Source organism: Streptomyces sp. NRRL WC-3618, from assembly GCF_001280005.1.
GTDB lineage: Bacteria > Actinomycetota > Actinomycetes > Streptomycetales > Streptomycetaceae > Streptomyces.
This window is the reverse complement of the sequence record NZ_LGDW01000464.1, coordinates 1-42,274: the sequence shown is the minus strand read 5'-3', so window position 1 is coordinate 42,274 and position 42,274 is coordinate 1. Positions and strand designations below refer to the sequence as shown.

Here is a 42,274-nt window from a genome sequence, read left to right as displayed (position 1 = left end):
CTGCCGGAAGAGATCGAGCAGTTGCCGATGCACCACACCCAACGACTCAGGCTCCACCACTTCCTGGAACAGCGCGAAAAGCCGTACCTGGGCTGAACCGTCTGACGGCAGTAGCGACGGCAACACCCCCCCCACAACCATAGACACCCACGCACTTCACCGGACCGGCAAACTGCGCTTGACCTGCGAAAAAGCAGGTAGAGGGGTCCGTGCAGCACACGTACTATGTGCTCGCTGGGCAGACGCAGGTCCTCGTTCACAACACCGGAGGCCACACCCCAGACGACGGGATGGTCACTGTTGGCCGTTGGATGTCTGGGGCAGAGCATCAGGCGGTGATGGAGACCGGAATGGTTCAACGTGGTGGGGGTGGTTTCACCTACGTTGCGTACCCGGCAAGTCGAGACGCATACATATCGGCACGCCCGGGATCCGTGTACGCAGAATTCGGTGTGCCGAAATATTCACTCATTCCTGGCGGCAGGTCGGGGGACTTCAAGATGTCGGATTCCGACACCATCTTTGCTCGTCTGGCGCAGAAGAAGGGGGGCCCTGTTCCTCAACTTCCCGAGGCGAAGAACATCAAAACCTCTTGCTCCTCGTGCCGGACCCGTCGCGGTCCCGTAGGTCACGGTGACCGAGTCGTTGTCCCCGACCGCGTAGTCCCGGTAGCCGTCGCCGTTGTAATCGTCGGCGTACCTGGCCGGCGTGGCCGCTGTTACGGGGCCTGTCGACAGAGTGAGCAATCCGCCGGCCAGTGCGACGGATGTTGCCGTCGCGAGGACCAGGCGAGCGGTAGAGCGTATGGACATGTGTCTCCTGCGGTACGCGAGGCCTTGCGGCTGCCCTCGGTGGTCTGGTCGCCCCCGTCCGGACAGGGCATTGGCCGGGCCGCGCCGTGACGAACCAATTCGGGAGCACCTGAGAGACTTGCGCGATGTCCAGAGGTTGTACGCCGCATGGAGGCAGTTGTGGCCAATGGCCCAGTAGCCCTTGACCGCAGTAACTTGCCGCAGCCGCCAGCCGGACCACCATGCCACCCCACCGTCAGCCTCCGCCTCCCAGACTCACTACGCCACGACCACCCGCGTCCCGTTGAAGTTGGCGACGACTTCCAGCTCTCCGCCCAAGGCGGCGACGTAGGCAGCTACCGTTCCCACCTCTGCGGATGATGTACTGCCGCGCTCGATGGCAGACACCCGTTCCTGGCGCACGTGCATACGATTCGCGACTTCGCGCTGGGTGAGACCGAGCTGACGACGCATCTCGGCGAGCCGGTGCGCGCGTGCCTCGGCCACCATGCGCCGGGCTCCTGCCGAGATCTCGTGGAGGTCTTCCGCGTCGAAGACCTCCTCCTTGACCTCGTCCCAGGAGTGGAAGCTGGTCATGTTCACGTCTCCTTCTGTTGCCTCTGCTTCAGGTGGACGAGCCACTCCCTGTACCGGGCTTCGGCAAAGGGGATGGAGCGTCTGTACCACTCGGTCCAATGGCCTGCTTTGTCGCCGGCTACGAGAAGGACGGCGCTGCGCTCCGGATCGAAGACGAACAGGATGCGGATCTCGCTGCTTCCGGCTGAGCCGGGGCGCAACTCCTTGAGGTTGTGCAGGGCTGAACCCTTGATCCGGTCTACCAGGGGACGTCCAAGATCGGGGCCCTCGTCGACGAGAGCCTGGATCGCCTGGCCTACGAGCTGTGCCGTGGCCCGGTTGTCCTTGCGAACTTCGTGCAGCCAGTCGCGAACCTCCACGGCCATATCAAGGTGCCAGGCCATCGGGTCCTCATCGAGTAGTACGCTTCCATACTAGTACCCTGGCGTACTGTCGGCTCTCGTGAAGGGACCGCGAACCCGGTTCACCCGATCGTGGCCAACTCTCCGAGGTTCCGCGCCCAGCTCCACACTTGCGTACGCGGGTCGGGCGGGTCCGGGTGAGCGCAAGCGTCCTCCAGGTGCGCAGAACGCCCCACTCGAATCCGCTTGTCCACCCTTCCCGACCACCACTACGGTGCCGAACCGTGGACCTCTTCTCGCGCTCCTGGACCGCACTGCTCACCACCATCGCCGCACTCCCCGACGACGACTTCACGCGCCCCTCCGGCTGCACCGGCTGGCTGGTACGGGACCTGGTCTGTCACCTCGTCATCGACGCGCAGGACGTCCTGATCACCCTCGTCACGCCCACCGAAGCCGAGCCGACCGTCGACGCCGTCACTTACTGGGATGTCCGCACCGAACCCCCGACCGGCGACGACCCGCTCGATGCCCTGATCCCCCGACTGGCCGCCGCCTACGGCGAGCCCGCGCTGCTCAAGTTCCACCTCGACGACGTCGGTTCCGCCGCCGGCCGCGCCGCCCGGCTCGCCGATCGCACCGTCCGCGTCGCCACCCGCGATGAGGTGCTGACCGTCGGGGACTACCTCTCCGCGTACGTCACCGAATGGACCCTGCACCACCTCGACCTGATCGCGCACCTCCCGCACCCCGTGCGGCAGCCGCCCGCCGAGACCCTCGCGGCGGCCCGCGCGTCGCTGGAGGCGATCGCCGGTGCACGGTTTCCCGCCGCCTTCTCCGACGAGCTCGCGCTGCTGATCGGCACCGGCCGCCGTACGCCCACGGACACGGAGACAGCCGCCCTGGGGCACCTCGCAGCGAGGCTTCCGCTGATCCTCGGCTGAAAAGCCTGTCGGCGGCAGGTGAGGCAGGGCGCCGCTCAGCTCGCCCCTTCCGGCCAGGACCGCGAGGCTCCCTATCGTCCTCGGGTGAGCGGTCCGCCACCCGGGCCGGGGCAGGTGAGGCAGGGCACCGCCCGCCTCACCACCCCCGACCCCCAGCCGCTCACCGGGTCAGGACGTGGGCGTCCTCAACACCCGCCCGCGCGCCGCGAACTCACCACCACATCGTCCATCCGCACGTCGTACGACGCCGGTGACGGGTTCCCCTGATACAGCTGCCACCCCAGCTTCAGCTTGTCGAACGTCGGGAAGACGAAGTCGGAGTCCTGGGCGCCGCCGTGGTTCTTCGTGCCGACCGTCAGGTCCGACTGCTCGACCCCGTCGAAGTACACCGTGACACTGTTGTCCTTGGCGTCGAGATGGAACTCCACGCAGCTCCAGTTCCCCGCGACCGCCGGTGCCGACGTCTTCCACGACGTCCAGTCGCCCGTCGGGCCCAGGTCGGAGCCGACGCCCCAGAAGTTGCCCTTGTCCGTGGGGGCGTACTGGCCGCCCAACGGACGTACGAGGGTGGGGGAGTCGGCGCCGGAGGCCTCCGCCATCGTCCAGTGGGCCCAGTCGGGAGCCGTGGGGAAGGCGTCGACGCGCAGGCGCAGGCGGGCCCAGTAGCTGTTGCCGGGCGGGGCGAGGTCGGGGAAGACGAGGAAGGCGCGGCCGTTGCCCTCCGTGTGGACGCGGAGTTCGCGGCCCTTGCCGTATGCGCTCGGGGCGACGGTCAGGGTGCCCTTGGAGGTGTCCGCGGTCCAGCCGTGGCCGGCGGTGACCGGGCCGAGGGGGAGATGGTCGAAGTTCTCCCTGGCGAGCGGGCGTTGGCCAAGTGCCGTGTCGTGCACCGGGGTTGCCGAGGCGGTGGGGGGTATCGCGAGCAGTGTGGCCGTGGTGGCAGCGGCGGCCGACAGTGCTGCGATCGTTTTCCTCAGGATGGTCATGTGCCCAGTCTGTAACGGGAGTTGACCAAGTTCCTAATGGTGCGGACGGGCCAGAAATGCCCGAGGGCCCTGTTTCCACACTGAAGCGGAGGAAACAGGGCCCTGGGGTGAACTCGGTCAACACCGGAAGTTCATTACACCGGAAGATCAGAAGCGACGCGTGATCAGCGCCCTCTTCACTTCCTGGATCGCCTTCGTGACCTCGATGCCACGAGGGCAGGCGTCCGTGCAGTTGAACGTCGTACGGCAACGCCAGACACCGTCACGGTCGTTCAGGATCTCCAGCCGCTGCTCACCGGCCTCGTCACGCGAGTCGAAGATGAAGCGGTGGGCGTTGACGATCGCGGCCGGACCGAAGTACTGGCCGTCGTTCCAGAACACCGGGCACGACGACGTGCACGCCGCGCACAGGATGCACTTCGTCGTGTCGTCGAACCGTTCCCGGTCCTCCGCCGTCTGAAGGCGCTCGCGCGTCGGCTCGTTGGTGTCCTTCGTGACGAGGAAGGGCATCACGTCGCGGTACGCCTGGAAGAACGGCTCCATGTCGACGACCAGGTCCTTCAGGACCGTCAGGCCCTTGATGGCCTCGACCGTGATCGGCTTGCCGGGGTTGATGTCCTTGATCAGGGTCTTGCAGGCAAGGCGGTTCTTGCCGTTGATCCGCATGGCATCCGAGCCGCAGATGCCGTGCGCGCAGGAACGACGGAACGTCAGCGAACCGTCCTGGTCCCACTTGATCTTGTGGAGGGCGTCCAGGACGCGCTCCTTCGGGTCGATCTCCAGCTGGAAGTCTTCCCAGACCGCCTCGGCCGCCAGCTCAGGGTTGAAGCGGCGGATGCGGAAGGTGACCGTGATGTACGGGGAGTCGGCGAAGCCGGGCTCGGGCTCGCCGGCCGCGTCCGCCTTGTCCAGAACAGGGGTTGCCATCAGTACTTACGCTCCATCGGCTGGTAGCGGGTCTGGACGACCGGCTTGTAGTCGAGACGGATGGACTCGGTGCCGTCGTCGCCCACCTCGCGGTACGCCATGGTGTGGCGCATGAAGTTGACGTCGTCGCGGGTCGGGTAGTCCTCGCGGTAGTGACCGCCGCGCGACTCCTTGCGGGCCAGCGCGGAGACCGCCATGACCTCGGCCAGGTCGAGCAGGTTGCCCAGCTCGATGGCCTCCAGGAGGTCGGTGTTGAACCGCTTGCCCTTGTCCTGGATCGAGACGTTGCGGTAGCGCTCGCGCAGCTCCGCGATCTTCTCCACCGCCGTCTTGATCGTCTGCTCGGTACGGAACACCATGACGTTCGCGTCCATGGTCTCCTGGAGCTCCAGACGCAGCGCGGCGACCCGCTCCGTGCCCGTGGACTCACGCAGGTGCTCCACCTGGGAGATCACCAGCTCCGCCGGGTTCTCGGGGAGCTCGACGAAGTCGGCCTTCTGGCTGTACTCCGCCGCCGCGATACCGGCCCGCTTCCCGAACACGTTGATGTCCAGGAGGCTGTTCGTGCCGAGGCGGTTGGCGCCGTGCACCGACACACACGCGACCTCACCGGCCGCGTACAGGCCGGGCACCACCGTGGTGTTGTCGCGGAGCACCTCACCCTCGACGTTCGTCGGGATGCCGCCCATCGCGTAGTGCGCGGTGGGCTGGATCGGGATCGGGTCCGTGTACGGCTCGATACCGAGGTAGGTGCGCGCGAACTCGGTGATGTCCGGGAGCTTGGCGTCGAGCTGCTCCGGCGGGAGGTGGGTGAGGTCGAGGTAGACGTGGTCGCCCTCAGGACCGCAGCCGCGGCCCTCACGGATCTCCGTGTAGATGGAGCGGGACACGACGTCACGGGACGCGAGGTCCTTCATGACCGGCGCGTACTTCTCCATGAAGCGCTCGCCGTCCTTGTTGCGGAGGATGCCGCCCTCACCGCGGGCGCCCTCCGTCAGCAGGATGCCCATGCGCCAGATGCCGGTCGGGTGGAACTGGAAGAACTCCATGTCCTCCAGCGGCAGCCCGCGACGGTAGACCGCGGCCTGGCCGTCACCCGTCAGCGTGTGGGCGTTCGACGTCACCTTGAAGAACTTGCCGCAGCCGCCGGACGCGTAGATCACGGCCTTCGCCTGGAAGACGTGGATCTCACCGGTAGCCAGTTCGTAGGCGACGACGCCGGCGGACCGCTTCACACCGTCGACCTCGACGATCAGCTGGTCGAGGACGTAGAACTCGTTGAAGAACTCCACGCCCTCCTTCACGCAGTTCTGGTAGAGCGTCTGGAGGATCATGTGACCGGTGCGGTCGGCCGCGTAGCAGGACCGGCGGACCGGCGCCTCGCCGTGGTTGCGGCTGTGGCCGCCGAAGCGGCGCTGGTCGATCGTCCCGTCGGGCGTCCGGTTGAACGGCAGGCCCATCTTCTCCAGGTCGAGGACCGAGTCGATGGCCTCCTTCGCCAGGATCTCGGCGGCGTCCTGGTCGACCAGGTAGTCACCGCCCTTGATCGTGTCGAAGGTGTGCCACTCCCAGTTGTCCTCCTCCACGTTGGCGAGCGCGGCGGCCATACCGCCCTGCGCGGCGCCCGTGTGGGACCTGGTCGGGTAGAGCTTCGTCAGTACGGCGGTACGGCTGCGCTTCGTCGACTCGATGGCCGCGCGCATGCCGGCGCCGCCCGCGCCGACGATGACGGTGTCGTACTTGTGGATCTTCATCAGAATTACCTCAGCCCCTTGTGACCCGGTGGCCTAGCGGATGTTCGGGTCGAAGGTGAAGATCACCAGCGTGCCCAGCAGGATCGTGAACACCGTGGCGGTGTAGAGCAGGCCCTTGAGCCACAGCCGGGTGTTCGCGCGCTCCGCGTAGTCGTTGATGACGGTGCGCAGGCCGTTGGCGCCGTGCAGCATCGCCAGCCACAGCATCAGCAGGTCCCAGACCTGCCAGAACGGGGAGGCCCAGCGGCCGGCCACGAAGGCGAAACCGATCTTGGAGACACCGCCGTCCAGCACCAGCTGGATGAGGAGGTGGCCCAGGACCAGCACGACCAGGACGATGCCGGACAGGCGCATGAACAGCCAGCCGTACATCTCGAAGTTGCCCCGGGTGGACTTCGGGGACTTCTTGGTGCGCTTGCGCGGGGCCTCGATCAGGGGCGCCGGGTTGTCGGCGTCGTAGCCCGCGAACGTGCCCGAGCCCTCGACGGGGCCGATGCCCGAAGCGGTGGATTCAGTCGTCGCCATGGGGGTCAGCTCCCGAACAGTTCACGAGCGGCGTGGCCGAGGACGGGGTAGATCGCCCCGATCATCAGCACGACCCACAGGCCGACGACGGTCCACAGCATGTGCTTCTGGTAGCGCGGGCCCTTCGACCAGAAGTCGACGGCGATGACGCGCAGGCCGTTGAGCGCGTGGAAGAGGATGGCGGCGACGAGGCCGTACTCCAGCACGGCGACGATCGGCGTCTTGTACGTGGCCACGACGTCGTCATAGGCCTCGGGGGAGACACGGACGAGAGCGGTGTCCAGGACGTGTACGAACAGGAAGAAGAAGATGAGGACGCCGGTGACTCGATGAGCCACCCAGGACCACATTCCTTCCCGGCCGCGGTACAGCGTTCCAGCCGGCACGGAAAACCCTCCGGGAGCGGGGATCGGGGCCGCGCCGGCTTCGGGTGTCGGACGGGCCCGGCCGGGTACGGTCCTCCGGCCCTCGCCATCGTAGCGACGTGTTGTCGGAACGCTTACAGCGGGCCTACCGATGTGATCAAAGAGGCTCGTACGGGCTATTGCTTGCGGCTACTGGGGGAGGGGCTTGCGGTTCGTCTGCCGGGTGCGGGTCAGATGTGGCTGGTCGCGCCCCGCGGCGGAGCCGCGGAATGTTGCGGCCCCGCGTCCCTTACGTAGCTCGCCAACCGTTGCCCTGCCAGGCGCCGGAGTTCCTCGGCTGCCACCACTCGTTCTTCCTCCGGATCGTTTGTCAACCGTGACCGGATGCCTGTCAGGACCTGGTTGAGGGCCTCGTTTGGGGAGGTGTGATCGACGCAGATGACGAACACGTGGCCGAATCGGCTCTCGTACGCCGCATGCGCCGCCCCCAGCGCCATGTGGGCCGCCGAGTACACGCCGTCGGGCAGGGCGGGCAGCGCTTCTGCCGCCAAGGCCTCCGACAGGTCGGCCGGGGCCAGGTCGTACGCCGCCTCGTCCGCTGCCGCGAGCAGGGAGTCCAGGTCGGGGTAGGGGCGGTGGTCGGTGAGACGGCGGGCCCAGCGGAGGCTGCGCAGGCAGGCGAGGAGCGCGCGCTCGACGTCCTCGGCGGGGTCGGTGTTGAACCGTTCCAGCGTTGTCGGCGTAAGAGAGCCCGGCAGGGTGGGGCAGGGGGACTCGGCGCGCGTCTGGGCCGGCATGGCGAGCGGGCCGGAGTGGTCGGGTAGACGGTGCGCGGGCAGCGTGAGTCCTCGGCGTCGTGGGCTGGTGTGTGAGATGCGCGGGAATTGCCGCTCACATTATCGAGAAGTGGTCAGGAGCAGTCCGACGGACGTCTGAATTTCACCCGAATGGGAGAGTTTCGGAACGTACCGTGGACGGTGCCGGTGCGTCGGGGACGTAGGTTCAGATGTGAAGGCGAGCCAGGAGGTGCGTGACATGCGAGCGATATGTGAGGCACGGACAGGCGGGAACCGGTGACCGGGCGGAGGCGGCGGGCTCCTGAACGGAAACGGGGTCCGCAGAGGAAGACGTACGGACAGGGGCCCGGGTTGCTTCTCGGGGCCGGTGTTCTCGTCGCCGCCGGGGCGGTGGGAGTGTCCGTCGCCTTCTGGCCGGCCGGCGACGCGGGTTCTGGCACCGACCTGGGCGCCACCGCCGCGTCGAGCGACGCGACGCCCTCCTCGGAGGCGGCCGGAGCGGCGAGCTCCGCACCCTCGGCCGGATCCCGCACCCCTGCTCCCGCCCCACCCTCTCCGTCCCCGGCCCGCGTCTACCCGCTCTCCAAGACGCCCCGCACCATCCCCGCCGTACGCGAGCACGTACCCGCCCGGGGTCCGGGCTGGCGCCCCGCCTCCACCGCACGTGTGGTCGTCACCGGCGGCGGTCTCGCCGACGAGGGGGAGCTGCTCGCCGGTGAGCTGCGGATGGCGTACGGCGGGACGGCCGCCCCGCGTGCCGGGGACGTCCAGCTCACGCTGGCCCCTGGGCAGGCGGCGAAGGGCCCCGAGTCCTACACCCTCACCGTCAGCAACCGCCGCGTCACCATCGCCGCCCCCGCCGAAGCGGGCGTCTTCTACGGCACCCGCACCCTCAAGCAGGAGGTGGCCGCCGGTGGCACCGCGTCCGAGGGGGTCGTGCGCGACCGGCCCGCCAAGCAGCGGCGCGGGCTGTCCCTGGACACCGCCCGCAAGCATTTCCCGGCGTCCTGGATCGAGGACCGCATCCGTGAACTGGGCGACCTCAAGTTCAACGAGCTGGACCTGCACTTCTCCGACGACCAGGGCTTCCGGATCGCCTCCGACACCCACCCGGAGATCGTGTCCAGGGACCACCTCACCAAGGCCGAGGTCCGCCGTATCGTCGCCCTGGCCGCGAGCCGCCACATCACCGTCGTGCCCGAGATCGACTCCCCGGGCCATCTGGGCGCGGTCCTCGCCGCCCACCCCGAGCTCCAGCTGACCAACGCGCAGGGCACGCCGGTCCGAGGGGCGCTCGACATCTCCAAACCCGGCGCCGCGAAGATCATCGACGACCTGCTGGGCGAGTACGCCGACCTCTTCCCCGGCGCGTCCTGGCATCTGGGCGGCGACGAGTACCGGGCCCTGGCGGTCGCGAACCCGGCGGTCTCGTATCCCCAGCTCGCCGCGGCGGCCACCGCGAGGTACGGCGCCGGTGCGAGGGTCTCCGACCTCGCGACGGGCTGGCTCAATGACCGGGCGGCTACCGTCCGCGCCCACGGCCGGACGGCTGTGCGCGCCTGGAACGACGGCTTCTACCTGTCGAGTTCCGTTCAGCCGGACAAGAACATCCAGGTCGCCTACTGGACCGGCAAGGAGATCGGCGCGCGGCAGCCCGCCGGGTATCTGAGCGCGGGCCGCAAGGTCGTCAACTACAACGACGAGTACCTCTACTACGTGCTCGGGCAGCCGAACCAGTTCTTCTATCCCACGGGTGAGCGCATCTACAAGCAGTGGACCCCGCGGGTGCTGCGCGGCACCACGGCCGTCTCCTCGGCGTACGACAACCAGATTCTCGGCGGGGTCTTCGCCGTCTGGTGCGACCTGTCCAACGCGCAGACACAGAAGCAGGTGGCGGCCGGCATCCGGATGCCGCTGCGGGCGACCGTCCAGAAGCTGTGGGATCCCCGGGTCCAGCCGTCCCTGTCCTGGACCGACTTCAAGAAGCTGGCGAACCGGCTGGGCTGATACCGACTGGCTGATATCGGCTGGACGCGGGAGGCGGACTGACCGTAGGTTCCGCACGGGAATTCGTATTCGTATCTTCGCGTCTTCGTTTCTTCGTATGCCGGGTGCGCCCCTGGGGGCAGCGCCCGGCTTTCGTCTCGGCGCGGCGTCCCGTGCCGTCATTCTCGGGGGATTCGTATGTTCGGCAAGCGCGGCCAGCCCTCCACTCCGTCCGTACGTCCCGACCTCCCGCCGAACGGCCCGGCCTGGCTGCGGTCGCCGGTCGGGCTCGGCAAGGCCGTCGCCGTGCTGCTCGGACTGGTCGTCGCCGGCGACCTCTTCGCCGTCTACGCCGGCGTCACCGTGTACGACGTGATGGGCTCCCTCGCGGACCAGGGCGTTCCCTACGCCGCCTACGTCACCGTCCGGAGCGACGCCGCTCACGCGGACTCGCTCTACGCCGCCGCCGGGTACATACAGACGGCGTCCCTCCTCGCGACAGCCGTCGTCTACCTCGTCTGGTTCAAGTGCGTGCGGATCAACGCCGAGGTGTTCAACCCGTTCGGGCACACCATGAAGCGCGGCTGGACGGTCTGGTGCTGGTTCGTGCCGGTCGTGAGCCTGTGGTTCCCGCGCCGGATCATGCTGGACATCTGGGATGCCAGCATCCCTGCCGACACCCGCGCTTCGCACGGGCTCGTCAATGCCTGGTGGACACTGTGGCTCGTCGCGCTCTTCACCAGCCGGAACGACTTCGGCACGTACTCTCCTGCCGACACGGCAGAGAAGATCCGAGTCGCCGTCGGCCAGGCACTGTTCTCCGATGCCGCCGACATCGCGGCCGCCGTCCTCGCGATCTTCGTCGTGCTGCGGCTGACCCGGATGCAGAACGAGAAGGCGCTGCAGGGCCCCGGCTCCGCGGGCGTCTGACACACCTGGCGTCAGATCCCTGGCCAACTCCCTTGTCTCTGTGGTGTATTCGGCGCGGGCAGAGCGAGCAGAAACCAGAAGGCCAGGGGGATGGCATTGGGTTACTGGGGCTATTTGATCGTGGGCAGGAGCGAGCGGCCGCTCGCCGAGACCGACGCCCTGCGGGCCGTGCGCTCCGCGCTGACCTCGCGCGAACAGCGGGACGACGGCTGGCAGGTGTGGGAGTACCCGAGCGGTGACGGTGACGTCGGCAGCATGAACACCCTCGCCCTGGAGACCGGCGCGCCCGCGCTCTTCGGGTACATCATGGACAGTCACTGCGTGGTGCTGGAGGCGGCGGCGCCCGAGAGCGGGGCGTGGACCACCTGTCTGGCACGCGGCGCCATGGCCGGATATCTGGGCGCCGGGCAGGACACGGGCGACGGGGGCAGCGAGGAGGGCGGCGCGCTCACCCTCGACGACTACTTCCTGGAACCCGGCGACGCCGCCGAACGCGCGGTCGACTGGGCCGCCGAGGCCGGCCATACCGTGAACATCGGGCCGCTTCTGGACGTACTGACCTCCGAACCCGATCCATTGGCCGAAAACCTGTTCTTCCGGTTCCTCGACCGACTCGGGGTGCTGCCCCTGTGACGCTCCGGCCACGTCGCACGCAGTAAGGGAAAGGGCAGGCTCCGTAAGGGATGACGCCCTGGCAAGGAGGCGTGCATGAGCCTGGTGGAACTGATCGCTCGCGCCGATGAGCGCGGCCTGACCGTCAGCGGACTGGCCTGTTTGGATCGGTGCGTGGCCCTCCTGGACGGCGACGACGAGATCCTGCGCCCCCTGTGGGCCGCCCTCGCCGAGGGGAGCGACGCGGAGGAATGGGCGACCCGGCTGGAACAGGTCCGCGTCAAGCTGGGCACGGATGCCGCCGTCACCGCCTCCCCGGCTTCCGCCGAGGGCGAGGCCGAGCTTCTCGCCCGGCGGATGCTCGCCGCCGCCCCCGCGATCCGGTCCGCCGCCTCGGTACGTGAGTGGGCCGACGCCTGTTCCGTCGCCGCGCTCCGCATCCACCGGCTCCTGGACGCCTCCCCCGCCGGCCCGTCCTCGCTCGACGCTCACCGGGAAGGCCGTACGGAGGGCATGTCGCCCCTCGTCGCGGCCGAACTGCGGCGCCAGACCAGGGTGCTGGAAATGCTCGCCGAGCACGGTCTCGGTGGACTGCGGCAGGCGCTCGCGGTGTCCACGGAGGGCCGGCGCGTCCTGCGCGCGGTGGTGTCGCGGCGGGCGCGCGGACGGGCCTGACCCCCCGGGACCCGGTCGTGTGGCCTTCCTGTGGCTGTCCCGGGGTGGACCTGGGGTGGATCAGGGGCGGTCCCGTAGCGATTCCCGTCAGCCGCCGAAAGGGGGTGACACCGGTCGCCACCTGCACGCTTTCCTTGACTGTGACCGCACACCGAGCAGCACACCGAGCACCAGAACGAACGATGCGCCCGCAGGCCGCCGCGAAACCCGTGCGCTGGGCCGCCGACACCGTCTCGACGATGCGTGAGGGTGCGCGGCTGCGCCTCGACTACTCGACCCAGAGTCTGTGGCGCGTCGACCGGATGATCGAGGAACTCCGCCGCGAGCGGACGCCGTACGCCGCCGTGGAATCGGTGCTGCGCGGCTTCGGGGCGTACGCCGGTGAAGTCATCGTGCGGCAGGCCGGGGGCGCCGCCGAGTGGCTCGAGGCGGACGGCGGGCACTGGATCCGTACGGTCGACGGGCAGTTGTGGGACCCGGTCGACGAGGCCCGCCGCTGTTTCGGCGGCCACGGTTCGCTGCGGCTGCTGTGCCTGGACGCGACGGCGTTCTAGGTCAGTTCCCGACGCCGGGTGAGGACGGCCGGGTCGCGGCCCACCAGGCCGCGATCTGGGCGCGGCAGCTGAAGCCGAGCTTCGACAGGATGCTGGCGACAGGGGCGTCCGCGGTGCGCGGGGAGAGCCCGAGCACACTGGCGGCCTGCCGGTTCGTCATGCCCTTGGCCCCCAGCGCGGCGACCTCCCGCTCACGCCGGCTCAGCGGGTCCGCGACGACGGGCCGGGGATCCGGACCGACGGTGGCCCCGCCATCCAAATCCCCGTTGACGCTACCTTTCCGGTAACGGAGAAGGACGGCACGGCACTCGCAAGGCACCTGCCCGCTTCGCGCCAGGGATTGTTGAGGGCTGCCAGGTGTCGTAGACGGCGGGGCGATGCCCGACGTGCGCAACCCGCACCACCAGCTCGCGAGGGAGTTTCCGGAGTTCGGCCTGCGCCTCGGGCCGGAAAAACGGGCGCTTCCCGGGTGCGCGTCACCGGGTGGGATCACACGAGGCGCCTGGCCTGGCCGGTTGCGCTGGTCACGGAATCCGCGCGAAGCCCCAGGTCGTGTGGGTGACCCACGGAGACGGCCGGGGCCGCCACCCCCCACAGGAGAGGCCCCGGCCGTCGCGTGGCACGGGCCGCGCGGCGGCCCGTATCTCTTACAGCGCCGCGGGCGCGCTTTCTGTCACAGCGTCATCGCGTCACGAGATAGTTGCACCTTGTACGGACATGGACGAGGAGCACTTTGACGACGTAACGTGCCTTTCGCTGAGGAACCACGACGGCGAGAACCAGGGCCGCGAGAGCGGCGCCGGTTAGGCGCGAAGAGGTGTGGTGCACGGGGACGACGCGGAGCTGACCACCGCGGTGCTTGCGGCACAGACTGGGGACGAGACCGCTTTCCGGACTGTGTACCGCTCCGTGCACCCACGGTTGCTCGGGTACGTACGGACGCTGGTCGGCGATCCGGACGCCGAGGACGTCACGTCCGAGGCGTGGCTCCAGATCGCCCGTGACCTGGACCGGTTCAGCGGGGACGCGGACCGTTTCCGGGGCTGGGCCGCTCGGATCGCCCGCAACCGTGCCCTCGATCACATACGTATGCGGGGGCGCCGCCCGGCCATCGGCGGCGACGAGACCGAACTGTCCGGCCGGGCCGCCGACTGCGACACGGCGGGCGAGGCGATGGAGTCCCTGGCCACCGACAGCACCCTCTCCCTCATCGCCCGGCTGCCGCAGGACCAGGCCGAGGCCGTCGTCCTGCGAGTGGTCGTCGGCCTCGACGCCAAGACCGCCGCCGAGACCCTCGGCAAGCGCCCCGGAGCCGTCCGTACGGCGGCGCACCGCGGTCTGAGACGGCTCGCGGAGTTGCTCGGCGAGGACCCGGACGCGACCGCCGCGCTCGACGCGCTGCCGCTCCAACGGGAACCGCACGGACGTGCGGTGACGTCGGCCGGTGTGACGCATACGCGTTCGCGGACGCAGAAGGACATGTGATGGCCGACGACGACCGGTACGGGTGGCTGGACCACGCTGCGGCGGAGCGTTTGCTGAGCGGGAAGTCACCGGAGGCCTTACTGACGTCCGCGGGCCCCGAAGCCCGCGACCAGGCCGAGCAACTCGCGAAGACCCTGGACTCGCTCTCCGTGGACGGCCCGCAGGGCGGCGCCGAACTCCCCGGCGAGGCCGCCGCGCTGGCCGCGTTCCGCAAGGCCCGCCCGGTCGCCGGCCTCGGCAGCGGCGCCCCCGGGACGGACACGGACCTGGACTCCGACATCGGTGTCATCCGGGTGGGAGGGTCCGGGCGCCCCGGTGCCTCCCGTCGACGCCGCGTCCGTCCGGCCCGCAGGAACCGCCCCCTGCGCCTGGGGCTCGGTGCCGTGCTGGCCGCCGGCATGGTCGGCTCGGTAGCGATGGCCGCCGGTGTCGGCGTCCTGCCGAACCCGTTCCACGGTGAGGCGCCCGGCCGCCCCGCCGCCACCGTGTCGGCCGCCGGGCCGCGTGGCCTGGAGCCGGCCTCGCCCTCGCCGGACGGCGGCACCGGAGGCAAGAGCGTGCCGTCCCTCGGGCCCGACCCCACGAACGGGGGCCCCGGCGACCGGGGCACCGCCGGGGGCGGCGACCCCAAGGCCGGTCCGAACCACGGGAAGCGGGGCCACTCGGGTATGGGCCTGCCCGGTGACTGGCGCGGACTCGCCATGTCCTGCCGCGACCTGCACAGCGGCAAGAAGCTGGACGCCGAGCGCAGACGGGCCCTGGAAAACGCGGCCAAGGGGCCCAGAAATGTGCCGAAGTACTGCGAGAAGACCCTGAAGCATGAGTCGGCCCTCCGCTCGAACGCCGACACCGGGAAGGGCGCTGGGAAGGGCACCGGGAAGACCGGCGGAGACGTCGGCGCCGAGGGCGGCCAGAGCGGCGCCGGTGACAACGGCGGCAAGGGCCACGGCGCCACCGGCGGCCACGGCCACGGCGGAAACGGCAACGGGAACGGCCAGGGCCACGGCAACGGCGGAGGTCACCCCGGCCTTACCGCGACGAGGCCGGAACCCACCCCGACGTCCTTCGCCGCCCCCGGCACACACGTACCCCGGAAGGGTCGGGCCCCGGCCGCCACCCCGTCGTACGGCATGCTGCCGCTACCGAAGGCCACCTGAGCCCCGTACGCCTCGTACGCCTCAGGAATGACCGCTGCGCACCCCTCTGACCTGCACGGACACGCGACGAAGAATTTTCTCGCGGGCCGAGTGTGACATTTTCCGTGGTGCCGACGCAGTAGACAGTGAGCCGACTGGTCATCGGTTCCTCGCACAGAGCCGGGGTTCCCCCCGTACCTACGGCTCGTGCACCTGGCGCGGGCGGGACACGTTCCCCCGGTCCCGTCCGCGCCCCCAATCCACCTCAGCCGCTGTCGCCGGCTCACCAGTAGATGACGACCTTGTCGCCGTTGCTCACCTCGGCGAAGATCGCGGCGATCGCCGTCTCGTCCCGTACGTTCACGCAGCCGTGTGAGCCGCCGCCGTAGCCGCGGGCCGCGAAGTCGGCGGAGAAGTGGACCGCCTGACCGCCGCTGAAGAACATCGCGTAGGGCATCGGGGAGTGGTAGAGCGTCGACACGTGATGCCGTGACTTCCAGTAGACGCTGAAGACGCCTTCCCGGGTCGGTGTGTACTGGCTGCCGAACCGCACGGACACCGTCGACAGGGTCCGGCCGTCGACCATCCAGCGCAGCGTCCGGCTCGTCTTGCTGATACACAGCACCCGGCCCCTGAGACAGCGCGGGTCGGGGTAGGCGGCCGGCTGCCCGCCCATCAGATACAGCTCCCACTGTCCCGGTTCGCGCGTCATCCGCAGCAGCCGCTGCCAGGTGACGGTGTCGGTCTTTCCGGTGGGTGGCAGCCCGCGCTTGCCCTGGAAGCCCTTGACGGCGCTCTCCGTCAGATCGTCGTACGACCCGGTCGGTCCGTCGAAGAGCCAGGCGACCTGACGCAGCCGCGCCTGGAGTTCGCGCACGTCACGCCCACTGTCACCGCGCGACCAGAGGACGGCGGCGGGCGGTACGGGAGCGGGGGCCGCCTTCTTCGCCGCCGGTGCCGGTGCCCGCTTCGGTGTCAGTGTCGGCGCCAAGGTGGTTCCCTTGCCGCCGGGTTTGTCGTCGGCGGGCGAGTGCGAGACCTGGATGTGCACGGGCGACCGTGCCCCACCGTCCGCGTCGGTGGTGCGCACCGTGCAGCCGGCCACGGCGAGAGCCGCGAGAACGAAGGAAACCGCGAAGGAAACCACCTTTCGCATGTCCGTAGTACGCAAACCGGACCCCCCGAAGCTCATGCCGGACCCCCCGAAGCTCATCGTCCTCGCCCCCATCCGTCCGTCCCATCGATGCTCCCCGCACATGACCGGGGACGAACTACGCGGCATTGTGTTGTGTGCGGCGACTGGCAAGCTACGCGGAAGGACACACCATGACGCGTGAGTCCGAGTCGGGACTACCCCTCGAACCGGTGTACAGCCCCGACACGCTGGCGGACTGGGACCCGGCGCGGAAGCTGGGCGAGCCGGGCGAGTACCCCTTCACCCGGGGCGTGTACCCCTCCATGTACACGGGCCGCCCCTGGACGATGCGCCAGTACGCCGGTTTCGGCACCGCCGTGGAGTCGAACGCGCGCTACCGGCAGCTGATCGCCCACGGCACGACGGGTCTGTCCGTCGCGTTCGACCTGCCGACGCAGATGGGCCACGACAGCGACGCCGCGATCGCGCACGGCGAGGTCGGCAGGGTGGGCGTGGCGATCGACTCGGTCGACGACATGCGGGTGCTGTTCGACGCGATCCCGCTGGACCAGGTGTCGACGTCGATGACGATCAACGCCCCGGCGGCGCTTCTGCTGCTGATGTACCAGCTCGTCGGCGAGGAACAGGGCGTCCCGGCCGACCGCCTCACGGGCACGATCCAGAACGACGTGCTGAAGGAGTACATCGCGCGGGGCACGTACATCTTCCCGCCGAAGCCCTCGCTGCGCCTGACCGCTGACATCTTCCAGTACTGCGGGGCCGAGATCCCGAGGTGGAACACGATCTCGATCTCCGGTTACCACATGGCGGAGGCGGGTGCGAGCCCCGCACAGGAGATCGCGTTCACGCTCGCGGACGGCATCGAGTACGTCCGTACGGCGATCGCGGCCGGCATGGACGTCGACGACTTCGCCCCGCGCCTCTCCTTCTTCTTCGTGGCCCGTACGACGATCCTGGAGGAGGTCGCCAAGTTCCGCGCGGCCAGGCGCATCTGGGCGCGGGTGATGCGGGAGGGGTTCGGTGCGCGGAACCCCAGGTCGTGGATGCTGCGCTTCCACACGCAGACCGCCGGGGTGCAGCTGACGGCTCAGCAGCCCGAGCTGAACCTGGTCCGGGTCGCGGTCCAGGGTCTGGCGGCGGTGTTCGGCGGCACCCAGTCCCTGCACACCAACGCCTTCGACGAGGCGATGGCCCTGCCCACCGACAAGAGCGCCCGCCTGGCCCTCCGTACCCAGCAGGTCCTCGCCCACGAGACGGACGTCACGGCGACGGTGGACCCCTTCGCCGGTTCGTACGCCGTCGAGCGGATGACGGACGACGTGGAGGCGGCGGCGGTCGCCCTGATGGAGCGGGTCGAGGACCTCGGCGGCGCGGTGGCGGCGATCGAACACGGCTTCCAGAAGGGCGAGATCGAGCGCGTCGCGTACCGCATCGCCCAGGAGACGGACGCCGGCGAGCGGGTGGTGGTCGGCGTCAACCGCTTCCAGCTCGACACGGAGGAACCGTACGAGCCCCTCCGCGTCGACCCGGCCATCGAGACCCAGCAGACACAGCGCCTCACGAGACTCCGGGCGACCCGCAACCAGGAGGCGGTCGACACGGCCCTGGCCACCCTGAAGCAGGCGGCGGCAGGCACGACCAACGTCCTGTACCCGATGAAGGACGCACTGCGCGCCCGGGCGACGGTGGGGGAGGTGTGCGGGGCATTGCGGGAGGTTTGGGGGGTTTACGTGCCTAGCGATGCGTTCTGAGCTGGGCAGTTACGCCGTATGGGTGAGCACGGGCTGAACCCGCGTGTCTCCGGTTACGCTCGTTGCAGAGTGGGCCCCGAAGAGGAGGACGCCATGGCCGTACTGCGGCAGGAGCTGACCCTGGGCGAAGCAGCGGACCTGCTAGCCCGTGCACTGCCTGGCCACCGCGTGGAGATTCTCCAGGGGAGGCTTACCGTGACACCGCCGCCGGATGGCTCGCACGCACTGTCATTGACGAATCTGGGCAGGGCGTTCGACCGTGCGGGGATCGTCGAGGCAGGACACGAGTACGTCCAGGGCGTCGGCCTCTGGCTGCCTACTTTGCCTGAAGACTTCGCGATTCCTGACTTCTCCATCGTCGACGCGGACTTCCGCGACGCCCACGTCACGAAGAACTACTACGCCCCGAACGTCTTCCGCATGGTTGTGGAAGTGACATCGTCGAACTGGTCCGACGACCTCTATGCCAAGGTCGAGTGCTACGCCCAGGCCGGCATCCCCGCCTACCTCATCGCGGACCGCAAGCATGACGAGGTGCTCCTCTACACCGACCCGGCGGACGGCAAGTATCCCGACCCCCAGCACTTCGAGCGGGGTCAGCGTGTGCCCGTTCCGGAGTCTGTCGGCGTGCGTGTCGAACTCTCCGCGGATGCCCTCCTCGACGGCTGACGCGTCCTGACCCAGGGCACCCCTCCCCGCCGCGTACTCCACCACCCCCTCCGCCGTGTCGCCCGCCCAGTGACCCTGTCCTCCGAGCGTGGACTTAACGGTGTTAAGTTGTCAGCGTGAGTACGGAATCCCCGGAACAGCCGGAATCACCGCGACCACCCGCACGCCGAGCCCCCCTCGACCGCACGCGCGTCGCCGACACCGCCCTGAGACTGCTCAACGAGGTCGGCCTCGACGGGCTCACCCTGCGGGCCATCGCCAAGGAACTGGACGTCAAGGCACCCGCCCTGTACTGGCACTTCAAGGACAAACAGGCACTGCTCGACGAGATGGCCACGGAGATGTACCGGCGGATGGTCCGGGACACCCCTCTCGACCCCGGCCTCGGCTGGCGCGAGCGCACGCTGGCGTCCAACCGGGGGCTGCGTGCCGCGCTCCTCGGCTACCGCGACGGCGCGAAGGTCTTCAGCGGCTCACGCTTCACCGGCACCGAACACGCCGTCCAGATCGAGGCGAACCTCCGCTGCTTCGTCGACGCCGGCTTCACCCTCGGCCAGGCGGTGCGCGCCACCATGACGGCGTACGTGTACACCGTGGGCTTCGTCACGGAGGAACAGGGCGTGCGTCCCGTACCCGGAGAGCGCCGCGAAGGGTACGACGTCGAGGACCGGGCCCGGCGGATGGCCGGCTTCCCGCTGGCGGCCGCGACGGGCGGCGAGATCTTCGAGGGGTACGACCGGCAGTTCGAGGAGGGCCTGGACCTGCTGCTCGCGGGCATCGAGGCGAAGTACACGGGGGCGAAGCGCGCGGGGCGCGAGGGCCTGCGGTGACCCGGCGGAATCACGGAGGGAATGACGGAGGGAATCACGGCATGATCCAGCTCTTCTTCTCGGCGACGCAGTACGCCGCCGCGACCGTCACCGCCGCGATCCGCGCCGGACTCTTCGGCCCGCGTGAGGACCACCGGCGCATCCTCGTCGTCAGCAACGCCGCCCCGGTCCCCGAGGTCAGCACCCCGCTGGACCGGATGGCCGGGTTCGAGAAACTGCGCCCCGAGTTCGACGAGGTGCGCTCCTGGAACGAGTTCATCCACCCGCACCACCCCACCACCTGGTCCCCGACCGCCCAGGACGCCCCGATGTGGGAGAAGGCCGTACGCCTCGCCTGGAACCTCGGAGACGAACCCGTCGAGATCACCTGCGAGTCCATCCAGGCCAACCCCTCCCGAGCGGCCGCCGACATCTTCGCGGACAGCCCCGTCCACGTGTACGCCGACGGGCTGATGAGCTACGGCCCCACCCGCAACCGCATCCCGCACGGCATGAGCACCCGCATCGCGCGCGTCCTGCACCTCGACCTCATACCGGGCCTGCGCCCCATGCTGCTCGCCGAGTACGGTGTGCCGCCGGTGGCGATCCCGAACGAGCCGATCGTCGCCGTACTGAACGAGATCGGCGAACAGGGCGCGGACCTCCTCGCCGCGTGCCTCCCGGCCACGAACCGGCCCACCGCCGTGCTGCTGGGGCAGTACCTCGCCGCCCTCGACCTCATCTCGCCGGAGGAAGAGGAGCAGCTGCACGTACGGATGCTGCGCGCGGCGGCGAAGGCCGGCCACACCGGGATCCTGTTCAAGCCCCACCCCAGCGCCCCCGCCGCCTACGACGGCACCCTGGAGACCGCCGCGCGAGAGCTGGCCGTGGAGCTGACCGTGCTGCGTGAGCCGGTGCTCGCCGAGACGGTCTTCGCCTGTCTGAAGCCGACGCTCGTCATCGGCTGCTTCTCCACCGCCCTGATGACCGCCGCGACCTTCTACGGCATCCCCGTCGCCCGCGTCGGCACGCGGACGCTGCTCGGCCGGATCACCCCGTACGAGAACAGCAACCGGATTCCGCTCACCATCATCGACGCGGCGCTCCCCGACGCCGAGCAGGGGCCGTCGGACTTCGCGGGCTCGCCGACCGGCGCCGGGGTGGCCGAGCGGCTGACGCCGCTGGTGCGCGCCGTGGGGTACTGCATGCAGTCCCGCAAGCACGCCGGCCTGCGCGACGAGGTCGCCGACTGGCTGACCACCCGGCCGGCGGCGAACGCCCACTACTTCAACCGCCGCCGCCTGACCAGCCTCCGCCTCCCCGGCGGCACCACCGTCCGCGCCCGGACGCTGCGCCGCCATCCGACGGTCCGCGCGGTCGTACGGCGAATCCGCGCGGTACAGGCGCAGCGCTGACCGGGGAGGGCCGGCCGGGTCAGGCCTTCGTGAACCGGGCCGCCTGCACCGTCATCGCGCGCTTGAGCCGGGGCCCGAACGGCTTCTCGACCGTGCGGTGAATCACATAGGCCAGGACCAGCATGCTCGTGATGGTGGCGGCCAGCGTCAGATACGGGTCCAGGCCGAGGCCGCGGTGCAGCACCCGGATGAAGAACCAGCCCAGGTGCTCGTGGATCAGATAGAAGGGGTACGTCAGCGCGCCCGCGACCGTCAGCCAGCGCCAGTTCATCCAGCTCAGCCAGCCCAGCGCGACCACCGCGACGGCCACGAAGGCGAGCAGCACGATGAACTGGATGACATACGGGTTGCGGTGGAAGTCGCCGTTCGCACCGGGGTGCCACAGGGCCGTCGTCGCGTAGCGCTGCCCGAGCAGGAACGAGACGGCGACGATGCCCCAGGTCAGCAGGTCGCTGCCGAACTTGTGGATCAGGAAGAGCGCGAGGCCGCCGATGAAGAAGGGCGCGTACTCGGGCATCACTACCGCGTTCACCAGCGGGTCCTGGGTGACCCCGGCCAACGCCGTGGCGAGCGTCCACAGAAGGCAGAAGATCACCACGCTCCGGTAGTTGGCACCCTTCCAGACCACGAGCAGCGCGAACAGCGCGTAGAAGCGCACCTCGGCCCAGAGCGTCCAGCACACGCCGAGCACCCGGTGCACACCCATGGGCATCTGCAGCATCGTCAGGTTGACCATGATCTCGTCGGCCCGCAGCGGGTGGACGACCACGGGCAGCATGAACGCGGCGACGGTGATGATGACGATCGCGGCCCAGTACGCCGGGTAGAGGCGGGCGATACGTGAGCGGAAGAAGTCGCCTATCGTCCGTCCCCAGCTGCTCATGCAGATCACGAAGCCGCTGATGACGAAGAAGAACTGCACCCCGAGGCAGCCGTAGGCCGCGGCCTGGGACAGGGTCGGGAACGTCAGGCTGGGCGACTGGTTCCAGGACTCGGAGATCGTGCCGCCGCGGCCCGCGTAGTGGTAGAAGCAGACCATCAGCGCGGCGAGAATCCGCAGCCCGTCCAGCGCGCGCAGTCGGCTGCCGGCCCGCGCGGGGGTGGGCGTGGCGGGCGCGGCGGGGCCGGCCGGTTCGGCACCCTCGCGCGCGACCGGGGGCGGTGCCGGCTGCGGGGGTGCCATGGTCTGGTCGGCCGCGGTCATCGAGAAGCCTTTCGGGACAAGGACTGTGGGCAGCAGGGACCGAAGGGGTCAGGGGCAGCGCACGGCACCCGCGAAGAAGTTGTACGGGTGAAGGATAGGACAGTGTATTGACCCCCGAGGGCGCACATGGGTTGCCCCCCGTTCCGCAACGGAACGGGGGGCAACTGCCGTACGGTACTGCCCGCTTCTACTTCTTCACGGTCTTGCCCAGCGCACGCGCCCGGCGGGCGATGCGCCGCACGGTCGCGTTGCGCGGGATGAACGCCAACTGCACGGGCACGGAGCCCGGCAGGGCCAGCGCGGTCAGCCGGCGGCGCTTGAAGTAGCGCCAGGTATGCGAGTTGAGCCGGGTGGAGAGGTACTTCTCCGCCTCCGGCCGCAGCAGCGGGTAGATCTTCGGCTGCATGGCGAACCCGACGGCCTTGACCAGTCCGGCCAGGTCGTCGTCCACCTGCTTGCGCGACGGCATCGCCCACTTGGCGACCGCGGCGGCGTCCTCCAGGTCGGGCAGCAGCGCGTCGACGATGGTCAGGGGCACCCGGTTGCTGTTCTGGTACGGCGCGAGCCGGTCCAGCAGGGTGTCCGTGCCGACCCGGGCGACCGGGATGCCGTACAGACCGGCCGCGGTGAGCAGCCCGGTGGAGAAGCAGCCGACGACGAGCGAGGGCCGGGTCTGCTGGAAGAGCACCTCGGCGAGCACGGGCCGGTCCAGGACGGTGAGCTCGGCGCCGAGCTTCTTCGCCTCGTTCTCCAGGGTCTGCGACCAGTGCGCGGGTGCGACGGGGTGCGGCTTGAAGATGATCGCGCGGTGTCCTCGCGCCACGGCGCCGCGCATCATGCGCAGGTGCAGCTCCTCCTCCTCCTCGGGAGTGAGGATGCTGAGCGCGGAGAGGTACTGGCCCAGCAGCAGGGCGGGTCCGTCGCCGGAGCCGGCCGCGGGGACCGTTTCGCCCGCTGCCTCCGCCTCGGCGGCCGCGGACTCCGCGAGCTCGCCGAGGACCTTGAGGAACGCCTCCGACGGCACCAGTTCGGGCTCCACCCCGAACTCGGTGAGCAGCAGCGGCTTGAGCCCCGGTACGAGGTCGAGGTGCAGCAGCCGTCTGATGCTGGTGCCGACCAGCGGGTCGATCTTGTCGCGCGTGGGGCCGTAGCTCATCAGGCCGTCCGCGTAGACGTCGACGGGCGAGCCGGTGAACAGGCGGCACAGCGCGAGCGCGGGATTGACCTGGACGGACTCGACGGCCAGCTGGATGTTGTCGTCACCGAGGTTCCACAGCAGCCGCAGATGACGCTCCCATATGGGGATGTCGTCGGTGCGCGGGCTCCAGCCGCTGGGGTGGAACGGGGAGATGGCCTCGTTCCACGAGAGCACCCCGTCGAAACGCTCCCGGACGCGGTCGAATCCGGACATCTCGTCGAGGCCGGGGCTGATCTCGGGGGCGGCGGTGTTGTTGGTCACCAACAGCAGCCGCCGGTCGGCCGGTTCGAAGAGCCCCGCGTCCAGCGCGGCGGCCACCGTGGCGGCGCCGTACAGCGTGGACGCGACGAAGATCTGAGTGGTGCGAGCCATCAGCCGGCCACCTTCTCCGCCGCGACGGGCCTGCGCCGCACTCGGCGCAGCCGGGCGGCGCGCGTGGCGTCCATGGAGTTGATCGCCTCCGTGAGGACGTCCTGCGGCATCCGCTTCAGGGCGGCTGAGCTCAGTGAGCGCAATTCTCGAGCCACGGCGGGTTCGAACCTCTCGATCGATCCGAGATGATGGGCCATGATCGCGCAGTACGTGCGCACTGCCTTGGGCAGCAGCCTATCGGCCTCGGCATCCCGTGCCGTCTCCTCGATCACCTGGTCGAAGGCCCGGATGAAGTCCAGTTGCCGGGTGTCACCGATCTGGGTGAGGGACGAGGTGACCCCGCGCCGGTAGAAGACGCCGAGCAGCCCCACCACGGCGAACGACTCCGCCTCCCGGTGCAGCTTCCAGATCCACGGCCGGTCCTCCGCCGTGCGCAGTCCGTCCCTGAAGTGCAGGACGCCGCGGTCGACGAGCCGGCGGTGGTAGATGCCCGCCCAGGCGTAGGCGTAGTCGACGGACGTGGTGCGGTCGGTCGGCAGAATCGCGTCCCGCGGAGACATCACCACCCCGCGCCGGCCGTGCGGAACCCGGTGGATCGCGCGCGCCTTGCCCGTGCACTGCACATGATCCGTACGGACGAAATCGCAGCCCAAGTCCTCAATAGAAGCGAGGAGTTGGGAGAAATAGCCGGGGGCGAGCCAGTCGTCGCCATCGAGGAACGTGAGGTATTCGCCACGCGCTTTGTCGATCCCGGTGTTGCGGGCGGTGGCCAGTCCTCCGTTCTTCTCGTGGCTGACCAGCACGGCGCCCGGCAGCTCGCGCTCTGCGCGCGCGAGGATGTCCGGAGTCTCGTCGCGCGAGCAGTCGTCGACGAGAATGAACTCGAAGTCCTCACGCGCGTTGGCGCGGAGGCTCTTCAGAGTGTCGGGCGCATATTGCTGCACGTTGTAGAACGGCACGATGACGGAGAGCTTGACCACGCGTCCAGGTTAGAGCCTCTCCGGAGCTCCTACTTTACCCGGGGTTTGATCACGGACGAACGGCATGTGTCGGCCCGGTGAATCAAGGGGGTTTCTGTGTGTATGGCGCCCCGTATCAGGCCGCGTAGATCTTTTGTTAACCCTTTGTTGCCTCGCGATTGGGCGGAAGCACCCCATGTCGGCTTAAGGTCTTGGGCGTGCCAGCCAGTACCTCGAGCCCCATGAGGGTCGCCGTTCTCGCCGATTCAGACACTCGGTGGAAATGGGGTGCACTCACCGCCAGTCGTATTTCTCCTGATAATTCAGACATTCACCTCGACGGCTACCTCCTCAGAGGCAGAGCCACGCCCACGGCCCGCCAGCTCCAGGAGGTCGGCGTCACGGCCGACTCGCTGCGCGAGGTGACCGCCCTGGAGTTCCTGCGGGCCATGGACCAGGAGGAGCCGTACGACATCCTTGTCCTCGCCCTCGTCGGGGGCGGCGTCCAGGCGATGCTCCACGGCCTGACGCACGTGTGGCAGGACCAGGCCCTGCGCCCTGTCGTCGTCACCGGCTATGTCGGCGTCGTCTACGAGAAGCTGACCGACGGCCTCCTGCTGCGCCACGGCGCCGACCTGGTCCTCGCCAACTCCCGTCAGGACGCCGACCGGTTCAAGGCCGTATACGACGGTGTCGGCGCCGACTCCTCCTCTGTGACCGAAGTCGCACTCCCCTTCCTGGGTGGCGCTTCTTACACAGGTGACCATGGTCACCCCTACACCGTGGTGTTCGCCGCCCAGCCCTCCGTCCCGGAGAGCCGCAAGGACCGTACGTATCTGCTGGACCGCCTCGTGCAGCACGCCAAGCTGCACCCCGAGCGCGAGGTGCTCCTCAAGCTGCGCTCCAAGCCCGGCGAGCACACCACGCACATCGAGGAACTGCCGTACCAGAAACTTGCCCAGCGCGCCGACCTTCCGCCCAACTTCAAGCTCGTCTACGGGCACATGGGCGAGGTCCTGGACCGTACGGACCTGCTGGTCACGATCAGCTCCACGGCCGCCCTGGAGTCCCTGCACCGCAGCATCCCGACCGTCGTGCTGAGCGACCTCGGGGTGCGTGAGTCGCTCGGCAACCACCACTTCGTGGGATCCGGCTGCCTCGCCTCCTGGGAGCAGCTCGACGCCGGTCACCAGCCCGTTCCTGACGCCTCATGGGTGGCCAGGCAGGGGGTCGCGGCTGGGGGCACCCCCTCTGGGGGAGGCTCGTACGAGTCCGCCTTTGATACGGCACGCGACAGGATCGACCGTCTTCTGGGATCCTCGAAGCTTCCGCCGCTGGCCCCGTATTACACACCGATGACGGCTCCCGGATATTTGCCGGGTATTCTCGCTCGGCACCACCTCGGCCCCGACGGCGTTCCGCTGCCCGGGGCGCCGGCCGCCGACAAGGAGCCGGGAGCGGTGCGGCAGATCGTGCGTCGCGCGGCCCGCGGCGCCTACCGGCACGGCGTGCAGCGCGTCGCGCCCGTGATCCGGCGTATGGGGGAGCTGTGAGCGACCGGATTCCCCGTCACGAACGCGAAGAGCGTCAAGGAGTACAGGCAATGTCCAACCCGGAGTCCAACCCGGAAGCGGGCCGAGCGACAGCGCGGCCCCGCGTGCTCGCGGTCATTCCCGCGCGAGGCGGCTCCAAGGGCGTCCCCGCGAAGAACCTGCTGCCCGTCGGCGGGGTCCCGCTGGTCGCCCGCGCGGTGCGCGAGTGCCTCGCGGCCAAGCTGGTCACGGACGTCGTCGTCTCCACCGACGACCAGGCGATCGCCGCCGCCGCCCGCCAGGCCGGCGCCGAGGTCGTGCTGCGTCCCGCCGCCATCGCCGGTGACACCGCGACCTCCGAGGCCGCCGTCCTGCACGCCATGGACGCCCACGAGACGCTGCACGGCACCAAGGTCGACGTGGTCCTGCTCGTGCAGTGCACCAGCCCGTTCATCATCCGCGAGGATGTCGACGGCGTCGTCAACGCGGTTGTGCACAACGGTGCGGACAGCGCGCTGACCGTCGCCCCCTTCCACGGCTTCATCTGGCGCGACGCCGCCGACGACCCGCAGGCTGCGCCCGGCGAGCGCACGGCGGTCGAGGCCGGCACCGGCTCCGTGGCCACCGAGACGGTCACCGTCGGCGGCGGCTATGGCGTGAATCACGACAAGTCCTTCCGGCCCCGCCGCCAGGACCGCCCCCAGGACCTCCTGGAGACCGGCGCCGTCTACGCCATGGACGCGACGGGCTTCCGCCAGTCGAAGCACCGTTTCTTCGGTCACACCGAACCCGTGCGCACCGACCCGGCCCGCGTGCTGGAGATCGACGACCCGCACGACCTCGCCCGCGCCCGGGCCCTCGCGACGCTCTTCGACGCGAACCGCCCCGGCGCCCTTCCGACCGCCGATGACATCGACGCGGTCGTACTCGACTTCGACGGCACCCAGACAGATGACAGGGTGCTGATCGACTCCGAAGGACGGGAGTTCGTCTCCGTGCATCGCGGTGACGGCCTCGGAATCGCAGCGTTGCGCAAGAGCAGCCTCAAGTTGCTGATCCTGTCCTCGGAACAGAACCCGGTCGTCGCCGCCCGCGCACGGAAGCTACAGCTGCCCGTGTTGCACGGCATCGACCGGAAAGACCTCGCGCTGAAGCAGTGGTGCGAGGAGCAGGGCATCGCGCCGGAGCGCGTGCTCTACGTCGGCAACGACGTCAACGACCTCCCGTGCTTCGCCCTGGTGGGCTGGCCCGTGGCGGTCGCAAGCGCCCACGACGTTGTGCGCGGCGCCGCACGCGCGGTCACCACCGTTCCCGGCGGCGACGGCGCGATCCGAGAGATCGCCAGCTGGATCCTCGGCCCCTCTCTCGACCCCCTCAACAAGAAGTAAGGAACCAAAGTCATGACCTCCACCCGCCTGCGCTCGTTCGGCTCGAAGACGGCCGGTCCCGGCCAGCCCGTGTACATCTGCGGCGAGATCGGCATCAACCACAACGGTGACCTCGAGAACGCCTTCAAGCTGATCGACGTGGCCGCCGAGGCCGGCTGCGACGCCGTCAAGTTCCAGAAGCGCACCCCGGAGATCTGCACCCCGCGCGACCAGTGGGACATCGAGCGCGACACCCCCTGGGGCCGCATGACCTACATCGACTACCGCCACCGTGTGGAGTTCGGCGAGGACGACTACCGCCAGATCGACGAGCACTGCAAGAAGCGCGGCATCGACTGGTTCGCTTCCCCGTGGGACACCGAGGCCGTCGCGTTCCTCGAGAAGTTCGACGTCCCGGCCCACAAGGTCGCCTCCGCGTCCCTGACGGACGACGAGCTGCTCGTCGCCCTGCGCAAGACCGGCCGTACGGTCATCCTGTCGACGGGTATGTCCACCCCGAAGCAGATCCGTCACGCGGTCGAGGTCCTCGGCTCGGACAACATCCTGCTGTGCCACGCGACGTCGACCTACCCGGCGAAGGCCGAGGAGCTCAACCTCCGCGTGATCAACACGCTGGAGAAGGAGTACCCGAACGTTCCGATCGGCTACTCCGGCCACGAGACGGGCCTGCAGACCACGCTGGCCGCGGTCGCCCTCGGTGCCACCTTCGTCGAGCGTCACATCACCCTCGACCGCGCGATGTGGGGCTCCGACCAGGCCGCCTCCGTCGAGCCGCAGGGCCTGACCCGCCTCGTCCGTGACATCCGCACCATCTCCGAGTCCCTCGGCGACGGCGTCAAGAAGGTCTACGAGTCCGAGATCGGCCCCATGAAGAAGCTCCGTCGTGTCTCCGGCGTCATCGCCGACGCGGAGATCGCGGCTGCGGCGGGCGAGCCCGTCACCGCCTGATCCACCCCACTCAGCGGCTTCACCGGCGCCAGCCGGTGACCACTCCGTCCACGCGGATCCCCCAATCCGTACTCACGGAAGCGACGGTCGTACGTCGATGAGCCCACGCGCCGGTACCACCGGCCCCCAGACTCTCGCCTTCGTCGAGAGCCCGGTCCAGCTTCTGAACGTGCTGGAATGGGCGCATGCGCACACGCATGCGCCCAGCCCGGAGGGGGCCGGCGGTCCGGCGCCGGCTGTTTCCACCAGCAAAAAAGGCAAAGCCAGAGTCCCCGGACAGGCGTCGCGCCGCTGGCGCAGAGGCCAGAGCCGGCCGGAGATCCACCGGGAACCCGCCGCGGGCGGACTGACCCTGGTGGTTCTCTCCCCGGTCGACCCGATGACCCGGGGCCAGCTGCGCCGCATGGCCGAACTCGCCCGCGAGGAAGGCCATGAGGTCCGCTGGGAGGACGCGCGCGACGGTACGTCGGCGCCCTTCCGCACGATCGGCGGCCTCGCCCCCCTGTTGCGCAGGACGCGGCGGATCGTGATGGGCGACCCGTTCTCCCGTTACGTACAGGTACTTCTCAACATCACCAAGGCCCGTGACCTCGTCGTGGTCGACGACGGCACGGCGACCATGGAGTTCGTCTCCCAACTGGCGCGCGGTGAACGCCTGGTGCGCTGGCACCGCAAGTCACAGCGCCCCGGAGCGCGGGACCTGCTGTTCATCCCGGTGTCGTCGAAGGCACGCCGACGGCTGACCCCGGGCGGCCGGCGCCGGGTCGAGATCTTCTCCTCGATGCCGATCGAGGACACCCCCCAGGGCGTCGAGGTCACGTACAACGACTTCGCCTGGACCCGGTCCCGCTTCGGGCCCCCGCACATCTCCGACGGTGCCGACATGGTCGGTACGTCCCTGGTCGAGACGGGCGTGGTCGACGCCGACCGCTACCGCGACGCGGTCCGTACCCTGGCCACGGCCCACGGAGTGAAGCGCTACTTCGCGCACCGCCGCGAGAGCGCCGAGAAACTCCACGACCTGGCGGCCTGCACCGGCCTGGAGGTGGTCCGCCCGGACCTCCCCCTGGAACTGATCGCCCGCCGCGGCCCCATCGGCCGTACGATCCTCAGCTTCCCGTCGACGGTCGTCCACACCCTCCCCCTGGCCCTGGCGGGCACGGACGTCAAGGTCGCCGTCTGCGACATCGACCCGGCCTGGCTGACCGCGAGCGCCTCACCACGGGCCCAGGGCTTCCTGTCGGGCGTCACGGGCTCGGCCCGCGACGTGCAACGGGTGTCGACGGAGCCGTCCCGCCCGACGAAGGAAGCGAAGGCGACGGGCTGAGGCCCGCGGCCCCCGCGCCCGGCTACTGCGGCTTGCGTGCCAGCAGGTACGCGCGTGGGCGCGTCTCCTCCTCGTACGGCTCGCGGATCGTTTGCGCGTGTGACGTCAGGCCTGCCTTGGTCAGGAGTTCGGTGACCCGGTCCGGGGTGCGGAACCAGTAGTCCAGCGACATCTCGTGGCCGAAGCGTTCCGTGAGGCGCAGGTGTTCGTCCTCGGGGCCCGTCTGGAAGCCGAGCAGGACGTGGCCGCCGGGGGCCAGTACGCGGTGGAACTCCTCGAACACCGTGGACAGGCCGCTGTCCGGGACGTGGATGATCGAGTAGAGGGCCAGGATCCCGCCCAGGGTTTCGTCCGGGAGGTCCAGCGACGTCATCGAGCCCACGTGGAACCGGAGTTCTGGGTGGGCCCGGCGGGCCAGCGCCACCATGCGCGGGGACAGGTCGACGCCGAACACCGGTACGCCGAGGTCGTGCAGTCTCGCGGTCACATGGCCGGGGCCGGAACCGATGTCCGCGACGGGCTCGGAGCCCCGGGCCCGCACCAGCTCGGCGAAGGCGGCGACGAGGGCGCGGTCCACCGGCAGGTCCGCCAAGTGGTCCGCGTATCGCTCTGTGTAGTCGGCGGCCATCGCGTCGTAGGACGCGCGGGTGGCGTCGAGGAAGTCCGGTACGTCGGGGAGTAAGGACTTGATGGAGTCTGTTATGGACGTCACGTTGGGGGCGGTCACAGGGGTGCACGTTACCCGGGGCGCCCGGCCGAGGGGGGCGTTCTCCAGGGCGACAGCGAGTGTTCACCGCCCTGACCGTGGACGTTTCGGTGGGTGGACAGTTCGGTCGAAGCGGGGGACGCCGTGGCATCGTGGACGCAGGTAGACGGAAGTGGCTGCCGGGAAAGGGCCCGAGTTTACCCATCCACGATCGTGAGTATGCCTTGGCGATCAGGTTTTCTTCCTCTAATAGGTTGAAATTTTGTTGATCCTGGTCAGCTGACCGCCTGGGCGTCCTACCCTTCAGAGGGTGAACCAATTGACGTCCCGAGAGTCCGAGGTCGACCTCCCCGGCGAAGCCGTGCTTCCCGGCACGCTGCCGGAGGCGCTGCACGCCGAGCTCGTCGCGTTCCGACGCGACATGCACATGCACCCGGAGCTCGGCAACCAGGAGTTCCGCACCACCGCCGCGATCAAGGAACGGCTCGAGAAGGCCGGCCTCAAGCCGCGCGTACTCACCACCGGAACTGGGCTCATCTGTGACATCGGCGACATCGACGCCGACCCTGAGGGCCACGACAACGGCACCGCCGTGCCGATGCTCGCCCTGCGCGCCGATATCGACGCCCTCCCCATCCCGGACACGAAGAGTGAGTGCGCGTACCGCTCCACCGTGCCCGGCCGCGCCCACGCCTGCGGCCACGACGTGCACACGGCCGTCGTCCTCGGCGCCGGACTCGTCCTCGCCGACCTGCACCAGCAGGGCCTGCTGCCGCGACCGGTGCGCCTGCTGTTCCAGCCCGCCGAAGAGGTGCTGCCCGGCGGCGCCGCCGACGCGATCGAGTGCGGCGCGCTCGACGGGGTGGGCCGGATCATCGCCGTGCACTGCGACCCGAAGGTCGACGCCGGACGGATCGGACTGCGCCACGGGCCCATCACCTCCGCCTGCGACCGGCTGGAGATCTCGCTCGACGGCGCCGGCGGTCACACCGCGCGTCCCCACCTCACGACCGACCTCGTCACCGCCGCCGCCCGGGTCGCCACCGAGGTGCCCGCGCTCGTCGCCCGGCGCGTCGACGCGCGCAGCGGGCTCTCCGTGGTCTGGGGCCGCATCGAGTCCGGTCACGCCTGCAACGTGATCCCGCAGCACGCCGAGCTCTCCGGGACCGTACGCTGCCTCGACCTCGAGACCTGGCACCAGGCCCCCGACCTCGTCCACGCGGCCGTCGACGAGATCGCCGGCCTGTACCGGGCCAAGTCCGAGATCACCTACGTGCGCGGGGTGCCGCCCGTCGTCAACGACGCGGAGGTCACCGAGCTGCTGCGCGACGCCATGACGGCCCGACGCGGCCTCCACTCCGTCGAGGACACCACGCAGAGCCTCGGCGGCGAGGACTTCTCCTGGTACCTGGAGCACGTGCCCGGCGCGATGGCCCGGCTCGGCGTACGCACGCCGGGGGAGCGGGTGGTGCGCGATCTGCACCAGGGCGACTTCGACGCCGACGAGTACGCGATCACGGTCGGCGTGGAGATGTTCACGGCCGCCGCGCTGATCGACGCGCGGGAGCGGAAAGCGTAGGGAGGCCGGGGAGGGGTGCCATGCCGGGTGCGGTTCCGGTCACCCGGCACGACACCCCAGGCCTGAAGGGCACGGAAGTCAGAAGAGGCTCACGCCATCCAGAAGAACACTGCGGTCATCCGCTTCTCCTCCAGTGCCGTCCCGCAGTAGCCGGTCGCGCTGTGCACGAGGTTGGCGTTGTAGAGCAGCAGGCGGTTGTACTTGTGCGGGACGCGTACGTCCTCCTCGAAGGCGTCCGGTGTCACGAACCGGGTGCCCAGCGCGTCGACCAGGTTGTTGTGCGGGGCCTGGACCGTGTTGCCGCCGAGGCGCCCGCCGGGCAGGGACTGCCGGAAGAAGCTGGTGCCGCAGTCCTTGGGGACACCGGGGTTGAGGTAGAGCACGGCCGCGTACCGGCACAGCGCCCGGGAGTCCGTGTGCGGGCGGGGCGTGCTCTCGCCCTCGCCGACCACCTGGACGCAGTTGTGGTTGAGGGTGCCGCCGCCGGGGGCCTGCTGCACCCAGAGTTCCTTCGCGCCGGTCGCCTGCTTCACCAGCCGCTCGATCCGCCCCAGCTCGGCGGGTTCGAGACCCGGCATCGCCCGTAGCCCCGGCCAGCTCTCCGAGGTGTAGGGGTGGCCCTTGATCCAGTCGTCCTTGGCGAGACACCGCTCGCGTACGGCGTCCACGCCGGGCAGGACGTCGTCGAGGACCCAGTAGTCGCGGCCCTTGGTGGGCTTGCGGTACGGCAACACCGGGAGGGCGGGGCGGGCACCGGCGGCCCTGGGGAGAGGCGATGGCTGTGGGGGCATGGGTCAGAACGTAGGGCGGACCCAGTTTTGCCTTTGCCTGTACTCGGTCAATTTTTCCCCGGCTTCGGTCAACCTTCGGTCAGCGCCACCGTTTGAGGACTGGCCTGCTTGATCACATGGAGTGCGTGCCCGACACGACGGCTATCCTCCATGTCGCCGCACCACCGCTGACGTGTACGGACAGGGCCTGGTTGACCAGGTCCGTGTAGACCTGCCCGATGGTGATGGGCCCGTCGCATTTGACGCGGTTGGGGGCCTGGTCCGGGTGCTTCCGGTCGACGATGGTCACGATGCCCGCCCCTGAGCAACTGGCGTGGACGGTGTAGGCGTCCGTCAACGGTTTGAACGTGGGAAGGTCGGTATCCGCGGTTCCCTTGGCCACGGGGACGAGGAGCTGTGCCCTGGCCGGAAGGTCGAGTTCTGATCCTTTGACGAACTGGCCGGAGTGGCCGGACTGCCTGGACTGACTGGGCTGTGCGGCATGGGAGCTCTTGGTGTCGTGGGTTGCCGTGCCGTCGGTTGCCGCGCAGGCGGCCGTGAGCAACAGGACGACCAGTGTAGGGACGGCGATGGCCCAGCGGCCCATGGATTCTCCTTGGTGTGATGCCGCGGCCCCGGCGGCGGAGCCGGGGCCGCTCCGATGGTCAGCCGAGGTCAGTTGATCTCCCAGCCTTCTCGGTAGGGCGCCCACACCGTCATGTTCTTCTTGTTGGTCACCGAGCAGTCACCGTTGAGCGTGGCCGTGTAGCCCTTGATGTTTTCCTTCATGATTCCGTAGTCGCCGGTGACGGTCGAGTGCGCCTGCACCTTTCCGCTGGTTCCGACGTTCAGCGACGACGTCCAGCTCTTCGAGGCGTTGGCGTTCACTTCGGCTTTGATCTTCCCGAGCCACATCACCTTGAATTCCCCACTGAGGGTGAGGGAGGCGCCTATGGTCGTAGTTCCCGACCTCTGTGAAGTAAAGGTGTAATCGATCGCGTAGGACTTGTTGTTCGTGACGTATGTCGAGTACTTCACGGACATCGTGTTCTTCACGTTTTGCGTGATGTGAACAAAAGGTCCTCCCTCGCTGCAGTGGCTGCCCGGTGAGGAGTTGGGCTCGCTCAACTTCGGGCCGTCGACCTCGCCTTGGATCGCGAGATCCTCCTGCAGCGGCTCGTCGCTTTCCACTCCGGTCACGGCTGTCGCGGAGTCGACGGTCGGCGGCTGCGCCTCGAGGTCATCGGCGAGTGCCGGTGTCGCACCGGCCATGAGCAGCAGACCGGTCATGACTGCTGCAGCATGCATCTTCACGCTTACCCCCTGATTTTTCGGCAACCCGGTCGGGGTCGCCGTTACGGATTGATCACACCACGGGGTGACATGGCAATGACAGAGATTTGAGTGATTCTTGAGGGTCCATGGGGCCGTTCGATCTGCCGAACGGCTTTCAAATTCAATTCAAGTCTTCAATCGCAGAGTTTGTGATATGGCGTTCGGCCAGGTGGTGCAGTCGATCAAGCTGGAGAAATCCGTAGGCCGCAGCCGGAATCGCCCTCGATGGAGGCCCTGCCGGGGCGGTGATGCCCTGATTGCGGGATGGATGTCCTGGTTTTGGTGTCACCGCGTCCGGGGAGAGCTGACCAATGCGATCTCGGAGCACCTGGAGAGCGTGTCCCCGAGTCGTGTCCGCCTCGCTGCTGCGCCTCCAGTGAGCCCGTGATGTGTGAGGGGGCATCAGTGGGGCGGCGATCAGGGCCGGCGTGGAGCGGTGTCACCGGATGTCGTGGAGTGGTGGGCGCATGACGGGAGCACCCTCAAGGACGGTTCGCCGCCTGGCGCAACATGGTTGTAAGCCAATTGTGCACACTTTGGAACAGGGGTGTGTGAGGCCTTCAGACCCCGAGTTCAGACGGCGTTTGCCTCGAATCGATAACAGCTTCGGTGTAGGTCTCTTTCCGACATCTACGCGCGTTACGATGCCGCGAAGCCGACGCCGCAGGGGCGTCCAGGCCCGAGCACTGGCATGGTGCTCACATGAAGCGCCGACAAGGCGCTCAGGTCAGGTGAAGGAGCCCCCCGTGCGCCGGGTAGCCAAGCTTTCCGCTGCGTGTATCGCCACCGCAGCTCTCGCACTGACTGCCACTGCGTGTGGCAGCACCTCCTCCGAGAAGGGCAGCTCGTCCTCTCCCTCGTCGTCGGAAGGCGGCAAGGGCGGCATCAAGATCGGCCTCGCCTACGACGTCGGCGGCCGTGGTGACCGCTCCTTCAACGACTCCGCCGCCCGCGGCGCCGACAAGGCGGAGAAGGAGTTCGGCGGTTCCATCAAGGAGCTGACCGCCAAGTCCTCCGACACCGAGGCCGACCGCGAGCAGCGCCTGACCGACCTGGCGGACGCCGGCTACAACCCGATCGTCGCCATCGGCTACACGTACGCCACCTCCGTGGGCAAGGTCGCCGCGAAGTACCCGAAGATCAACTTCGGCCTCATTGACTCGGTCGTGGACGCCAAGAACGTCGACAGCATCACCTTCACGGAGGAGCAGGGCTCCTACCTCGCCGGTGTCGCCGCCGCACTGAAGACCAAGAAGGACCACGTCGGCTTCATCGGCGGCGTGGACAACCCGCTGATCAAGAAGTTCGCGGCGGGCTACGTCCAGGGCGTGCACGACACCAACCCCAAGGTCAAGGTCGACGTCCAGTACCTGACCCACGGCTCCGACACCTCCGGCTTCGCCAGCCCCGACAAGGGCAAGGAGGCCGCGTCCGGCCAGCTCGACAACGGCGCCGACGTGATCTACGCGGCGGCCGGCTCCTCCGGCAACGGCTCCATCGAGGCCGTTTCCGGCGTCAAGGGCGCCTGGGGCATCGGCGTGGACTCGGACCAGTACAACATCCCGGGTCTGGCCAAGTACAAGAACTCCATCCTGACCTCGATGGTCAAGAACGTCGACGTCGGCGTCTACGACTTCGTCAAGTCCGTCAACGACGGCACGCCGCTGAACGGCAACCAGATCTACTCGCTCGCCAAGGGCGGCGTGGGCCTGGCCACCAGCGGTGGCTTCATCGACGACATCCAGCCGCAGCTGGACGCCGCGAAGAAGAAGATCGTCGACGGCACCGTCAAGGTCAAGACCAGCTGACCTGACGGTTCCCGCCGGAACCCGGCTCGACGAGGGGGCCTCGACAACCCCCTCGTCGGGCCATAACAATGTGTCAACTCTACGCGTGTAGCACGGAGTTGCCGCGCTAGCGTCGCCGACGCCTTGCCCTCCCCTACGCAGCCCCTTTCCCCGAGGAGAGTGCGCCATCAACGCGTCCAGCCCTCCCGCTGCCGTCGAACTGCGCGGCATCACCAAGCGATTCCCCGGCGTCGTCGCCAACAAGGACATCGACATCACCGTCCGCACGGGCACCGTGCACGCCCTGTGCGGTGAGAACGGTGCCGGCAAGTCCACCCTGATGAAGATCCTCTACGGCATGCAGCAGCCGGACGAGGGCACCGTCACCGTGAACGGCGAGACGGTCACCTTCCACACCCCCGCCGACGCCATCGCCCGCGGCATCGGCATGGTGCACCAGCACTTCATGCTCGCCGACAACCTCACCGTCCTGGAGAACGTCGTCCTGGGCGCGGAGAAGCTGTACGGCATCGGCGGCAAGGCCCGCGCGAAGATCAGGGAGATCTCCGACGCGTACAGCCTGAACGTCCGTACCGACGTCCTGCTGGAGGAGCTCGGCGTCGCCGACCGCCAGCGCGTGGAGATCCTCAAGGTCCTCTACCGCGGCGCCAAGACCCTGATCCTCGACGAGCCCACCGCCGTCCTCGTGCCCCAGGAGGTCGACGCCCTCTTCGACAACCTGCGCGAGCTCAAGGCCGAGGGCCTCACCGTCATCTTCATCTCGCACAAGCTCGGCGAAGTCCTCTCCGTCGCCGACGAGATCACCGTCATCCGACGCGGCACCACCGTCGGCACGGTCGAGCCCGCCGGTACGACTCCCAAGCAGCTCGCCGAGCTGATGGTCGGCAGCGAACTGCCCACCCCGGAGACCGAGGAGTCCACGGTCACCGACGTCCCGCTGCTGAAGCTGGACGGCCTGCGCCTGGCCCAGACCGACCTCGACGGCGTCGAGCGGATCATCCTCGACGACATCTCCTTCACCATCCACAAGGGAGAAGTCCTCGGCATCGCCGGAGTGGAGGGCAACGGCCAGTCCGAACTGGTCGAGGCCATCATGGGCATCCGCACCCCCGACTCGGGCACGATCACCCTCGACGACACCGACATCTCCCACACCCCCACCCGCCGCCGCCGCGAGGCCGGCGTCGGCTACATCCCCGAGGACCGGCACCGCCACGGCCTGCTCCTCGAGGCCCCGCTGTGGGAGAACCGCATCCTCGGCCATGTCACCGAGAGGCCCAACTCCCGCGGCCAGCTGCTCGACATCAAGGCGGCCCGCACCGACACCGAGCGCATCATCCAGGCGTACGACGTCCGCACCCCCGGTATCGACGTCACCGCCGCCTCCCTGTCCGGCGGCAACCAGCAGAAGCTGATCGTCGGCCGCGAGATGAGCCACGCGCCCAAGCTGCTGATCGCCGCCCACCCCACCCGCGGTGTGGACGTCGGTGCGCAGGCAGCGATCTGGGACCACATCCGCGAGGCCCGCCGCGAGGGCCTGGCCGTGCTGCTGATCTCCGCCGACCTGGACGAGCTCATCGGCCTGTCCGACACCCTGCGGGTGATGTACCGCGGCCGACTGGTCGCCGACGCCGACCCCGCCACCATCACTCCCGAGGAGCTGGGCTCCGCCATGACCGGTGCGGCCACCGGCCACCTGGAGCACGCAGCGGACTCCGCAGCGGACCACGAGGACGACGCCCGATGAACAAGCTGACCCAACGCATCGACAAGGAGCGGCTGCTCCTCGGCATCGCGGCGCCGCTGCTGGCGGTCGTCGCCGCGCTCGTCGTCACCACCCTGGTGATCCTGGCCACCGGCAAGAACCCGGGCGCCGCCTTCGGCGACATGGTGACCTACGGCTCCGCCAGCGACAGCCAGGTCTACATCCTGAACAAGGCGACGACGTACTACCTGGCGGGTGTCTCGGTGGCCATCGGCTTCCGGATGAACCTGTTCAACATCGGCGTCGACGGCCAGTACCGCATCGCCGCGTTCTTCGCCGCGGTCCTCGGTGGCGCGCTGACCACACCGGCCTGGATCTCCATCCCGCTGATCATCCTGTGCGCGATGGGCACGGGCGCCGTGTGGGCGGGCATCGCGGGCATCCTGAAGGTGACCCGCGGTGTCAGCGAGGTCATCTCGACGATCATGCTGAACTCGATCGCCACCGCGATCATCGCCTACCTGCTCCAGCCCGGAAAGCTCGCCGAGCTCCAGGCCGGCGGCACGGTCGTCTCCACCAAGCCGCTGCCGGAGTCGTCGTACTTCTTCCAGATCGACACCGGCGCCGCGGGCGAGCTGTGGGGCTTCATCGTCATCGCCGTACTCGTCGGCGTCGCGTACTGGTTCGTCCTCGGCCGCACCCGGTTCGGCTTCGACCTGCGCACCGTCGGCCAGTCCGAGTCCGCCGCCTCCGCGAGCGGTGTCTCGGTGAAGAAGATGATCGCCACCAGCATGCTCATCTCGGGCGCGGTGGCCGGTCTGATCGGCATGCCGACCCTGCTCAACGACAGCCACCAGTTCAGCAACGACTTCCCGGTCGGCATCGGCTTCACCGGTATCGCCATCGCCCTGCTCGGCCGCAACAACCCGGTCGGTATCGCGCTGGGCGCCCTGCTGTGGGGCTTCCTGGAGCGCACCACCAACCACCTGGAGTTCGAGGGCTACGACAAGGAGATCCTCGGCGTGATCCAGGGCGTCATCGTCCTGTGCGTCGTCATCGCCTACGAGGTCGTACGCCGTTACGGACTCAAGCGCCAGCAGCAGCGGGTCGGCGCCGAGCTCGCCGCCCAGGCCGCAGCCCCGACCCAGAAGCAGGAGGTGGCGTGATGACTGCCACGATGACCGACACGCCGCCCCCCGCGGCACCCAAGGCGGACACCCCCACCCGGTCGGGCCGCTCGCTCGGCCAGATCCTCATGATCGTCGCCGGTGCGCTGCTGCTCGTCGCCGCGGTCCGGGTCATCTCCGGCTCGGACCAGCTCACCTCCGAGGGCCAGGTCTCCGCCGCGCTCAGCCTCGCCGTGCCGATCGGCCTCGCCGGTCTCGCCGGTCTGTGGTCCGAGCGCTCCGGTGTGGTCAACATCGGCCTCGAAGGCATGATGATCCTCGGCACCTTCGGCGCCGGCTGGATCGGCTGGCAGTCCAGCCCCTGGATCGGCCTGCTGTGCGGCGTCGGCTTCGGCGTCCTCGGCGGCCTGCTGCACGCGGTCGCGACCGTCACCTTCGGCGTCGACCACATCGTCTCCGGTGTCGCGATCAACCTGCTCGCGCTCGGCACCACCCAGTACCTCGCCAAGCTCTTCTTCGTGGACGGCAAGGCGGCGGACGCGGGCGGCAACCCCAAGCAGTCCCCGCCGGTGGACTCGCTGCCCAGCTTCGACGTCCCGGGTCTGTCCAGCGGTCTGCACTCCATCGAGAATCACCACTGGTTCCTGATCTCCGACATCGCCGGCATCCTCGGCGGTCTGGTCACCGACCTGTCCGTGGTGACGGTCCTGGCGGCCCTGCTGTTCGTCGCCAGCTGGTGGCTGCTGTGGCGCACCCCGTTCGGCCTGCGGCTGCGCTCCTGCGGCGAGAACCCGATCGCCGCCGAGTCGCTCGGCGTCAACGTCTACAAGTACAAGTACATCGCCGTGGCCGTCTCCGGCGGCCTCGCCGGCCTCGGCGGCGCCTTCCTGGCGCTGGTCACCTCGCACACCTACCTGGAGGGTCAGACCGGCGGACGCGGTTACATCGGTCTCGCCGCGATGATCTTCGGCAACTGGCGGCCCGGCGGACTCGCCATGGGCGCGGGCCTGTTCGGCTACTCCGACGCACTCCAGCTGCGCAACGGCGGCGAGACCGTCCACGCGCTGCTGCTCCTGCTGTTCGTGCTGCTCCTGGCGATGGCCGGCTGGAAGCTGTACAAGAAGGCGCACTGGCAGGGCGGCATCAGCCTCATGGTGGCCGCCGGCGTCCTGGTCTGGTACCTGGTCACCGACGAGGTCCCGAGCGACTTCGTGGGCGCCACCCCGTACGTCGTCACGCTGCTGGTGCTGTCGCTGTCCGCGCAGCGCCTGCGGATGCCCAAGGCGGACGGCATGCGCTACCGGAAGGGCCAGGGCAAGTGACGGACGTCGACTGGGGCGCGCTGCGGGAGGTGGCCCGGGACGCGATGTCCCGGGCGTACGCCCCCTACTCCGACTACCCGGTAGGCGCCGCCGCCCTGGTCGACGACGGCCGCACGGTCTCGGGCTGCAACGTCGAGAACGCGTCGTACGGCCTCGGCCTGTGCGCCGAGTGCGGCCTGGTCTCCGAGCTGCAGCGCACGGGCGGCGGGCGGCTGACGCACTTCACGTGCGTGGACGGCAAGGGCGACGTCCTCGTCCCGTGCGGCCGCTGCCGGCAGCTGCTGTACGAGTTCGGGGGCGCGACCCTGCTCCTGGAGACCCCGGCGGGCATCCTGCCCCTCTCCGAGATGCTTCCCCAGGCCTTCGGCCCGGACCATCTCACCAAGTAATTCCCGTACGGCCCCCCGGAGTAGGTGCTCGACCAACTCCGGGGGGCCGCACGGCTTCTCAGAACCACCGGAAGGAAGCCAAAAGTCATGACGCTCCTGTCCATGGATGTCATCTCCGTCATCCGCACCAAGCGGGACCGCGGTGAACTCAGTGACGAGCAGATCGACTGGGTCATCGACGCGTACACGCGCGGCGAGGTCGCCGACGAGCAGATGTCCGCGCTCGCCATGGCGATCCTGCTCAACGGCATGAACCGCCGCGAGATCGCCCGCTGGACGGCGGCGATGATCGCGTCCGGCGAGCGTATGAACTTCGCCTCCCTGTCCCGCCCGACTGCCGACAAGCACTCCACGGGCGGCGTCGGCGACAAGATCACCCTCCCGCTGGCCCCCCTGGTGGCGGCCTGCGGCGCCGCCGTACCGCAGCTCTCGGGCCGCGGCCTAGGCCACACGGGCGGCACCCTGGACAAGCTGGAGTCGATCCCGGGCTGGCGGGCGCTGCTCTCCAACGAGGAGATGCTGAGCGTCCTGGACGGCACGGGCGCGGTGATCTGCGCGGCGGGCGACGGCCTGGCCCCGGCGGACAAGAAGCTGTACGCGCTGCGCGACGTCACCGGCACGGTCGAGGCGATCCCGCTGATCGCCTCGTCGATCATGTCGAAGAAGATCGCGGAGGGCACGGGCTCGCTGGTCCTGGACGTGAAGGTGGGCACCGGCGCCTTCATGAAGACGATCGAGGACGCGCGCGAGTTGGCGTCCACGATGGTGGGCCTGGGCACGGATCACGGAGTGAAGACGGTCGCGCTGCTGACCGACATGTCGACTCCGCTCGGCCTGACGGCGGGCAACGCGCTGGAGGTGCGGGAGTCGGTCGAGGTCCTCGCGGGCGGCGGCCCCGCCGATGTGGTCGAACTGACGCTCGCCCTGGCCCGCGAGATGCTCGACGCGGCCGGCGTGCGCGACGCCGACCCGGCGAAGGCGCTGGCGGACGGCTCCGCGATGGACGTGTGGCGCCGGATGATCGCGGCCCAGGGCGGCGACCCGGACGCCCCGCTGCCCACGTCGAGGGAACAGCACGTCATCAAGGCGCCGTCCTCGGGCGTCCTGACCCGCCTGGACGCGTACGACATCGGCGTGGCCGCCTGGCGGCTCGGCGCGGGGCGTGCACGCAAAGAGGACCCGGTGCAGGCGGGCGCGGGCATCGAACTCCACGCCAAGCCGGGCGACACGGTCACGGCGGGCCAGCCCCTGCTGACCCTCCACACGGACACGCCGGAGCGTTTCGAGTACGCGCTCCAGGCGGTCGGGGGTTCGTACGACATCGGCGCGGCGGGCACGGACTTCGCGGCGGCGCCGGTGGTGCTGGAGCGGATCGCGTAAGCCGGTGGTGGGGCTGAGCG

General features: G+C 69.1%; 41 protein-coding genes and 1 pseudogene. 25 read left to right on the top strand and 17 right to left on the bottom strand.

Annotated elements, in window-relative coordinates; all coding sequences use genetic code 11:
• Together ADL01_RS33845 and ADL01_RS47945 are read left to right on the top strand one after the other, a co-directional pair.
• Positions 1 to 96, top strand: a pseudogene (locus tag ADL01_RS33845) (DNA mismatch repair protein MutT); the annotation flags it as partial.
• A 194-nt stretch (positions 97 to 290) separates the two neighbouring features.
• Positions 291 to 902: a hypothetical protein gene (locus ADL01_RS47945; protein WP_420719766.1), complete on the top strand. Its 612-nt coding sequence runs from the start codon at positions 291 to 293 to the stop codon at positions 900 to 902.
• A 168-nt stretch (positions 903 to 1,070) separates the two neighbouring features.
• On the opposite strand, the gene ADL01_RS33840 is transcribed toward ADL01_RS47945, so the two are convergent.
• Both ADL01_RS33840 and ADL01_RS33835 read right to left on the bottom strand, forming a co-directional pair.
• A complete protein-coding gene (locus tag ADL01_RS33840; protein WP_053745866.1) occupies positions 1,071 to 1,388 on the bottom strand; it encodes a helix-turn-helix domain-containing protein in 318 nt (105 codons plus the stop codon).
• A 2-nt stretch (positions 1,389 to 1,390) separates the two neighbouring features.
• A complete protein-coding gene (locus ADL01_RS33835; RefSeq protein WP_199834997.1) occupies positions 1,391 to 1,771 on the bottom strand; it encodes a type II toxin-antitoxin system RelE/ParE family toxin in 381 nt (126 codons plus the stop codon).
• A 242-nt stretch (positions 1,772 to 2,013) separates the two neighbouring features.
• On the opposite strand from ADL01_RS33835, the gene ADL01_RS33830 reads away from it, so the two are divergent.
• Positions 2,014 to 2,673 carry a maleylpyruvate isomerase N-terminal domain-containing protein gene (locus ADL01_RS33830; RefSeq protein WP_053745864.1) on the top strand — a complete coding sequence of 220 codons (660 nt, stop codon included), beginning with the start codon at positions 2,014 to 2,016 and terminating at the stop codon, positions 2,671 to 2,673.
• Between the two features lie 185 nt (positions 2,674 to 2,858).
• On the opposite strand, the gene ADL01_RS33825 is transcribed toward ADL01_RS33830, so the two are convergent.
• From ADL01_RS33825 to ADL01_RS33800, 6 genes are all read right to left on the bottom strand, one after another.
• Positions 2,859 to 3,659 carry a hypothetical protein gene (locus ADL01_RS33825; protein ID WP_053745863.1) on the bottom strand — a complete coding sequence of 267 codons (801 nt, stop codon included), beginning with the start codon at positions 3,657 to 3,659 and terminating at the stop codon, positions 2,859 to 2,861.
• A 147-nt stretch (positions 3,660 to 3,806) separates the two neighbouring features.
• A complete protein-coding gene (locus ADL01_RS33820; protein WP_053745862.1) occupies positions 3,807 to 4,586 on the bottom strand; it encodes a succinate dehydrogenase iron-sulfur subunit in 780 nt (259 codons plus the stop codon).
• Positions 4,586 to 6,340 carry a succinate dehydrogenase flavoprotein subunit gene (sdhA, locus tag ADL01_RS33815; RefSeq protein ID WP_053745861.1) on the bottom strand — a complete coding sequence of 585 codons (1,755 nt, stop codon included), beginning with the start codon at positions 6,338 to 6,340 and terminating at the stop codon, positions 4,586 to 4,588. The genes ADL01_RS33820 and sdhA overlap by 1 nt, the downstream gene beginning before the upstream one ends.
• Before the next feature lie 33 nt (positions 6,341 to 6,373).
• Entirely contained in the window at positions 6,374 to 6,865 is a 492-nt protein-coding gene (locus ADL01_RS33810; RefSeq protein ID WP_053745860.1) for a succinate dehydrogenase hydrophobic membrane anchor subunit, read from the bottom strand.
• A 5-nt stretch (positions 6,866 to 6,870) separates the two neighbouring features.
• Positions 6,871 to 7,251 carry a succinate dehydrogenase, cytochrome b556 subunit gene (gene sdhC / locus ADL01_RS33805; protein ID WP_078960909.1) on the bottom strand — a complete coding sequence of 127 codons (381 nt, stop codon included), beginning with the start codon at positions 7,249 to 7,251 and terminating at the stop codon, positions 6,871 to 6,873.
• A gap of 209 nt (positions 7,252 to 7,460) precedes the next feature.
• Positions 7,461 to 8,027: a 2-oxo-4-hydroxy-4-carboxy-5-ureidoimidazoline decarboxylase gene (locus ADL01_RS33800; RefSeq protein ID WP_053745858.1), complete on the bottom strand. Its 567-nt coding sequence runs from the start codon at positions 8,025 to 8,027 to the stop codon at positions 7,461 to 7,463.
• 351 nt (positions 8,028 to 8,378) lie between these two features.
• Here ADL01_RS33800 and ADL01_RS33795 point away from each other — a divergent pair, with 351 nt between their 5' ends.
• The 5 genes from ADL01_RS33795 to ADL01_RS33775 all read left to right on the top strand — a co-directional run bounded on the left by ADL01_RS33795 (position 8,379) and on the right by ADL01_RS33775 (position 12,784).
• Positions 8,379 to 10,034 carry a beta-N-acetylhexosaminidase gene (locus tag ADL01_RS33795; RefSeq protein WP_053745857.1) on the top strand — a complete coding sequence of 552 codons (1,656 nt, stop codon included), beginning with the start codon at positions 8,379 to 8,381 and terminating at the stop codon, positions 10,032 to 10,034.
• A gap of 177 nt (positions 10,035 to 10,211) precedes the next feature.
• Positions 10,212 to 10,943 carry a DUF4328 domain-containing protein gene (locus tag ADL01_RS33790; protein ID WP_053745856.1) on the top strand — a complete coding sequence of 244 codons (732 nt, stop codon included), beginning with the start codon at positions 10,212 to 10,214 and terminating at the stop codon, positions 10,941 to 10,943.
• Positions 10,944 to 11,039: 96 nt separating this feature from the next.
• On the top strand, positions 11,040 to 11,576 hold the full coding sequence (locus ADL01_RS33785; protein ID WP_053745855.1) for a hypothetical protein: 537 nt from the start codon (positions 11,040 to 11,042) through the stop codon (positions 11,574 to 11,576).
• A 75-nt stretch (positions 11,577 to 11,651) separates the two neighbouring features.
• A complete protein-coding gene (locus tag ADL01_RS33780; protein ID WP_053745854.1) occupies positions 11,652 to 12,230 on the top strand; it encodes a hypothetical protein in 579 nt (192 codons plus the stop codon).
• 182 nt (positions 12,231 to 12,412) lie between these two features.
• On the top strand, positions 12,413 to 12,784 hold the full coding sequence (locus tag ADL01_RS33775) for a hypothetical protein (protein ID WP_053745853.1): 372 nt from the start codon (positions 12,413 to 12,415) through the stop codon (positions 12,782 to 12,784).
• Between the two features lies 1 nt (position 12,785).
• Here ADL01_RS33775 and ADL01_RS46850 read toward each other — a convergent pair whose 3' ends face one another.
• Positions 12,786 to 13,043 (bottom strand): LuxR C-terminal-related transcriptional regulator, encoded by a 258-nt coding sequence (locus ADL01_RS46850; protein WP_063783617.1) that lies wholly within the window; start codon positions 13,041 to 13,043, stop codon positions 12,786 to 12,788.
• A gap of 563 nt (positions 13,044 to 13,606) precedes the next feature.
• On the opposite strand from ADL01_RS46850, the gene ADL01_RS33765 reads away from it, so the two are divergent.
• The gene (locus tag ADL01_RS33765) at positions 13,607 to 14,269 is read left to right on the top strand and encodes an RNA polymerase sigma factor (protein ID WP_053745871.1); all 663 of its coding nucleotides are present in this window, start codon (positions 13,607 to 13,609) and stop codon (positions 14,267 to 14,269) included.
• Positions 14,269 to 15,426: a hypothetical protein gene (locus ADL01_RS33760; protein WP_053745852.1), complete on the top strand. Its 1,158-nt coding sequence runs from the start codon at positions 14,269 to 14,271 to the stop codon at positions 15,424 to 15,426. The genes ADL01_RS33765 and ADL01_RS33760 overlap by 1 nt, the downstream gene beginning before the upstream one ends.
• A gap of 262 nt (positions 15,427 to 15,688) precedes the next feature.
• On the opposite strand, the gene ADL01_RS33755 is transcribed toward ADL01_RS33760, so the two are convergent.
• Complete coding sequence (locus tag ADL01_RS33755; RefSeq protein ID WP_053745851.1) at positions 15,689 to 16,561, bottom strand: L,D-transpeptidase family protein; 873 nt, start codon at positions 16,559 to 16,561, stop codon at positions 15,689 to 15,691.
• A gap of 170 nt (positions 16,562 to 16,731) precedes the next feature.
• Between ADL01_RS33755 and ADL01_RS33750 the strand changes: the two genes are divergently transcribed.
• The 4 genes from ADL01_RS33750 to ADL01_RS33735 all read left to right on the top strand — a co-directional run bounded on the left by ADL01_RS33750 (position 16,732) and on the right by ADL01_RS33735 (position 21,205).
• Positions 16,732 to 18,312, top strand: coding sequence for an acyl-CoA mutase large subunit family protein (locus ADL01_RS33750; protein WP_053745850.1), 1,581 nt, complete (start codon positions 16,732 to 16,734; stop codon positions 18,310 to 18,312).
• Between the two features lie 93 nt (positions 18,313 to 18,405).
• Positions 18,406 to 18,981 carry a Uma2 family endonuclease gene (locus ADL01_RS33745; protein WP_053745849.1) on the top strand — a complete coding sequence of 192 codons (576 nt, stop codon included), beginning with the start codon at positions 18,406 to 18,408 and terminating at the stop codon, positions 18,979 to 18,981.
• A 116-nt stretch (positions 18,982 to 19,097) separates the two neighbouring features.
• Positions 19,098 to 19,811 carry a TetR/AcrR family transcriptional regulator C-terminal domain-containing protein gene (locus ADL01_RS33740; RefSeq protein ID WP_053745848.1) on the top strand — a complete coding sequence of 238 codons (714 nt, stop codon included), beginning with the start codon at positions 19,098 to 19,100 and terminating at the stop codon, positions 19,809 to 19,811.
• Between the two features lie 41 nt (positions 19,812 to 19,852).
• On the top strand, positions 19,853 to 21,205 hold the full coding sequence (locus tag ADL01_RS33735) for a polysialyltransferase family glycosyltransferase (RefSeq protein ID WP_053745847.1): 1,353 nt from the start codon (positions 19,853 to 19,855) through the stop codon (positions 21,203 to 21,205).
• Positions 21,206 to 21,224: 19 nt separating this feature from the next.
• Here ADL01_RS33735 and ADL01_RS33730 read toward each other — a convergent pair whose 3' ends face one another.
• From ADL01_RS33730 to ADL01_RS33720, 3 genes are all read right to left on the bottom strand, one after another.
• Positions 21,225 to 22,409 (bottom strand): acyltransferase family protein, encoded by a 1,185-nt coding sequence (locus ADL01_RS33730; protein WP_199834996.1) that lies wholly within the window; start codon positions 22,407 to 22,409, stop codon positions 21,225 to 21,227.
• A gap of 187 nt (positions 22,410 to 22,596) precedes the next feature.
• Positions 22,597 to 23,979 (bottom strand): polysialyltransferase family glycosyltransferase, encoded by a 1,383-nt coding sequence (locus tag ADL01_RS33725; RefSeq protein ID WP_053745846.1) that lies wholly within the window; start codon positions 23,977 to 23,979, stop codon positions 22,597 to 22,599.
• Complete coding sequence (locus ADL01_RS33720) at positions 23,979 to 24,959, bottom strand: glycosyltransferase family 2 protein (protein WP_053745845.1); 981 nt, start codon at positions 24,957 to 24,959, stop codon at positions 23,979 to 23,981. Before ADL01_RS33720 ends, ADL01_RS33725 begins: the two co-directional genes overlap by 1 nt.
• A 221-nt stretch (positions 24,960 to 25,180) precedes the next feature.
• Between ADL01_RS33720 and ADL01_RS33715 the strand changes: the two genes are divergently transcribed.
• From ADL01_RS33715 to ADL01_RS33700, 4 genes are all read left to right on the top strand, one after another.
• Positions 25,181 to 26,491, top strand: a complete 1,311-nt coding sequence (locus ADL01_RS33715) for a DUF6716 putative glycosyltransferase (protein ID WP_420719765.1) — start codon at positions 25,181 to 25,183, stop codon at positions 26,489 to 26,491.
• Positions 26,492 to 26,541: 50 nt separating this feature from the next.
• A complete protein-coding gene (locus tag ADL01_RS33710; protein WP_053745843.1) occupies positions 26,542 to 27,858 on the top strand; it encodes an acylneuraminate cytidylyltransferase in 1,317 nt (438 codons plus the stop codon).
• A 12-nt stretch (positions 27,859 to 27,870) separates the two neighbouring features.
• Positions 27,871 to 28,806, top strand: coding sequence for an N-acetylneuraminate synthase family protein (locus ADL01_RS33705; RefSeq protein WP_053745842.1), 936 nt, complete (start codon positions 27,871 to 27,873; stop codon positions 28,804 to 28,806).
• A gap of 97 nt (positions 28,807 to 28,903) precedes the next feature.
• The gene (locus ADL01_RS33700; protein ID WP_053745841.1) at positions 28,904 to 30,133 is read left to right on the top strand and encodes a hypothetical protein; all 1,230 of its coding nucleotides are present in this window, start codon (positions 28,904 to 28,906) and stop codon (positions 30,131 to 30,133) included.
• A gap of 22 nt (positions 30,134 to 30,155) precedes the next feature.
• Here ADL01_RS33700 and ADL01_RS33695 read toward each other — a convergent pair whose 3' ends face one another.
• The gene (locus ADL01_RS33695) at positions 30,156 to 30,761 is read right to left on the bottom strand and encodes a class I SAM-dependent methyltransferase (RefSeq protein ID WP_053745869.1); all 606 of its coding nucleotides are present in this window, start codon (positions 30,759 to 30,761) and stop codon (positions 30,156 to 30,158) included.
• 388 nt (positions 30,762 to 31,149) lie between these two features.
• Between ADL01_RS33695 and ADL01_RS33690 the strand changes: the two genes are divergently transcribed.
• Entirely contained in the window at positions 31,150 to 32,418 is a 1,269-nt protein-coding gene (locus tag ADL01_RS33690; RefSeq protein ID WP_053745840.1) for an amidohydrolase, read from the top strand.
• Between the two features lie 89 nt (positions 32,419 to 32,507).
• On the opposite strand, the gene ADL01_RS33685 is transcribed toward ADL01_RS33690, so the two are convergent.
• The 3 genes from ADL01_RS33685 to ADL01_RS33675 form a co-directional block, all read right to left on the bottom strand.
• Positions 32,508 to 33,209, bottom strand: a complete 702-nt coding sequence (locus tag ADL01_RS33685; protein ID WP_053745839.1) for a DUF6445 family protein — start codon at positions 33,207 to 33,209, stop codon at positions 32,508 to 32,510.
• Positions 33,210 to 33,321: 112 nt separating this feature from the next.
• A complete protein-coding gene (locus tag ADL01_RS33680) occupies positions 33,322 to 33,795 on the bottom strand; it encodes a hypothetical protein (protein WP_053745838.1) in 474 nt (157 codons plus the stop codon).
• A gap of 68 nt (positions 33,796 to 33,863) precedes the next feature.
• Positions 33,864 to 34,478, bottom strand: coding sequence for a hypothetical protein (locus ADL01_RS33675; protein WP_053745837.1), 615 nt, complete (start codon positions 34,476 to 34,478; stop codon positions 33,864 to 33,866).
• Between the two features lie 791 nt (positions 34,479 to 35,269).
• Here ADL01_RS33675 and ADL01_RS33670 point away from each other — a divergent pair.
• The 6 genes from ADL01_RS33670 (at position 35,270) to ADL01_RS33645 (ending at position 42,254) form a co-directional block, all read left to right on the top strand.
• The gene (locus ADL01_RS33670; protein ID WP_053745836.1) at positions 35,270 to 36,331 is read left to right on the top strand and encodes a BMP family lipoprotein; all 1,062 of its coding nucleotides are present in this window, start codon (positions 35,270 to 35,272) and stop codon (positions 36,329 to 36,331) included.
• A gap of 274 nt (positions 36,332 to 36,605) precedes the next feature.
• Positions 36,606 to 38,078, top strand: a complete 1,473-nt coding sequence (locus ADL01_RS33665; protein WP_234354883.1) for an ABC transporter ATP-binding protein — start codon at positions 36,606 to 36,608, stop codon at positions 38,076 to 38,078.
• Positions 38,075 to 39,202, top strand: coding sequence for an ABC transporter permease (locus tag ADL01_RS33660; protein WP_053745835.1), 1,128 nt, complete (start codon positions 38,075 to 38,077; stop codon positions 39,200 to 39,202). Before ADL01_RS33665 ends, ADL01_RS33660 begins: the two co-directional genes overlap by 4 nt.
• On the top strand, positions 39,202 to 40,485 hold the full coding sequence (locus ADL01_RS33655; protein WP_053745834.1) for an ABC transporter permease: 1,284 nt from the start codon (positions 39,202 to 39,204) through the stop codon (positions 40,483 to 40,485). The genes ADL01_RS33660 and ADL01_RS33655 overlap by 1 nt, the downstream gene beginning before the upstream one ends.
• A complete protein-coding gene (locus tag ADL01_RS33650; protein WP_053745833.1) occupies positions 40,482 to 40,874 on the top strand; it encodes a cytidine deaminase in 393 nt (130 codons plus the stop codon). The genes ADL01_RS33655 and ADL01_RS33650 overlap by 4 nt, the downstream gene beginning before the upstream one ends.
• A gap of 96 nt (positions 40,875 to 40,970) precedes the next feature.
• Positions 40,971 to 42,254 (top strand): thymidine phosphorylase, encoded by a 1,284-nt coding sequence (locus tag ADL01_RS33645; protein ID WP_053745867.1) that lies wholly within the window; start codon positions 40,971 to 40,973, stop codon positions 42,252 to 42,254.
• Positions 42,255 to 42,274 lie beyond the last annotated feature (20 nt).

Coding starts and splice junctions, on each gene's coding strand:
- ADL01_RS33790 (WP_053745856.1), top strand. CDS start 10,212: ATGTTCGGCAAGCGCGGCCAGCCCTCCACTCCGTCCGTACGTCCCGAC.
- ADL01_RS33750 (WP_053745850.1), top strand. CDS start 16,732: ATGACGCGTGAGTCCGAGTCGGGACTACCCCTCGAACCGGTGTACAGC.
- ADL01_RS33685 (WP_053745839.1), bottom strand. CDS start 33,209: ATGCCCCCACAGCCATCGCCTCTCCCCAGGGCCGCCGGTGCCCGCCCC.
- ADL01_RS33725 (WP_053745846.1), bottom strand. CDS start 23,979: ATGGCTCGCACCACTCAGATCTTCGTCGCGTCCACGCTGTACGGCGCC.
- ADL01_RS33695 (WP_053745869.1), bottom strand. CDS start 30,761: ATGGCCGCCGACTACACAGAGCGATACGCGGACCACTTGGCGGACCTG.
- ADL01_RS33810 (WP_053745860.1), bottom strand. CDS start 6,865: ATGGCGACGACTGAATCCACCGCTTCGGGCATCGGCCCCGTCGAGGGC.
- ADL01_RS33730 (WP_199834996.1), bottom strand. CDS start 22,409: ATGACCGCGGCCGACCAGACCATGGCACCCCCGCAGCCGGCACCGCCC.
- ADL01_RS33675 (WP_053745837.1), bottom strand. CDS start 34,478: ATGACCGGTCTGCTGCTCATGGCCGGTGCGACACCGGCACTCGCCGAT.
- ADL01_RS33715 (WP_420719765.1), top strand. CDS start 25,181: ATGAGGGTCGCCGTTCTCGCCGATTCAGACACTCGGTGGAAATGGGGT.
- ADL01_RS33825 (WP_053745863.1), bottom strand. CDS start 3,659: ATGACCATCCTGAGGAAAACGATCGCAGCACTGTCGGCCGCCGCTGCC.
- ADL01_RS33835 (WP_199834997.1), bottom strand. CDS start 1,771: ATGGCCTGGCACCTTGATATGGCCGTGGAGGTTCGCGACTGGCTGCAC.
- ADL01_RS33745 (WP_053745849.1), top strand. CDS start 18,406: ATGGCCGTACTGCGGCAGGAGCTGACCCTGGGCGAAGCAGCGGACCTG.
- ADL01_RS33700 (WP_053745841.1), top strand. CDS start 28,904: ATGAGCCCACGCGCCGGTACCACCGGCCCCCAGACTCTCGCCTTCGTC.
- sdhA (WP_053745861.1), bottom strand. CDS start 6,340: ATGAAGATCCACAAGTACGACACCGTCATCGTCGGCGCGGGCGGCGCC.
- ADL01_RS33710 (WP_053745843.1), top strand. CDS start 26,542: ATGTCCAACCCGGAGTCCAACCCGGAAGCGGGCCGAGCGACAGCGCGG.
- ADL01_RS33680 (WP_053745838.1), bottom strand. CDS start 33,795: ATGGGCCGCTGGGCCATCGCCGTCCCTACACTGGTCGTCCTGTTGCTC.
- ADL01_RS33660 (WP_053745835.1), top strand. CDS start 38,075: ATGAACAAGCTGACCCAACGCATCGACAAGGAGCGGCTGCTCCTCGGC.
- ADL01_RS33755 (WP_053745851.1), bottom strand. CDS start 16,561: ATGCGAAAGGTGGTTTCCTTCGCGGTTTCCTTCGTTCTCGCGGCTCTC.
- ADL01_RS33840 (WP_053745866.1), bottom strand. CDS start 1,388: ATGACCAGCTTCCACTCCTGGGACGAGGTCAAGGAGGAGGTCTTCGAC.
- ADL01_RS33775 (WP_053745853.1), top strand. CDS start 12,413: ATGCGCCCGCAGGCCGCCGCGAAACCCGTGCGCTGGGCCGCCGACACC.
- ADL01_RS33705 (WP_053745842.1), top strand. CDS start 27,871: ATGACCTCCACCCGCCTGCGCTCGTTCGGCTCGAAGACGGCCGGTCCC.
- ADL01_RS47945 (WP_420719766.1), top strand. CDS start 291: ATGGTCACTGTTGGCCGTTGGATGTCTGGGGCAGAGCATCAGGCGGTG.
- ADL01_RS33800 (WP_053745858.1), bottom strand. CDS start 8,027: ATGCCGGCCCAGACGCGCGCCGAGTCCCCCTGCCCCACCCTGCCGGGC.
- ADL01_RS33655 (WP_053745834.1), top strand. CDS start 39,202: ATGACTGCCACGATGACCGACACGCCGCCCCCCGCGGCACCCAAGGCG.
- ADL01_RS33780 (WP_053745854.1), top strand. CDS start 11,652: ATGAGCCTGGTGGAACTGATCGCTCGCGCCGATGAGCGCGGCCTGACC.
- ADL01_RS33735 (WP_053745847.1), top strand. CDS start 19,853: ATGATCCAGCTCTTCTTCTCGGCGACGCAGTACGCCGCCGCGACCGTC.
- ADL01_RS33760 (WP_053745852.1), top strand. CDS start 14,269: ATGGCCGACGACGACCGGTACGGGTGGCTGGACCACGCTGCGGCGGAG.
- ADL01_RS33820 (WP_053745862.1), bottom strand. CDS start 4,586: ATGGCAACCCCTGTTCTGGACAAGGCGGACGCGGCCGGCGAGCCCGAG.